The 54836-nt window shown below is 44.8% G+C and carries 45 protein-coding genes and 2 pseudogenes; 24 read left to right on the top strand and 23 right to left on the bottom strand.

The window, feature by feature from the left end; genetic code table 11:
- Nucleotides 1-143 precede the first annotated feature (143 nt).
- From H735_RS19225 to H735_RS19215, 4 genes are all read left to right on the top strand, one after another.
- Entirely contained in the window at nt 144-653 is a 510-nt protein-coding gene (locus tag H735_RS19225; RefSeq protein ID WP_020197071.1) for a hypothetical protein, read from the top strand.
- Nucleotides 654-1271 (top strand): hypothetical protein, encoded by a 618-nt coding sequence (locus H735_RS30315; protein WP_020197070.1) that lies wholly within the window; start codon nt 654-656, stop codon nt 1269-1271. It begins immediately after the preceding gene.
- A gap of 9 nt (nt 1272-1280) precedes the next feature.
- Complete coding sequence (locus H735_RS31445) at nt 1281-1535, top strand: hypothetical protein (protein ID WP_202905997.1); 255 nt, start codon at nt 1281-1283, stop codon at nt 1533-1535.
- A gap of 138 nt (nt 1536-1673) precedes the next feature.
- Nucleotides 1674-2945 carry a hypothetical protein gene (locus tag H735_RS19215; protein ID WP_020197068.1) on the top strand — a complete coding sequence of 424 codons (1272 nt, stop codon included), beginning with the start codon at nt 1674-1676 and terminating at the stop codon, nt 2943-2945.
- A 299-nt stretch (nt 2946-3244) separates the two neighbouring features.
- On the opposite strand, the gene gcvP is transcribed toward H735_RS19215, so the two are convergent.
- The 3 genes from gcvP to H735_RS19200 all read right to left on the bottom strand — a co-directional run bounded on the left by gcvP (nt 3245) and on the right by H735_RS19200 (nt 7966).
- Nucleotides 3245-6109: an aminomethyl-transferring glycine dehydrogenase gene (gene gcvP, locus H735_RS19210; RefSeq protein WP_020197067.1), complete on the bottom strand. Its 2865-nt coding sequence runs from the start codon at nt 6107-6109 to the stop codon at nt 3245-3247.
- A gap of 129 nt (nt 6110-6238) precedes the next feature.
- Nucleotides 6239-6619: a glycine cleavage system protein GcvH gene (gene gcvH, locus H735_RS19205; protein ID WP_005451648.1), complete on the bottom strand. Its 381-nt coding sequence runs from the start codon at nt 6617-6619 to the stop codon at nt 6239-6241.
- Between the two features lie 51 nt (nt 6620-6670).
- Nucleotides 6671-7966: a serine hydroxymethyltransferase gene (locus tag H735_RS19200; RefSeq protein WP_020197066.1), complete on the bottom strand. Its 1296-nt coding sequence runs from the start codon at nt 7964-7966 to the stop codon at nt 6671-6673.
- A 379-nt stretch (nt 7967-8345) separates the two neighbouring features.
- On the opposite strand from H735_RS19200, the gene H735_RS19195 reads away from it, so the two are divergent.
- Together H735_RS19195 and gcvT are read left to right on the top strand one after the other, a co-directional pair.
- Entirely contained in the window at nt 8346-8969 is a 624-nt protein-coding gene (locus H735_RS19195) for a helix-turn-helix domain-containing protein (protein WP_005431308.1), read from the top strand.
- A 260-nt stretch (nt 8970-9229) separates the two neighbouring features.
- On the top strand, nt 9230-10348 hold the full coding sequence (gene gcvT, locus H735_RS19190; protein WP_020197065.1) for a glycine cleavage system aminomethyltransferase GcvT: 1119 nt from the start codon (nt 9230-9232) through the stop codon (nt 10346-10348).
- A gap of 195 nt (nt 10349-10543) precedes the next feature.
- Here gcvT and H735_RS19185 read toward each other — a convergent pair whose 3' ends face one another.
- A complete protein-coding gene (locus tag H735_RS19185; protein WP_005441953.1) occupies nt 10544-11269 on the bottom strand; it encodes a TetR/AcrR family transcriptional regulator in 726 nt (241 codons plus the stop codon).
- A 163-nt stretch (nt 11270-11432) separates the two neighbouring features.
- Between H735_RS19185 and H735_RS19180 the strand changes: the two genes are divergently transcribed.
- From H735_RS19180 to H735_RS19165, 4 genes are all read left to right on the top strand, one after another.
- Nucleotides 11433-12506, top strand: a complete 1074-nt coding sequence (locus H735_RS19180) for an efflux RND transporter periplasmic adaptor subunit (RefSeq protein ID WP_020197064.1) — start codon at nt 11433-11435, stop codon at nt 12504-12506.
- Nucleotides 12506-13567 carry an efflux RND transporter periplasmic adaptor subunit gene (locus H735_RS19175; RefSeq protein WP_020197063.1) on the top strand — a complete coding sequence of 354 codons (1062 nt, stop codon included), beginning with the start codon at nt 12506-12508 and terminating at the stop codon, nt 13565-13567. The genes H735_RS19180 and H735_RS19175 overlap by 1 nt, the downstream gene beginning before the upstream one ends.
- On the top strand, nt 13567-16626 hold the full coding sequence (locus tag H735_RS19170) for an efflux RND transporter permease subunit (protein ID WP_020197062.1): 3060 nt from the start codon (nt 13567-13569) through the stop codon (nt 16624-16626). Before H735_RS19175 ends, H735_RS19170 begins: the two co-directional genes overlap by 1 nt.
- A gap of 260 nt (nt 16627-16886) precedes the next feature.
- The gene (locus tag H735_RS19165) at nt 16887-17600 is read left to right on the top strand and encodes a hypothetical protein (protein ID WP_020197061.1); all 714 of its coding nucleotides are present in this window, start codon (nt 16887-16889) and stop codon (nt 17598-17600) included.
- Nucleotides 17601-17738: 138 nt separating this feature from the next.
- Here the strand turns inward: H735_RS19165 and H735_RS19160 are convergent, their stop codons facing one another.
- Entirely contained in the window at nt 17739-18296 is a 558-nt protein-coding gene (locus H735_RS19160) for a porin family protein (protein ID WP_020197060.1), read from the bottom strand.
- A gap of 303 nt (nt 18297-18599) precedes the next feature.
- Between H735_RS19160 and H735_RS19155 the strand changes: the two genes are divergently transcribed.
- Both H735_RS19155 and H735_RS19150 read left to right on the top strand, forming a co-directional pair.
- A complete protein-coding gene (locus H735_RS19155) occupies nt 18600-19433 on the top strand; it encodes a transcriptional regulator (protein ID WP_020197059.1) in 834 nt (277 codons plus the stop codon).
- On the top strand, nt 19424-19918 hold the full coding sequence (locus H735_RS19150) for a hypothetical protein (RefSeq protein ID WP_020197058.1): 495 nt from the start codon (nt 19424-19426) through the stop codon (nt 19916-19918). The genes H735_RS19155 and H735_RS19150 overlap by 10 nt, the downstream gene beginning before the upstream one ends.
- 133 nt (nt 19919-20051) lie before the next feature.
- On the opposite strand, the gene fruA is transcribed toward H735_RS19150, so the two are convergent.
- The 3 genes from fruA to fruB are packed head-to-tail and all read right to left on the bottom strand — an operon-like array spanning nt 20052 to nt 23936.
- A complete protein-coding gene (gene fruA / locus H735_RS19145) occupies nt 20052-21797 on the bottom strand; it encodes a PTS fructose transporter subunit IIBC (protein ID WP_020197057.1) in 1746 nt (581 codons plus the stop codon).
- 19 nt (nt 21798-21816) lie between these two features.
- A complete protein-coding gene (gene pfkB, locus H735_RS19140; protein ID WP_020197056.1) occupies nt 21817-22791 on the bottom strand; it encodes a 1-phosphofructokinase in 975 nt (324 codons plus the stop codon).
- 11 nt (nt 22792-22802) lie between these two features.
- Nucleotides 22803-23936, bottom strand: coding sequence for a fused PTS fructose transporter subunit IIA/HPr protein (fruB, locus tag H735_RS19135; RefSeq protein ID WP_005441930.1), 1134 nt, complete (start codon nt 23934-23936; stop codon nt 22803-22805).
- 434 nt (nt 23937-24370) lie between these two features.
- On the opposite strand from fruB, the gene cra reads away from it, so the two are divergent.
- Nucleotides 24371-25366, top strand: a complete 996-nt coding sequence (cra, locus tag H735_RS19130; RefSeq protein WP_020197055.1) for a catabolite repressor/activator — start codon at nt 24371-24373, stop codon at nt 25364-25366.
- Here the strand turns inward: cra and H735_RS19125 are convergent.
- Nucleotides 25356-26309, bottom strand: a complete 954-nt coding sequence (locus H735_RS19125) for an endonuclease/exonuclease/phosphatase family protein (protein WP_020197054.1) — start codon at nt 26307-26309, stop codon at nt 25356-25358. The two genes, cra and H735_RS19125, sit on opposite strands and share 11 nt — an antisense overlap.
- Before the next feature lie 126 nt (nt 26310-26435).
- Here H735_RS19125 and H735_RS19120 point away from each other — a divergent pair, with 126 nt between their 5' ends.
- Nucleotides 26436-26975: an RNA-binding S4 domain-containing protein gene (locus H735_RS19120; protein WP_005441925.1), complete on the top strand. Its 540-nt coding sequence runs from the start codon at nt 26436-26438 to the stop codon at nt 26973-26975.
- Between the two features lie 113 nt (nt 26976-27088).
- Here the strand turns inward: H735_RS19120 and H735_RS19115 are convergent, their stop codons facing one another.
- From H735_RS19115 to H735_RS19090, 7 genes and pseudogenes are all read right to left on the bottom strand, one after another.
- Complete coding sequence (locus H735_RS19115; RefSeq protein ID WP_020197053.1) at nt 27089-27907, bottom strand: EAL domain-containing protein; 819 nt, start codon at nt 27905-27907, stop codon at nt 27089-27091.
- A gap of 93 nt (nt 27908-28000) precedes the next feature.
- Nucleotides 28001-28921 (bottom strand): amino acid ABC transporter permease, encoded by a 921-nt coding sequence (locus H735_RS19110; protein ID WP_020197052.1) that lies wholly within the window; start codon nt 28919-28921, stop codon nt 28001-28003.
- A gap of 76 nt (nt 28922-28997) precedes the next feature.
- Complete coding sequence (locus H735_RS19105) at nt 28998-29816, bottom strand: transporter substrate-binding domain-containing protein (RefSeq protein ID WP_020197051.1); 819 nt, start codon at nt 29814-29816, stop codon at nt 28998-29000.
- Nucleotides 29817-29825: 9 nt separating this feature from the next.
- Nucleotides 29826-30623, bottom strand: a complete 798-nt coding sequence (locus H735_RS19100; RefSeq protein WP_020197050.1) for an amino acid ABC transporter permease — start codon at nt 30621-30623, stop codon at nt 29826-29828.
- Nucleotides 30624-30626: 3 nt separating this feature from the next.
- Entirely contained in the window at nt 30627-31361 is a 735-nt protein-coding gene (locus H735_RS19095; RefSeq protein ID WP_009704483.1) for an amino acid ABC transporter ATP-binding protein, read from the bottom strand.
- Between the two features lie 135 nt (nt 31362-31496).
- Nucleotides 31497-32134, bottom strand: a pseudogene (locus H735_RS30305) (lysoplasmalogenase).
- 267 nt (nt 32135-32401) lie between these two features.
- Complete coding sequence (locus H735_RS19090) at nt 32402-33550, bottom strand: iron-containing alcohol dehydrogenase (protein ID WP_009704481.1); 1149 nt, start codon at nt 33548-33550, stop codon at nt 32402-32404.
- Nucleotides 33551-33731: 181 nt separating this feature from the next.
- Between H735_RS19090 and H735_RS19085 the strand changes: the two genes are divergently transcribed.
- Entirely contained in the window at nt 33732-34613 is an 882-nt protein-coding gene (locus tag H735_RS19085; protein WP_020197048.1) for an AraC family transcriptional regulator, read from the top strand.
- Between the two features lie 277 nt (nt 34614-34890).
- A complete protein-coding gene (locus H735_RS19080; protein ID WP_020197047.1) occupies nt 34891-38055 on the top strand; it encodes a chitinase C-terminal domain-containing protein in 3165 nt (1054 codons plus the stop codon).
- A gap of 99 nt (nt 38056-38154) precedes the next feature.
- Here H735_RS19080 and glgC read toward each other — a convergent pair whose 3' ends face one another.
- The 4 genes from glgC to H735_RS19060 form a co-directional block, all read right to left on the bottom strand.
- Nucleotides 38155-39369, bottom strand: coding sequence for a glucose-1-phosphate adenylyltransferase (gene glgC, locus H735_RS19075; RefSeq protein ID WP_020197046.1), 1215 nt, complete (start codon nt 39367-39369; stop codon nt 38155-38157).
- Nucleotides 39370-39750: 381 nt separating this feature from the next.
- Nucleotides 39751-41499 carry a formate--tetrahydrofolate ligase gene (locus tag H735_RS19070; protein WP_020197045.1) on the bottom strand — a complete coding sequence of 583 codons (1749 nt, stop codon included), beginning with the start codon at nt 41497-41499 and terminating at the stop codon, nt 39751-39753.
- Between the two features lie 237 nt (nt 41500-41736).
- Entirely contained in the window at nt 41737-43041 is a 1305-nt protein-coding gene (locus tag H735_RS19065) for an inosine/guanosine kinase (protein WP_009704476.1), read from the bottom strand.
- A 130-nt stretch (nt 43042-43171) separates the two neighbouring features.
- A complete protein-coding gene (locus H735_RS19060; protein ID WP_005441905.1) occupies nt 43172-43645 on the bottom strand; it encodes a CreA family protein in 474 nt (157 codons plus the stop codon).
- Between the two features lie 213 nt (nt 43646-43858).
- Here H735_RS19060 and H735_RS19055 point away from each other — a divergent pair, with 213 nt between their 5' ends.
- From H735_RS19055 to H735_RS19045, 3 genes and pseudogenes are all read left to right on the top strand, one after another.
- A complete protein-coding gene (locus H735_RS19055; protein ID WP_005441903.1) occupies nt 43859-44368 on the top strand; it encodes a hypothetical protein in 510 nt (169 codons plus the stop codon).
- A gap of 71 nt (nt 44369-44439) precedes the next feature.
- Nucleotides 44440-46108 (top strand): annotated as a pseudogene (locus tag H735_RS32215) (HD domain-containing phosphohydrolase).
- Nucleotides 46109-46352: 244 nt separating this feature from the next.
- A complete protein-coding gene (locus tag H735_RS19045) occupies nt 46353-47021 on the top strand; it encodes an HAD-IA family hydrolase (RefSeq protein ID WP_020197044.1) in 669 nt (222 codons plus the stop codon).
- A gap of 467 nt (nt 47022-47488) precedes the next feature.
- On the opposite strand, the gene H735_RS19040 is transcribed toward H735_RS19045, so the two are convergent.
- On the bottom strand, nt 47489-48919 hold the full coding sequence (locus tag H735_RS19040) for a methyl-accepting chemotaxis protein (protein WP_027726780.1): 1431 nt from the start codon (nt 48917-48919) through the stop codon (nt 47489-47491).
- Nucleotides 48920-49525: 606 nt separating this feature from the next.
- On the opposite strand from H735_RS19040, the gene H735_RS19035 reads away from it, so the two are divergent.
- Nucleotides 49526-50122 carry an acyl carrier protein phosphodiesterase gene (locus H735_RS19035; protein WP_027726779.1) on the top strand — a complete coding sequence of 199 codons (597 nt, stop codon included), beginning with the start codon at nt 49526-49528 and terminating at the stop codon, nt 50120-50122.
- Nucleotides 50123-50197: 75 nt separating this feature from the next.
- Entirely contained in the window at nt 50198-51451 is a 1254-nt protein-coding gene (locus H735_RS19030) for a DEAD/DEAH box helicase (RefSeq protein WP_020197041.1), read from the top strand.
- Nucleotides 51452-51481: 30 nt separating this feature from the next.
- Here H735_RS19030 and H735_RS19025 read toward each other — a convergent pair whose 3' ends face one another.
- Entirely contained in the window at nt 51482-52270 is a 789-nt protein-coding gene (locus H735_RS19025; protein ID WP_005441895.1) for an EAL domain-containing protein, read from the bottom strand.
- 194 nt (nt 52271-52464) lie between these two features.
- Nucleotides 52465-53097 carry a hypothetical protein gene (locus H735_RS19020; protein ID WP_020197040.1) on the bottom strand — a complete coding sequence of 211 codons (633 nt, stop codon included), beginning with the start codon at nt 53095-53097 and terminating at the stop codon, nt 52465-52467.
- A 130-nt stretch (nt 53098-53227) separates the two neighbouring features.
- On the opposite strand from H735_RS19020, the gene H735_RS19015 reads away from it, so the two are divergent.
- From H735_RS19015 to H735_RS19005, 3 genes are all read left to right on the top strand, one after another.
- On the top strand, nt 53228-53470 hold the full coding sequence (locus H735_RS19015; RefSeq protein WP_005441892.1) for a DUF2164 domain-containing protein: 243 nt from the start codon (nt 53228-53230) through the stop codon (nt 53468-53470).
- A gap of 174 nt (nt 53471-53644) precedes the next feature.
- Nucleotides 53645-54184: a cytochrome b gene (locus H735_RS19010; protein ID WP_020197039.1), complete on the top strand. Its 540-nt coding sequence runs from the start codon at nt 53645-53647 to the stop codon at nt 54182-54184.
- Nucleotides 54181-54750 (top strand): YceI family protein, encoded by a 570-nt coding sequence (locus tag H735_RS19005; protein WP_020197038.1) that lies wholly within the window; start codon nt 54181-54183, stop codon nt 54748-54750. The genes H735_RS19010 and H735_RS19005 overlap by 4 nt, the downstream gene beginning before the upstream one ends.
- The last annotated feature ends 86 nt before the right edge of the window (nt 54751-54836 follow it).

The raw sequence follows: 54836 nt of genomic DNA, 5'->3' as shown, positions 1-54836 counted from the left end.
TAGTAGAGTTAAACATACAAACTGTTCAGGAATGATTCGCAACACGTGGCATTAACATTGTGCGTTAGTTGAAGTGGTACAAGGCAGCATCGGTATGGCGTTAGTCACCACTTAAGTGAGCGTTTAACTAAAAAGGGAAAGTTATGCGAAATTCGTTAAAGACAATTTTTTTCTTGTCTTCATTCTCCCCAACACTACTAGCACTCGCTATAGTAAGGTATTTAATCTCAGGTGATGATATTTTATTCTATCAATTAATATTTGTTTTTTTGTTAGGAATTGTTTTATTTTTTTTGATCTTCAAATTAGTAAAAAATCAAGGTGAGAGAATCAGTTTTAATGCAAAGAAAGTAGAGTCAACTGACTACTTTCTTTTGGTTTTTCTTGCCGCATATGCAGCACCGATAGTTATGAGAATGGTTGAACTTAACTTTAAAGTAATTTCGATCATATTAACTCTTTTGCTGGTGACGTTGTGGGTTTTACAGTATATACCGTTTCATCCATTAATGTACTTGTTTAAGTATAGATTTTATAAAACTAAATCTGATAGTGGTGTTGTTTACACATTAATATCTAAAAGAAATATAAGAGATCCAAAAACAGTTAAACAAGTTATATCTATTTCAGATAGTATGATTATGGAGAAGTAAATGTTATTTAACCTTTTTGCAATGACAAGTGATCCCGCAAAGAGAATTGTCAGATTTGAATTGTCTTCTACTGTTCAAGACGATTTGGCAGCATATATAAAAAGCCAAGAAAATGAGTTCGAGTTACCAACAGAAGTAATTCATTTTGATGGGAAGTATAGACCTGATCGTGGTGAAGTGCTGCTAATTGATAATTATGATGAGATAAACAGCTTATCTAATGCAATTGTAAATCCATTATCAATAGAAGTCGTAGAACCGACAGAAAGTTTCTTAGGTGATATTAAAGCGCTTTTCACCGATTATACACTTGAGAGTGGGGAGGTAAAGATTTTACTACAAAACTTTGACAAACGTAGGTTCATCTCTACGAATGGTTTGTCCATCTTTCATTTATCAAATGTTTACAAGAAAATTGAAGGTATCGGTTTAACGGTTGATTCAAAGTTGACTGCTATTCTCGAAGGAGGGAAGCTACGCTTCGTTAGTTTTTTTACGGCTAGACAAATATTTGACTTGAGTGACTATTACAAGGAAGCGACTAATGATGATATCAATGTATTCTCTTCTAGTGATGCAGTTCGAGTAACTAATAAAGACGGGTTAATTGCCATATAGGATAGTTGGGTGAGAAGAAAAACTTCACTAATTCAGCAAAGTGACATTCTAGGAACAGTCCCTATACATGTTATGAAAGCGGACGCTTTGGAGTTCAATATTCCATTCCCTACGGTGAATATTGACGGCAATGAAGTAATTGATATTCCTCTAAACAGGCCTGCACTGAAAGTGTTGCTGAGATTTTTAGACGAAGGCTACTATAAATCACCTCTATCAAATACAAATTTTGTAACTAACTCAAAGCGTGAGTGTACTTTTTAGTTTATAATCTGCTTAACATTGATTCGCAACGCTTGGCATTTTGCTGAGCACTGTGCTTGGTGTTTAAGGTGTTCTGTGGCGGCATCTGTAATGTGTCGCTCACACTACAAGGTGATATGGACAAAATTCAAGGAAATCATGAATACTACACTCTTGATTATCATATCTATTTTAGTACCCACACTTCTCGTGTTAATTATAGCTCGAAATAGAAAAAGTCGAAGAAATACTGTTGACTCGATTACATCAGATACATCAGATACATCAGAGGCAATCGATGAATTTGGCTGTGATCTAGCTATAGTAGATGACAACGGAATCAAAGTGCTAGAGTCTAGAGAGATAGAAAAAATACCGGACCGGGCTCATCTTATTGAGTCGTCTAGTAGTGCAATTAATCGTGTTACACACCTTACCTCTGACTTGTTCAAAGGCTCGGTAAGTGTTCCTAACAAGACAGTCGAAGTGCTCTTCAAACCGGACATACAACAAGGGTTGTCTGATGGTACTTACAAATTAATGAGAACTAAATCCGGAGAGATTCTAGCTGATGCAGTTGATTCTTCGAATAAAATCGTGGGAAAAGCTCGGTTAATACAGGGCGGAAAAGCAAAGCAACTTGCTAGTGGAGCCTTTCAGCTTGTAAGCATTGCGGTTGCCCAATCACATCTGGCCGATATTGAAAGAAGTTTAAGTGCTATCAAAGACTCTATTTCAGAAGTTCTTGAGAGGCAGGAAAATGAAGATAAAGCGAGAATTACAGGTGCTTTTGATTATTTACGTGAAATTTCAGAACATATGAAAGAACTTCGTTGTCCCGATGAACTACCGCAGCAAAAAAGGAATGCTATTGAAGTGATCATTAAGGACTCATATTCTTGGCGCAATAAGTTAGAAGAAGACATGGCCTCATTGACCAAAAACATATCAATCCTTAAAGATCAAGATAACTTTGGGACTGGGGATACATTTGAACACCTAAAGAGTCTAATCGAAAGAATAAGACCACTTTTAAAGCGTCGCGAGCTTTTCCTAAACCTTGCATCGGTTATAAATTTTGTTACAGCTTATCTTGATCCTGCAAAACGTGAGTATTCTAGTATCGACATAAATGAGTCTCGATGGTCAAATTTAATCGAGCAGTTTAAAGATGCAGTTCTAGAACGAGAATCGAAGCTTATGTGTAAAGCTTTCTGGAATTCTAATGAGACTTTGGAATTGCGTAGAGATAAGCTTAGATCTCTATCCTTTGATTATCACCGAACAGGGAATGAGCAGCAACACGAGTACTTGACATTGCGAAGCTCACTCGTTGAGAGTATGTCTCGGTTTATTGAACCGAGTGGTAATGTGCGTATCGCTATGTCATTCGATGGTAAAGGTGTAGTTAGTAGTGCCGCAGTTCTTTAGCTTCCCTTATTTACTCCGCCTAACTGTTTAAGAGTGATTCCCAAGGCGTGGTATTTCCACTATTTGTTTCGTTTAGTGTTTAAGGTTGTATGCTGCGGCATCGATATTGCGTTACTGAGGGGATATAAATGAGATCTAGCTTTGCCTAACAGCTTCCAATACCCAGTGTTATACTTATCTCGTTAAAATTAATAAAGCACCTGATTAGCGATTGTCCAAAACTAAGTTTGACAGGTCTAACCCAAAAACAGAAAGGCGAACCAATCGGTTCGCCTTTGTCTATTTAGATGCTACAAAAATTAATCTTCGTAGTTATCAATGCTTGGGCACGAGCAGATTAAGTTACGGTCGCCGTATACGTTATCTACGCGGTTTACTGTTGGCCAGTACTTCCAAGATTTGGTTGCTTTAGAAGGGAAGCAGCCAAGCTCACGAGAGTAAGGGCGATCCCATTCTTCTTTCGCTAGGTCAACTTGAGTGTGTGGCGCGTTAACAAGTGGGTTGTTATCTAGCGGCCATTCACCGTTCTTAACCTTCGTCATCTCTTCACGGATTGCGATCATCGCATCACAGAAGCGGTCTAGCTCTTCTAGGTCTTCCGATTCTGTTGGCTCAACCATTAGCGTGCCCGCTACAGGGAACGACATAGTTGGTGCGTGGAAACCGTAGTCCATTAGACGCTTCGCGATATCTTCTTCGCTGATGCCTGTTTCTTCTTTTAGTGGACGAATGTCGATAATACATTCGTGCGCTACACGGCCGTTTGAGCCACGGTAAAGAACAGGGTAGTGAGGGCGTAATTGCTCCATCACGTAGTTCGCGTTCAGAATCGCTACTTTCGTTGCGTCTGTTAGGCCAGCTTCGCCCATCATTGCGATGTAAGCCCAAGAGATAGGCAGGATAGACGCGCTACCCATATCCGCTGCGGATACTGCGAAGTTTTCGCCGTCTGCACCGTTTTCAATGTGACCTGGTAGGAAAGGCGCTAGGTGCGATTTAACACCGATAGGGCCCATGCCCGGACCGCCACCACCGTGTGGGATACAGAAGGTTTTGTGTAGGTTTAGGTGAGAAACGTCTGAGCCGATGAAGCCCGGCGTTGTTAGACCAACCTGTGCGTTCATGTTTGCGCCGTCTAGGTAAACCTGACCGCCCGCGGCATGAACCATTTCACACACTTCTTTCACTTGCTCTTCGTATACGCCGTGCGTAGAAGGGTAAGTGATCATGATGCTTGATAGGTTGTCTTTGTGCTTCTCGATTTTCGCTGCTAGGTCGTCGATGTCGATGTTGCCTTCTTCATCACACTTAACCACAACCACTTTCATTGACACCATAGATGCTGTCGCAGGGTTAGTACCGTGCGCAGAGCTTGGGATCAAACATACGTTGCGGTGACCTTCGCCACGGCTTTCGTGGTAGCGTTGAATCGCGATAAGACCTGCGTACTCACCAGATGCACCAGAGTTTGGTTGCAGTGAGAATGCGTCGTAGCCTGTGATTTCACATAGCTTCTCTTTAAGATCTTTTGCTAGTGCTGCGTAACCGGCTGCTTGTTCTGCTGGTGCGAACGGGTGGATCGAACCAAACTCAGGCCAAGTTACTGGAATCATCTCTGCTGCTGCGTTCAGCTTCATCGTACAGCTGCCCAGTGGGATCATGCCGTGCGTTAGCGAGAAGTCTTTGTTCTCTAGCTGTTTTAGGTAACGCATCATCTGTGTTTCGCTGTGGTGCGTGTTAAACACAGGGTGCGTTAGGTATTCTGTTGTGCGGCGCAGTGCTTCTGGAATCGCTGCAAACTCGTTGCCTGCAATTTCCGCTGATAGTGCTGCGACTTCTTCTTTCACACCGAATACTGCGAATAGGGATTCTACGTCTGCCACGGTTGTGGTTTCGTCGAAGCTTACACCTAGCTGAGTACCCAACTTACGTAGGTTGATGTCTGCTGCTAGTGCTTTTGCGTATAGGTCTTCAGTTTGTGCACCAGTATTGATGGTAATGGTGTCGAAGAAGCTGTTGTGAGCAAGCTCGAAGCCGCCTTTAGTTAGGCCGGCAGCTAGGATAGCGGTCATGTGGTGCGTACGACGAGCAATCGTGCGTAGACCTTCTGCGCCGTGGTAAACCGCGTAGAAAGACGCCATGTTCGCTAGTAGAGCTTGAGCGGTACAGATGTTTGATGTCGCTTTTTCACGACGGATGTGCTGCTCACGTGTTTGCATTGCCATGCGCAGTGCTTGGTTGCCGTTGGTATCGATAGAAACACCGATAACACGACCTGGCATTGTACGTTTGTGCTTGTCACGTGTTGCCATGAAGGCTGCGTGTGGACCGCCGTAACCCATAGGAACGCCGAAACGTTGTGCCGAGCCGATTGCTACGTCTGCACCCATTTCACCCGCTGGTTTGAGTAGGGCAGAAGCCAATAGGTCAGTTGCTACGGTTACTAGCGTTTTGTTCGCTTGCGCTTTTGCGATGATGTCCGTTAGGTCACGAACTTCACCTGTTGTGCCTGGGTATTGAACTAGCGCGCCGAATACGTCTTGCTCTGGTAGTGATTCTAGAGAACCAACTAGTACTTCAAAGCCGATGAATTTCGCACGAGTTTTTACCACTTCGATGGTTTGTGGGTGAACGTCGTCAGCAACGAAGAATACGTTACTCTTGCTCTTACCCGCACGCTTACAAAGTGTCATCGCTTCTGCCGCTGCCGTTGCTTCATCAAGCAAAGATGCGTTCGCGATTTCCATACCAGTAAGATCCATCACCATTTGTTGGTAGTTTAGAAGCGCTTCTAGACGACCTTGTGAGATCTCTGGTTGGTAAGGGGTGTAAGCGGTGTACCAGCCCGGGTTTTCCATCACGTTACGTAGGATTACGTTTGGCGTGAAGGTGTTGTAGTAACCCTGACCAATGAATGTACGTTTAACTTGGTTCTGATCGGCGAACTCACGCATTGCTGCCAGCATGTCTGCTTCGCTTTTCGCTTCTGCCAAGCTCATTGGCTGCTCTAGGCGAATTTGTGCTGGTACGGTTTCGTCGATAAGCGAATCTAGGCTAACTGCGTTAATCGCTTCCAACATTTTCTGTTGGTCAGATTTGTTTGGTCCATTGTGGCGAGCAACGAACTCGTTTTGTGTGCTGAGGCTTTGAAGTAATTCAGTCATTGTCCTTTACCTACTCCTTGGCTCGGGTAACGGATTTGCGTTACTGATAAATTAAATTATACGTCCGAACCTAGAAAAAAAGCTGTCCACTAATCGTTATGCTAGGGGACAGCTTTCGTCTCATCCTAATTACTCTTCTTCGATAGAGCTTAGGTATTCTTCCGCATCTTTTAAGTCATCCAACTCAGATGGGTTTGAAAGCTTCACTTTCACAATCCAACCACCTTCGTATGGTTCTTCGTTGATTAGCTCTGGGCTGTCTTCTAGCTCTTCGTTGATTTCAACTACTTCGCCTGTGATTGGTGAGTAGATGTCTGAAGCTGCTTTTACTGACTCAACCAAAGAAAAGCTTTCGCCCGCTTCGACTTCATCTTCCACGTCTGGTAGGTCAACGAAAACTACGTCACCTAGCATCTCTTGAGCGTGCTCTGAAATACCGATAGTTACTGTGCCGTCACCGTTGTCACGTACCCACTCGTGGCTATCTGTAAACTTCAGTGTTTTGTCCATTGCTTAATCTCCAAATAACTTGTCAGGATAGTTTCTGATTTAATAAATCTTTTATTGGTAAAGAGGGTAACGACTGCAAAGCTCTTTCACTTGCTTACGTACGCGTTTTTCTACTTCTGCGTCACCTTCAGGGTTGTTCACCAATCCGTCCAGTACGTCACCAATCCAATTACCGATGAGTTTGAATTCTTCAGCGCCAAAGCCGCGGCTTGTACCCGCAGGCGTTCCTAAACGGATGCCCGATGTAATCATAGGCTTCTCTGTGTCGAATGGGATGCCATTTTTGTTACACGTGATACCTGCACGCTCTAGTGCTTCTTCTGCTTTGTTACCTTTCAAGCCTTTAGGGCGAAGGTCAACCAGCATCAAGTGCGTGTCTGTACCACCGGTTACGATGTCGCAACCGCGAGTTTGCAATACTTCCGCCAGAACTTTTGCGTTGTTGATCACTGAATCAATATAAGTTTTGAATTCAGGACCAAGCGCCTCACCGAACGCCACTGCTTTAGAAGCAATCACGTGCATCAGTGGGCCGCCTTGTAGACCTGGGAATACCGCTGAGTTGATTTTCTTAATGATGTCTTCGTGGTTGGTCAGAATCATACCGCCACGTGGGCCACGCAATGTTTTGTGCGTTGTGGTTGTAACAACGTGTGCGTGAGGAAGCGGGCTAGGGTGCGCGCCTGTTGCGATAAGACCGGCAATGTGTGCCATGTCGACCATAAGAATCGCGTTTACTTCATCTGCGATTTCACGGAATTTTGCGAAGTCGATAGTACGTGGAATGGCACTACCGCCTGCGATGATCATTTTAGGTTGGTGCTCAAGTGCCAGTTGGCGAACGTCGTCGTAGTTGATTTCTAGTGTTTCGCGGTCAACGCCGTATTGAACTGCGTTAAACCATTTACCAGAAAGTGCAGGGCGAGCACCGTGTGTTAGGTGGCCACCTGCGTCTAGAGACATACCAAGAATGGTGTCGCCAGGCTGAAGTAGTGCCAGTTTTACTGCGCCGTTTGCTTGTGCGCCTGAGTGTGGTTGAACGTTTGCGTATTCACAATTGAAAAGTTTTTTCGCGCGTTCGATAGCAATGGCTTCCACTGTATCTACGTGCTCACAACCACCATAGTAACGGCGACCTGGGTAACCTTCAGCGTATTTGTTTGTTAGGCATGTGCCTTGAGCTTGCATTACCGCTTTAGAAACGATGTTCTCAGAAGCGATAAGTTCGATTTGTTCGTTTTGGCGAGCGAATTCTGCCTGAATTCCAGCAAAGACAGCGTCATCTGTCGCAGAGAGGTTGGTAGAGAAAAAGTTTTCCAAGCTGTGGTTAGGGTAACTCTTGTTCATGGTAGTTGACCTTCCAAATCTGAAAATGAACCCGCAGTAGAAATAGTTGTTTGATTGCGATGGTGGCTCATTTGTCCTCAAAACAGCTGAACTGCATAGCAGAACAGAGTGAACTTTCGGCCCGAATAAGTGGGCAAAACTCCGTCGGATTGTGGTTTCTCTTGTCCAATCTCTTACGGAAATGTGCATCTCTACATCTAACAAGTTGGTAACATAGCGCTTGCGGCACGAACAATCAACCAAAAATTTCCTATAGGAAACGAGATTTCTGGTTTTGTTAACAAGAGCACGCTTTAATTAACTCGGTGGACTTTTATCCACTATAGGCTTCATGCACAATGCTAATAGGAAGGAATAAAGGATATTTACAGAGGGATTTATGGCAGAAAGTATTTACGATGAATACCCGTCAATGACGTTGGCGAAAGAGCAGCAAGACCAAAATATTGAACCACTTAAGCTCGGTCAGCGCATTAAAGATATCCGCTCTAAACTTGGTATTACGCTAGAAGAGGCGAGCCAACGAACTGGCCTTGCGCGTTCTACGCTAAGTAAGATTGAGAATGAACAGATTTCTCCGACGTTCCAAGCGATGCAAAAGTTAGCGCATGGCTTACAAATTGATATGCCGCAACTGTTTGAGCCGCCTAGAAAAAAGGTCGCGACAGGGCGCAGAGATGTAACCAAGAAAAAAGAGGGTAAACCACACCCAACCCAAACCTACGAACACGAGCTGTTGGCGACTCAACTTTCCAATAAGAAAATGATGCCTTTTAAGAGCCAAATTCGTGCCCGTAGTTTTGACGAATACAAAGATTGGGTTCGCCATGATGGGGAAGAGTTTTTACTCATCTTATCAGGTGAGGTGATGTTTTATTCTGAGTTCTATGAGCCTGTTGTATTAAGCGAAGGCGACAGTGTGTATTACGATGCGAACATGGGTCATATGTTGACCAGTGTGAGCGAGGAAGATGCGCACATTTTGTGGGTGACTGCCAAATAGTGATAAATAGTTGTAAATTTCCTATAGTGAAAGCAAACGTTTGCTATCGGTTTTGAATGCGTTATGATGGCGCTCTGTTGATGATATCTCACTCAACAGAGCGCCTTTTTTGTGCGTTTTGTTGTGATTAAAATGTTAAAAGTCACACTTTTGAAAGTCGAGCGATGTCTTGTTCGTGCAAAATTGAATTAAGCGTGTTTATTATTGGAAACACATTGAATGCCGACAGCATTCTCGGGTCTATCTAAATGGAGACGAAAATGACTCAAGAACTTCTGAAAACACCACTGCATGCACTTCATGTTGAAGTAGGCGCAAAGATGGTCCCGTTCGCGGGTTACGACATGCCAGTTCAATACCCACTAGGCGTAAAGAAAGAACACTTACACACTCGTGATGCAGCAGGTCTGTTCGATGTTTCTCACATGGGTCAACTTCGTTTGATTGGTGATGGCGCAGCAGCGTTCTTAGAGACACTGGTTCCGGTTGATATTGTTGACCTAGGTGCGGGCAAGCAACGTTATGCTTTCTTTACTAATGAGCAGGGCGGCATTATGGACGACTTGATGGTGGCTAACCTTGGCGATCATCTGTTTGTTGTTGTGAACGCAGCATGTAAAGAGCAAGATATTGCACACCTTCAGGCGCATCTTCCTTCTGGCATCGAGCTAGAGATCATTGATGATCGCGCACTGCTTGCGATTCAAGGTCCTAAAGCGGCAGAAGTACTAGCGCGTTTCGCACCAGAAGTAGCAGAGATGCTGTTTATGGATGTTCGCAAAGTTGAGCTACTAGGCGTTGAGTGCATTGTTTCTCGCAGTGGTTACACAGGCGAAGACGGTTACGAAATCTCTGTTCCTGCGGACAAAGCAGAAGAGCTTGCTCGTAAACTCACAGGTGAAGAAGAAGTAGAGTGGATTGGCCTTGGTGCTCGTGACTCACTTCGTCTTGAATGTGGCCTGTGTCTGTACGGTCATGACCTAGACACAACAACTACGCCCGTTGAAGCAAGCCTACTATGGGGCATTCAAAAAGTACGTCGCGCTGATGGCGAGCGTGCAGGTGGCTTCCCTGGTGCTGACATCATTCTTAAGCAGATCGAAACGAAAGACGTTGCACGTAAGCGTATTGGCTTGGTTGGTCAAACTAAAGCACCGGTTCGTGAAGGTGCTGAGCTGTTCGATGCAGACGGTAACAAGATTGGCGTGGTAACCAGTGGTACAGCAGGCCCTAACGCAGGTAAGCCAGTATCAATGGGTTACGTACGCGCAGATCTAGCGGCTATCGGTACAGAGCTGTTTGCAGAAGTACGTGGCAAGATGCTACCAATGACGGTAGAAAAAATGCCGTTCGTACCACAACGCTACTACCGTGGTTAATTAAAGCTCGTCATTCCAGCGAGCCAAAGCGAGACTAGGAATCTACTTCCCACGCGCTGTATAACTACAGTGTCGCGGTTAGGAATAAGCAACTATGAAGTAGGTTCCATTCCGTTTCCTCTCTGAAATGATAAGCACAAACAAAAATGCCGAGCTCAGTGCTCGGCATTTTTTATGTTCTTTTGAAAGCGCTGCTTATGCGGTGAGTTCTTCGATAGGGCAACACATCTCAATCACAACTTCACTCAGTTTGCTTGGGTGAATCATGTCTTCTTTGTTCACGCTAAACTGACTTGCCATGATGGTGTTGAACAATTCCCAGTGGTTGATCAGCATTTTTTCGCGATTGTCTGCATCTTCTGGCCACGTCTCTTGCATCATAGGCGCTAGACTAATCGCACCATGTGCAAAAACCAGCATTTGCCACTTTGATTCCCATTGATCAATACGATGCTCTGGGTATTCAACGTTGTAGTCAGCAAATAGGTCGGTAAAGATCGCCGCGAACTCATCTTTGGATCTTAAGAAGTATTGCAGCAATGCATCGTCGCCCTGGCGAATCGCATCGGCAATCATTTGAACTGGGTGCGGGTTAACGAGTGCAAACGCCAACATTCTTACCATGAACAGGTAGATTTTTTGATTCGATGGCGTATTCGCTGGCATTTCGCTTACCAACTGCGCCATGTAGCTTTGCATGAATTCGTCCATGCCATCACTCACGGCTTGCCAGATCTTCTCTTTGCTACCGAAGTGGTGGCGAATCAAACTATGGGACACACCAGCCTTCTCACTGATGTTTCGAAGCGAGACACGTTCGTACCCTAACTCACAGAACATATCTGCCGCGACTCTTAGAATCAGGCACTTAGTTTGCTCAGCGGCTTCAGCACTTCTACGGCCTTGCTTTCTTTCTGTCATAGTTCGAATTTTCCCGAATATTAATCAACGCGCCTATTTTTACCAGAAACCGGACAGTTTGCCTAATTATTTTATTATCCATGTGGAAAATATGTTGATCATTTTTTCGCTATACATATACTGCACACCTGTGTAGTAAATATAAAGTCGATGGAGAAAGCCAGTGCGAAAACAATACTTAAAGCGCACATTTGTCGGAGCAGCGGTGGCATTGAGCCTCGCCACGATGCTGACAGGGTGTAACAAAGCCGTATCAGAACCGTCTGAGCCATTAATCAAACCTGTAAAATTACTTGCTGTTAATGATCTGACAGTTGCCGATTCCGATGCATTCCTTGCACAAATAGATGCAACGTACAGAGCCCAACTTTCATTTCAGGTAGGTGGCGAAATTGAGAAGTTGATCGTGAGAATGGGTGAAGAGGTGAAGCAGGGCGATGTACTTGCAACGCTAGACCCAAAAGACTTGCAGTTAGCTCTTGATGCATCACAAGCGCAGTACGCACTAGCGAAAACCCAATGGGAACGCTCGAAAAGCTTGTACAACAAGAAGCTGATTAGTACAGACAGTTACGACCAACAAGAAACGCAATACAAAGCGGCACTGGCAAACTTAGAGCAAGCGAAAACCGATTTGAGCTACACAGAGATTCATGCGCCGTTTGATGGTGTGGTGTCTTATACCTACGTGAAGCCATACCAAGTGGTTGCTGCTAAGCAAGAAATCCTAAACCTAATCGACAACACCACTTTGGATGTGTCGTTTACTTTGCCTGTGACTTACGCCGAAGCGGTGTCATTGAACTCACTTAAAGATGCAGATATGTGGGTGACGATGGACAGCGAGCCAAACAACCGCATCCAAGGCAAATTCAAAGAAATCTCTACTCAACCCAATGCCGATACCAACAGCTATGAAGCGATCGTGACGATTACTCGTCCTTCTGATCGTAACTTGCTAACGGGCATGACAGGCCAAGTACACATTGCGAAGCAAAACGTATCGAACGCGATGATGCTGCCAAATGCGGCTTGGGTGTCGAAAGATGCCGCTCATGGTGAGGTTTGGGTAATGGACAGCGATACACAGCAAGTGAATAAAGTGACCTTGTCACTCAATGCGAACGGTGCTGTGGAGTCGGGTCTGGACAAGAATGATTACGTTGTTATTGCAGGTGTTGAACGCCTAGTGGAAGGCCAAGTGGTGAAAGCTTGGGTTCGTGAGGAAGGTATCTAATGAAACGTTCATTATTCACAGTATCGGCTATCGCACTGGCGGTACTAACCGGTTGTAACAGCACAGACGAAGTCACCGCAGAGCAGCCTTTGTATGTTTCTACGGTTGCTGTCGATGTTCCAGTAAAAAGCCAATACCGCACATTCAAAGGCCAAGTCGTGCCTGCGGAACAAACGCCAATTGCATTCCGTCGCGCAGGCGAAGTTCAGCATGTGTTAGTCAAAGCGGGTGACACGGTTAAAGAAGGCCAAATGATCGCCAAGCTAGACGACAGCAAAGAGAAGCAAGCAGTAAACGATGCAGAAGCACAATACACGCTTGCGATTCGTCAGCTTAAACGTGGTGAAGAGCTGCATAACCGCCAAATGATTTCTAAAGCGGAATTGGATGAGCTAACAGCAAATAAAAAGCTGGCTGAAGCAAACTTCTATAACGCGACAAACCAATTGAACTACACACGTTTATTTGCTCCGTTTGCGGGTAAGGTTTCGGATGTATTCAAAGAACGTTTTGAGCGTGTTGCGATTGGTGAGCCGGTTCTCAACCTGTACCAAAGCGACAAAGTTTACGTTCGTATCGAGCTGTCAGACAACGTGCTTGCGATGGTAAACCCAAATACACAAAGCATGAGCTACCAACCTCAAGCAACGTTCTCGGGTGACGCGAAATCTTATGCGTTGGATTATTTGGAGCACACCAGTGAGCCAAATGCTCAAACTCAAACCTACCAAATGTATTTAACTATGCCACAACCTGAGGAAGAGATTCTGCCGGGTACTAGCGTAAGTGTTGCAGTAGACATGGTGGCAGCGGGCATTACTTCCATTGATGGCTACAACATCCCAATGACTGCATTACAAGCGGGCAATCAAGATGGTGAGTTTTTCGTTTGGAAATTGAATGGTGACGCTGTCACTAAAGTGGAAGTGACCATCGACCAAGTTAATGGCGAAGGTGCGATTGTGTCATCAGGTGTTGCTCAAGGCGATGTATTAGTGAATTCCAGCTTACGCAAACTGCGAGAAGGTAAGCATGTGGATGTGGTGGAGAAACAACAATAATGAGCATTGCTGAATACTCAATTAAGAACAAAGTCATCAGCTGGCTGTTCATCGTTATTCTAGCGATCGGCGGTGTGACGTCGTTCCTAGAACTGGGTCGATTGGAAGACCCGGCATTTACCATCAAAGATGCGATGGTGATTGCGACTTATCCTGGTGCGACTTCTAAAGAAGTAGAAGAAGAGCTGACGTATCCGCTTGAGAAAGAGATTCGTAAGCTGCCTTATATCGATAAGATTACGTCAACGTCCTCAAGTGGTATGTCACAGATTATGGTGAGCATGAAGATGGATTACGGTCCGGATGAATTGCCGCAAATCTGGGATGAAATGCGCCGTAAAATCAACGATCTGCAACCAACTTTGCCGCAAGGCGTTCAATCTCTGCAAATCATTGATGACTTTGGTGACGTGTACGGCGTAATGCTGATGCTAACGGGTGATGACTACGATTACGTAGAATTGAAACGTTACGCAGACCAACTCACACGTGAACTCGAACTGATCGATGGCGTGGGTAAAGTTGATATCGCTGGCGACCAACAAGAGATGCTGTTTGTTGAGATTTCATTGGATCGCTTGGCGGCTCTGAACCTCGACATGAATGTAATTTCTGGCTTGCTGAACCAACAGAACAATGTGGTTTCTGCAGGTGAGGTAATGGTAAACGGCGAGAGCCTCATTATTCGCCCAAGCGGTACGTTAAACACCGTAGAAGCCCTAGAAAACCTGATTATTCATGGTCGCGATACGGGTAACCTGATTCGCTTGAAAGACGTTGCAACCATCAGCCGTGGCATTCAAGAAAAGCCGGGTAATGTGCTGCTGTACAACGGTAAAAAAGCAATCAACATCGGTATTTCGTTTGCATCTGGCGTAAACGTAGTAGAAGTCGGTCAACGTATTGAAGCTGAACTAGCAAGCCTTGAGACCATCAAGCCCGCTGGTATCGATATGAACTACTTCTACAATCAATCACAAGAAGTAGACGATTCAGTAAAAGCGTTTGTTATTAGCTTGGCAGAAGCTGTGGCTATCGTAATCATCGTACTGCTGTTCACCATGGGTTTACGAAGTGGTGTGATCATCGGTTTGGTGCTGTTGTTGACGGTATTCGGTACCTTCATCTTGATGAACTACAACAACATTGAGCTACACCGTATCTCACTTGGCGCGCTGATCATTGCACTCGGTATGCTGGTGGACAACGCCATCGTGGTGGTCGAGGGGATATTGGTTGGCCTTAAGAAAGGGCGAACCAAAGTTCAAGCCGCAACAGATATCGTGAAACAAACTCAGTGGCCGCTGCTTGGTGCGACAGTCATTGCTATTACCGCGTTTGCGCCTATCGGTCTGTCACAAGATGCGACTGGTGAGTTCATGGGCTCTCTGTTCTGGGTACTGTGTTTCTCGCTATTCTTGAGCTGGATTACGGCAATTACGCTAACGCCATTCCTAGCGGATCTTCTATTGAAAGAAGAAGACAAGAACGCAGGTGCAGAAGACGAAGACCCATACAAAGGTTGGTTGTTCGTCGCGTTTGGTGCGTCTCTTAAACTTGCGCTTCGTTTCCGTTGGTTAACGGTAGCAGGCATGGTCGCGCTGCTAGTTGGTGCTGTGGTTGCGTTTGGTAGTGTGAAACAACAGTTCTTCCCGCCGTCAAACACGCCGATGTTCTACGTTGATATGTGGATGCCTGAAGGCACAGACATTCGCGAGACCATCAAGAAAGCGGAAGAAGTTGAAAGCTACATCCGTACTCAAGACAACATTGATTTTGTTTCAGCGTCGATTGGCCAAGGTTTGCAGCGTTTCGCTCTGACTTACCAACCAGAGAAGAGCTACGAAGCCTACGCACAGTTCCAAGTTCGTACTACGGACCGTGAGAACATGTTTGAGCTTCTGCATAAGCTGGACGACAACTTAGCGAAGACGTTCGATAAACCAACGTTCCAGTTCAAGTTGATGGAATTCGGCCCGTCACCAGCGTCTAAGATTGAAGCGCGTATTACTGGCCCGGATCCACAAGTGCTACGTGAGCTTGCGGTACAAGTAGAAGATATTCTTCATACTGACCCGGGTGCTCGTAACATCCGTCACGACTGGCGTGAGCGCACTAAAGAGCTAGTACCTGTATTCAACGAATCTAAAGCACGTCGCTTGGGTATCTCGAAAGAAGATCTTTCAAGCACACTGCAAATGGCATTTGGTGGTAGCACACTTGGCTTCCTTCGCGATGGTACGCACATTCTGCCTATCATGACGCGTTTGCCAGAAGCAGAGCGTGTGGACTTTGAATCACTGCAAAACGTGAACATCTGGAGTCCATCGCTCCAAAGCTACATCCCAGTTGATCAAGTGATTGATGGCGTGAAACTGGATTGGGATGAGCCACTGATTCAGCGTCGTGACCGCAAACGTACTCTAACGGTGCTGGCTGACCACGATGTATTGAGCGATGACACCGCAGCAAGCTTGTTTGCTCGTGTTCAACCAAAAGTGATGGCACTGCATATCCCAGAAGGTTACGAAATCACGTGGGGTGGTGAGTACGAATCATCGAAAGATGCACAAGAAGGTCTGTTTGGCTCGCTGCCAATGGGTTACTTGTTGATGTTCATCATTACGATGCTGCTGTTTAACTCACTGAAGAAGCCATTGGTTATTTGGTTCACAGTACCGCTGTCTATCATCGGTGTGGCATTTGGTCTTCTGACGACAAACATGCCATTTAGCTTTACCGCGTTCTTAGGTCTATTGAGCTTGAGCGGTATGATTCTGAAAAACGGTATCGTACTTCTTGACCAGATTAACCTAGAGCTAGCATCAGGTAAGGATCCTTACTTAGCGATTGTCGACAGTGCGATTAGCCGTGTTCGACCAGTAAGTATGGCGGCGCTGACCACCATCCTAGGTATGATTCCATTGGTGTTTGATGCGTTCTTTGGCTCAATGGCTATTACGATTATGGCAGGCCTTGGTTTTGCTACAGTATTGACTCTGATTGTTGTACCAGTCATGTTTGCAATTCTGTTTAAGATCAAACCAACCACTGCATAAGGGACTTCCTGGCTTTATTTATTGTCAGATTCCTGCCAAGCCCTGAGGGTATTCCTCAGGGCTTTTTTGATCCGAGAGAATTAAGATGCGAGATACGAGAAAATAATGGAGCCGAGAATCTAGAAGCGGGAAGAAGATGAAGGTGCAAAGAAGGGCTGGTGGTTTCGTGTACACCTAACTGATTTTTATGATTTTCTTACAAGCGATTGATAAATCATGCGTATACTAAGAACACATCATCATTAAAAGAGCGAACGCAAATGAACAATCGCGGATTACATGGACTCTTCCTGTTAGGTTCTCTAACGCTTATTGGCTGTTCTACGACAGACGGCGTTTCTTCAAATACTACGGAAGCGCAAGCGCCTGTCGAAGTGAAAAGTGCCGATGCGGCAACAATCGCAACTTGGATTGACCAAAGCATTCTGAACCCAGAAGGGCTTTCTTTAGCAAACGACAAGATCAACTACCAAGTGGGTTCCGCTGACTTAAACAGTGACGGTATGGCAGAGCACTTTGTGTTATTCCAAGATCGTTTCTTCTGCGGCAGTGGTGGCTGTACTGGTTACATATTCGATAACAGCGGTAAAGTGCTTAGCCGTATGTCAGTAACCAGAACGCCGATTGCACTTATAGACAGCTACAGCAACGGTTGGCAAGATTTTGTTGTGTGGAGCAATGGCGCATACCGTCAAATGAGCTTTAATGGTGACTCTTACCCAAGTAACCCATCTGTCGAGCCAAAATACGACCATAACACTCAAGTGCAAACAGCAATCGCGTATGTGATGGCAACCGAGCTTTACCAACAAGATGGTTACGACATTCTGCCTGTCGACGATAAAGAGATCTGGACGCCGGCGAACGTTTATCACTTTACCTTTAAGCATCATGGCGACCCGCACAGTGTGTACAATGCAACGGTGAACTTGAGCAGCGGCGACGTGGATATCGAATCTGAACCCATGCAATAAATTGTCGGTTTAAACACTGCCAACTTGAACAAGAAAAGGGCGAACACTTATCATAAGCGTTCGCCCTTTGTGGTTTCTATGTGTTTGCTTTTATTTCTATTGTTTTTGGAGCTTAGGCTGTTTTAGAACCTAGCCAGTTTAGAACTTATAGGTAGCGCCCGCATAGAAAGAGCCAATCTGTACGTCTGTATCCAGACTTGAACCTTTCGGTTTTACTGTGAAATGGTCCATCTCATACGCCACGCGAAAGGTGATGTTTTCTAATTGAATTGGCGTGTATTCCAGACCTGCACCGATACGTAGGGATAAATCATCTTCATTGTCTGTCGTCGGAATATCAACAGACATATAACCCAAACCAAAGGTTGCGAAAGGGCGCAGGCCATTATTGAATGAGTAACCAATATTCGCCGCTACCGAGACGTTGCTCGCACCTAAATCATAAGCGGTATCTACGATCTTAAAATCACCATAATTGGTGTACTGCGCTTCAACCGCAACGATACGGTTGAACTGATAACCACCAATGATTTTGAATGCGGTGCCGTTGTCATCCACTTTTGTAAACGGGTTATCGTCACTAAACGTGTTGTTACCCACACCGCCTCCAAGATAAAAACCTGAGACATCTTGTGAACCATTTGCTTGAGCACAAACGCTAAAAAGAGCGGATAAAAGGATGATTGTGTTTTTCATAGTTACCTCTGTATGACTGTCTGTCTTTTTATATTTAAAACGGTGTTCATTATCTAAATGAGGCGCTGAAAAACTAAATAAAAAGCAAACAAAAACCAAATAATTCCCATTGATTTAGCCACTTAGATAATTGTGTGTTTTTTATGTGATTGGAAGGTATGCATAACAAGAAATCGATGTTTGAATCCTTGATTACGTCCAAACTGGACGCTTTATGCTGGTGTGATGAGGTTGATTTGGTTTTTCGAGTGGTTTGAGAAACCTAACCTATAATTCAAGGAGTTGAGAAAGTAGTGAGCCTGTATGCATAGAATCTATTTCGCCAATTTAATCCTCGATCCGACGACAAGGAAACTGTCCAATTCAGACGGCGATGATGTTCCCCTAAGACCGCTGCCATACCATGTATTGAACTTGCTGATAGAAAAGCAGGGCGTGCATGTGACTCGTGAGGCGTTGTTCGAAATCTGTTGGGATGGCTCAGTCGTGACCGATCAAGCATTAACCAATGTGATTTCCGGTTTAAGAAAGAAACTGGCTCAGTTGAACGCACAAGGCGTACAGATTAAAACGGTGAGTAAAATTGGCTATTTACTGGAAGTTGATGCGGATGTGAAACCCATCAGACAGAAAGTTGAGATACCGGAACTCCAAACGCTCGAAATTGATGATGTTGAACCTCAAGTCAAAGCAGCGCCCAAACAAGAATCTGAATCGCGAGATAAGGCATTTAGTTTAACTCCGATATTGATGACGGCTTTCCTGATTATCGCGATTGTCTCTGTGCTTTATTTTCGTCCGTTTGTTCCACATCCTGATTTTCTTGATGATTCGGATTACCAACACTTTTCTGTGTCTGAAACCGAATTCTACTTTTACGACCAAAATCATGACGAGTTAGACCTTTCTGCTTTGGCAAAAAGCCTCAATGATGAGGTATTTCCGGTGTGTCCGGCCATCGTGTATTTGCGCGTATCCGAATCGGCTTATCAAGAAGGGGCGCATATTTTGCGTGCGTTTGCTTTCGCCAAAAACAGCAATAAGAACGTCAACTACATTAAGTTTTCTCTCGATATCGACACCTTGAAGGAAACGGTCTTAGAGAGCATGAGCAGGGCGGATGCAATATGCAGATAAACAAACTCCTCGTACTCAATATTGCATTGCTAACTGGCCTAGTGGGCGTGGTTGTTCACCAAAAGTATTTCCAATCTGATGAAATTACTGGTTCGCGTTGGGCGTGTGCAACGTTTGAAGAAGACTTTATTACCAGAGGTTACCGCCGTTATGAAAACATCAGTGACCGTTCTGTCGTGGTGTTTAGCTCGGATAGAGACATGTACATTTTCCAGAAAGGATCCTTGCTAACAAAAAAGGGCGAAAGCAAAGAATATGAACTGGTTTATAACGGCAAGTATCAAGTGGATGGTCATGCGCTTACCGTGGATTATCAGAAAGTAAGTTGGAATGAACAGCCAACGGAGAGTGAAGTGTTTGTAAGAGACATGAACTCATACGTGGGCACAAAAACGGACTTCATTTACAAAGTGGAGGACGAACAACTGTTCTTTTTCAATCAGAGCGAAACAGAAGAGAGTAACTTTATCTGCTATCGGATTTAGCGCCCGTTAGATTCCGCTTATCGCTCAATAAAAAACACCTCCCAATGCCGAGGCTAGAGGGAGGTGTCGAATGCCAAATCGAGGGAGGCATTGTTAATCGTTGCTTAGAACCATCTAAGCGAATTAGTCACGATTAAGCAGCTGCTTCTTGTTTCGCTTCTGCTTTGTTCTTTAGGAACGCGTAAGTGAAACCTGTTACCGCTGTACCTGCTGCAATTGCTACCAAGTACATTAGCACTGGTGAGATTGCGTTAGGGATAAGCAGTACGAACAAACCACCGTGTGGTGCCATCAGTTTTGCACCGAACAGCATAGATAGAGCACCAGTTAGTGCACCACCTGCCATACATGATGGGATTACGCGCATTGGATCTTTCGCTGCGAATGGGATTGCACCTTCAGAGATGAAGCACAGACCAAGAACGAATGATGCTTTACCTGCTTCACGCTCGCTTTGCTCGAATTTGTTCTTAGCAATGAACGTCGCAAGACCCATACCTAGCGCTGGTGTCATACCCGCCGCCATGATTGCAGCCATTGGCGCGTAAGTTTGTGAAGCCAATAGACCTACACCGAATGCGTAAGCGGCTTTGTTTACTGGACCACCTAGGTCGAAACACATCATCGCGCCAAGGATAATACCTAGTAGAACCGCACTGTCTGAACCCATGTTGTTTAGGAAATCAGTTAGGCCGCTCATGATGCCAGATACTGGACCACCCACGATGTAAATCATCACAAGCCCCGTGAACAATGTCGCCACGAACGGGATGATAAGGATAGGTTTAAGTGCTTCCATTGATTGTGGAAGTTTTACTTTGTCAGCAAGGAACTTAGCAGCGTAACCTGCGATGAAACCTGCTGCGATACCACCAAGGAAACCTGCACCAGTTGAACTAGCAAGCATACCGCCAACGAGACCCGGAGCCAGACCCGGACGGTCAGCAATTGAGAACGCGATGTAACCAGCAAGAACTGGGATCATCAATGCGAATGCAGAGCCACCACCGATGTTCATTAGCGCTGCTGCTAGCGTGCCTTCTTCTTTAAACGCTTCGATACCAAATACGAAGGATAGGGCGATGATCAAACCACCGGCAACCACAACTGGAAGCATGTGAGACACACCTGTCATTAGGTGTTTGTACGCGCCTTTCTTTTCTTCTGTCGCTGATGATGCACTAGAAGAGCCAGAGTGTTGGTATACGCTTGCTTGTTCAAACGCTTTGTCCATTTCTTCCGCTGTTTTCTTTAGAGCTGGACCTGTTTTGGTGCGGTACATCTTCTTGCCGTTAAAGCGGTCAAGAGGTACTTCGATATCTGCTGCGATGATGACCAAATCTGCGTCTGCGATTTCTTGGTCAGTCAGTTGGTTTTTCGCACCTACTGAGCCACGTGTTTCCACTTTGATTTGGTGACCACGACGTTTGCCTTCTTCTTCTAGCGCTTCTGCTGCCATGAAGGTGTGCGCAACGCCGGTTGGACATGCAGTGATAGCAACAATCTTTTTAGTTGCAGAGGCGCTTTCTGCTGGTGCTGCTACTTGTGCCGCGACTGTGGTTGCTTGCTCTAGCGTTGCTGCACTTTCAACCGCAGTTTGTAAGAAAGCGGGTGCGTCTTTCGCTACGGTGCTGATATCTGCTTGGTAGACTTTTTTACCTACGAAACGAGAAGTATCAACTGGAGTGTTAGCCGCAATTACGATCGCTTCTGCTTGTTCAATGTCAGCGTCTGTCAGCAGTGTTGGTTCAACCACGCTTGATTGGCATTCAATCTTTGCGTTCCAACCCAGCTTCGCCGCTGCTTGTTCTAGTAGACCTGCCGCAATGATGCTGTTCGCAACACCACTTGGACAAGCTGTAATAATGGCAATATTCATACTGATAACCTTCTGTTCCTTAGTTTTTGTCTAAGTTCGTATTAGGGTAAAGCTCGGTTACTTGCGTTTGGAGCTTGATGTTCTCCAGTTCTTCCTGACTGGTTAGGCCAACGCCAACTTGGCTTACTGCTAGGGCAGAAAGCGCGGTAGCGAAGCGCAGTAAATCGTTTTTCGGCATCACTTGCATGTGACCCCAGCACAAGCCAGCAACAAGCGTATCGCCAGCGCCAACGGTGCTTACTACATTCATTCGTGGTGGTTGAGCACGTAACCATTCGCCTTGGTTCAGCCACATCACGCCGTCTGCACCCATAGAAACCACGATGTTCTCAATGCCTTTATCGCTTAGCGTTTGCGCTGCTTCTTGGCATTGTTCTGGCGTTGAAAGGTGCTCGCCGACAAAGTCACTTAGCTCTTCGTCGTTTGGTTTGATCAACCAAGGATGAGCGTCGATGCCTGCGCGTAGTGCCGCTTTGCTGCTATCGAACAAGACTTTCTTGCCTTGCTGATGCAGCTTCTCAATCCATGCTGCGCATTGCTCTGCAGTAATGCCGCCCGGTAGGCTGCCTGCCAATACAAAGTAATCGTGTGTTTCTGCAAGGCGGAATAGGGTTTCTTCAAAGCGCGCGATTTCTTCTGCCGTAGCTTGAACGCCAGGGAAGTTGATGTCGCTCACTTGGCCATCTGCTTCGACCAATTTCACGTTGATGCGAGTTGCGCCTTCGACTTCAACGAACTCATTTTTAACCTTGATATCGCTAAATAGCTGGTGGAACAGCTCTGGGTTGTCTTTGCCAAGAAAGCCCGTCACTGTTACGTCAGCACCTAGGTCACTTAGTACTTTCGCTACGTTTACGCCTTTACCTGCCGCGTGTAGGTTGCTCTTTTCAACTAGGCTTACAGAACCTACTTTGATTGATTCCAGCGAACCTGTTAGATCAAGGGCAGGGTTAAGCGTGATGGTAACGACTTTGTTTGTTTTCAATACTGTCATTCTCTCGCCCCTTAACCTTCGCCAAGACCAGATGCGATTGCTTTGCCGATTGATTCAAGTGCTTGTGCAGCATCTGGACCTTCAGCAGAGAATTGAAGCTGGTGACCGTGTTTCACGCCTAGCGCGATAACTTTCATTAGGCTCTTCGCGTTTACCGCTTTGCCATCGCCATCTAGGTTTGCCACACGAATGGTAGATTCGAACTTCTTCGCTTCTGCTACTAGCATTGCGCCTGGACGAGCGTGTAGGCCGTGAGCGTTTTTGATCTTGAAGATTGCTGTGTTGCCATCTTCAGCTGCTTCTGTTGCCATTTCTTCGCCTTTGAACAGTGCAAGGATCTGTTCAGCAGAAGCATCAAGTAATTTGCTGTGTTCGTTGTTAAACACAAGCTTTGAAATCGTGCTAAGGATAGATTGGTGAGCGTTGTTGCAAGCTGCAAATGCAACTAGAGCACGCACTTTCTCGCCTTCGAACTCACAATCATTGGCTGTTGATACAAAAGAAACGCCAGTGCGAGTTACTTGTTTATCACTACCAACAAGCCATAGACCTTGGCCTAGATGCGTTGGCGTTTTCGTTACTAGGTCTGCAACGAACTCCGTACCTGCACAACCAGTGTTTTTAAGTAGGCCGCCGGCAACCGCGCTCATTTGAATCATGTCACTTGCTGGGAATAGCAGTTGAATGAGAGAAGCATCGAAATCCGCTTCTAGCTGAACGTCGCCGTGAAGTAGGGCAATGATGTCGTCTTCGTTTTTCGCATTGCGTAGACGCTCTTCAACGCCGTCCGCACCCAATACTTTTGTTAGTTGCTTAAGAATGCCTAAGTGCTCGTCTGATTTCGCTGCAATACCGATAGCAACGTAAACTGTGTTGCCGTCGCCCCATTCAACGCCTTCTGGGAAGTGGTGAACAGCAACACCCGTAGTTTTCACCATTGAGCGCGTGTCAGTTGTGCCGTGTGGAATCGCGATACCGTTACCTAGAAACGTAGAGTTCTGGTTTTCACGGTTTAGCATGCCTTCTACATAGCCTTGTTCAACCAGACCTTTGTCTGTCAGGCTCTGAGCGATGCTTTTGATCGCTTCAAACTTATCTGTAGCGGATTGAGATAGGGTAATGTCGTTCTTACTTAGCTTAAGCATGGTGCTTCTCCAGCCTTAAGGTATCTATTTCTAATTCATCTTGGCTACGCAGTACTTTGTTTGCGTAACGCCGTTTATCTATGGTTGCTGAACGTGTCTTTGTTCGTCATTTCTCTATTCGAGACGGTTTTGCTTAACAACAATTTGCTGAACAAAAGAAACTGAATCGATTCAGCACTTGGTCAAATTTTTTAAAACACTCAGCGAAACTGTTTTTAAAATCGAAACTTAACCACTCAGTGTCTCAGTGTCTCAGTGTTTTTAAAGCCTAGTAAAGGGAGACGCTATTGCTTGATTTTGGTGATTCTCGTCAATTTTTGAGTTTTGCTGAATCCTTTCAGCTTTTATACTGAATCGGTTCAGCATATAATTCAACTTATCGAAGGATCGTTGATGTATTAATATGATCCCGCGCACAGAATAGGGCTTAGAATATGACACTGGATGAAATAGCGAAATTAGCTGGGGTTTCAAAGACCACGGCAAGCTATGTGATTAACGGAAAAGCGCAGAAATACCGCATCAGCGAAAAGACTCAAAAGAAAGTCATGGCGGTGGTTGAGCAGTACAATTACAAACCGGATCACGCAGCATCTTCTTTAAGAGCGGGCAACTCACGTTCGTTCGGTTTGATCATTCCAGATTTAGAGAACACCAGTTACGCACGTTTAGCAAAGCTGATTGAACAGAACTCGCGTAAAGCAGGCTACCAAATTTTGATTGGCTGTTCTGATGATGATCCGCAAACGGAGCAAAAGGTTGCAGAGGCGCTTGTGAGTCGTCGTATTGATGCGCTATTCGTTGCGAGCAGTATGCCAGCAGCGAGCGAGTATTATCTCAAGCTGCAAAACTCGGGTACGCCCGTTATCGCACTTGACCGTCCTATGGATGATGAGCACTTTTGTTGTGTGATCAGCGAAGATTTTGATGCGGCGTTTGAGTTAACCGAATCGGTATTGTCTTCAGAGATTGATTCGATTGGTTTGATTGGTGCGTTAGAAGAACTGCAAGTCTCTAAAGAGCGTGAACTTGGTTTCCGTTCGGCTTGCCAGCAAGGTAGCACTGGCGTTTTGGTTGGCTATGGTCAGCACTTCTCCCGAGAAGAAGGCAAGAGGGTACTCGAAGGTTGGATTGCAAATGGCAAGCTGCCAGATGCTGTGGTGACCATGTCTTACACCTTATTAGAAGGCGTATTGGATGTGATGTTAGAAAAGCCAGAGTTGATGGGCAAAGTACGTTTGGCCACGTTTGGTGATAACCGCTTGCTCGATTTTCTTCCAATCAAAATCAACTCTCTTCCACAGCAGTTTGAGCTGATCGCCGACAGCGCAATGGAGTTGGCGCTTAATGCCTCAGCCAAACGCTATAAAGCGGGTGTAGAGTTGATTCCGCGTAAGATTGTAAAGCGCCACACCGACGTTAAAGCTTAATTTCTACCGTCAGCGCCACAAATGCGTGGTCGCTGGCGTTTTTATCTCTCTCAAAAGACGGATTGATTAAGTGTGCATCCAGCACTTGGTAGTTCGTGACTTCTGCTATTGATACATCGGCATGCGCATCAAACTCTTGCGACAACAAGATGTAATCCAACACGTTTCCTTTCGCAAAGTGGTAGTGCGTTGCTGGCCGTGACTCTAGTGAGGGCGTTACTTGCAATTCCCATCCGTCATTGAGCTGTAAATCAGTGACGCTGTCACCGTAATGCTCAGTCAAAACATTGTTAACGCTGGTTGAAGTAATGCCTTGGTTCATATCACCCATTAATACTGTCGGCATTGGGTTCAAAGCGTATTGCCTTTGCATTGCGTCACGCAGCATTGCCGCTTCCCAACCACGTTGTTGCGTAGATAGCCAACGGGCAATTGGTCTGCTCGCTTGTTCTGGAGTGGTTGAATCGGCAGGGCGCTGTGACTTCAAATGTGTGACGTACACAGAGAGATGACCAATAATTGGATGAACAATGCAGGCACGAACGGGTTTACGGCTAAAAGGTGGCACGTCGATATCACCAAAGGCATTGAGCGTGTCTTTATCGAACGTAACCGCTTCAAAGCTTTCAATCGGAAAGCGCGAGGCCACTGCAACCACTGGGCGAGAATAAATGTAATCGCCTTCAATGTGCGGCGTATCGACACAAGTAAAGTGTTCATAACCCATTTCAGCAAAGAAGGTTTTGGTTTCTTCGATGCTGAACACTTCTTGCAAGCCGATGATGTCGGGATTAAGTTGTTCGAACTGCGATTTGGTCCAAGCGAGTTTGTCCTGCCAATCGTCGCGAGAATATATGTTCTCGAAGTCGTAATACGCGCCAGGTGGTGCAACAAAGTTAAACAGGTTGGCGGTGGCAAAGGTAATGTGGTTCTTATTAGACAAAATATCGCTCGTTCAAGGAGTTATTGGGTGAGTATATACCCAATTGGACAAGATGAGTGAAGATCACGTTTCTATTTGTACGCATTCCGTTTAAACTCCGTTCATCAAGAAAAATGAGTAACGAACATGACCCAAGATTACGAACACGAAGAGTATTTAGAAGGCGAAGAGATTGAGATCGAAGCGATCGGTATCGACGTTGACGCGCACCCAATTGAGCTGTACAAGCTTTTCAAAATCGCGAACTTGGTGAGTGGTGGTGGTGAAGCAAAACACATCATCGAAGAAGGTTACGTTGCCGTAAACGGTGAGCTTGAAACTCGTAAACGTCGCAAAATGTACGACGGTGATTTCTTCGAATTTAACCAAGAGTACTACGTTGTTGTATGTGACGCGCCAGTAACCGAACCTGAAACGGCCGAAGAAAAAGCAGAGAAGAAGGCGAAAAAAGAAGCGCAAGCGGCACGTAAAGAAAAGTCTCGCTCGAAAAAGAACGATAAACCAAGTGCTAAAGGGCCTAAATCTACCGGTCGTAAAGCCGCGCATAAAGAGCGTAAAGCACAAAAAGAAGCATTGTCTCAATCTGCTAAGAAAGGCAAGAAAGAGGAAAAGCCGCAGGTTGCACGCGATCCTAAGAGTGGTCGTAACTCTATCGACTTCTTCTAGGCGATTCGTTTCGATATTAAGATCGACATAAACAGAAAAGCGCCGCCTTGGTGAGTAACCTAGGCGGCGCTTTTGTATCTAAAACATTTTAATCTGTATCTGTGGCAACGCGTTTAATGTAACACTTTGGCTGTTTCTTTTTGCTCAGTCCAATGGTGAATCGAGTTTGGTTTCGCAAGATAAAAGCCTTGGTAGTAATCCAAGTTTAGTGCTTGCATCGCTGAAAGCTGTGTATTTTCTTCGACACCTTCGATGACCACTTTTGCGTTCATCTCTTCAGCAAGATCTACTGCATTGGCGATCGCTAATGTGTCACCAGAGCAATAATCGAGTAGGTAAGAGCGATCTATTTTGATGATGTCTGGGCAAAGCTGCTTAACACGTGACATATCTGAATGGTGAGAGCCAAAATCATCAATCGCAAACAAGAAGCCGTTTGCTCTCATGAGTTGCACTGCTTGAATCAAAAGCTCTGTATCGCCGCAAGATTCCTCAACGACTGCAAAGACCACATCAGAAGGTTCCATACCTAACTCAAACAATCGTTTGTAGAGCAGGCCATTGTCTTTAAAGCCTATGTCTTTGGTCAGCGTCAGCAAGGTTTGTGGCATGACGTTAAGAAACAGTTTGATTGGTGAACCTGCAAAGTGACGAGCAAAGTTACGGATATGAATCGCACGGGAGAGAAATTCAATACAAAGTCGGAAGTAAGTATCGATGCTGGCATCAGCAAAGAAGAGATCCGGTCGAATATTCGTGCCATCTGCACCACGAATACGGAGCAGGGCTTCCATCCCGATCATTTGTTGGTGTTTATCAAAAATAGGCTGATAAACACTGTGGAAAGTGTATTGATTGAGCACAACGTAGTATTCGCCAAGGCTGTCCTGCCTTATGTACTGCTCGTAATCGGACTGCTTCTTTAACTCCATGAAAAACGCCAAAAAATTAGCATGAAAACGACTGTAACAGGATGGAATTCCGATTTGAAGCGCTATGCTGTCTTATTTTTGAAGCCTATTGAGTTAATTTGAAATAGATTCCGATTTTTTCTCGATGTATCTAAAAAACATTGATAGACCGAAACAAATCAGGAAGTAAACGAAGCCAACAATTAGCCAGATTTCGAAAATGTAGCCTGATGAGTTCGCCATCTCTGTGCCGACAAAGGTCATTTCTTGAATTGAGATCAGCGAAACGATAGAGGTGTCTTTAACCAGTGAAATGGTTTGTCCTGCAAGTGCCGGTGTAATCGCTTTTAGTACCTGTGGCGCGATGATGAAACGGTATTTCACCCAACGAGATAGACCAAGCGAGTCAGCCGCTTCCCACTGGCCTTTATCGACGCTCTGCAAACCGGCACGAACCACTTCAGCAATGTAGGCAGAAGAGAGCAAACCCACACAAAGCACACCGGACGCAAGGTTTTCCCATAGGTTAGCAGGGCCAAAGAAGAAGTGCTGAACCGCGTTAGGTTCGCCGCGATAGTTACGGAGAAGGTCTTCCAAGCCAAGTAATGGGATTAACTGGTTAGAAATGAAAAAGTAGAAGATGAATACGAACACCAAAGGTGGAATGTTTCGTACCAATTGAATAAATGCGTTGGCAGGCGTGCGCAACCAAACGGTATCTGAAAAACGTGCTAACCCAAGCAATGTACCTAATACCAGAGCAAAGATGATGCCCCAAAGGCTTAAGCGTAGTGTTGAGATTAGACCTTGGAAGAAATACGGCAAGCCGCCATCTGCTCTTGGAGTGAACAAGAGGTCGATTGTTTCTTTCCAATGCCAGATGTAGTTAACGCCAACGGTAGAACGATGATAGAGCCAAACCCCAGCCAACGCGCAGATGGCAAGCAGTACCCAATCGAGTAGGTTAAAACGACTTAAGAAAAAGCCTGATTTTGCTTTGGTTGGTGCAACACGAGTGGTGGTTTGTCCGCTCAAGGTTTAACTCCGATAGTAGAGAAGAAAACCGACCCGCAGTACGAGTCGGTATTATTAATTATTGCGACGATTAAGGTTATTGACCTTGTGCAACTTGGTCTTGCCAATCTAGTGTTGAGAACCAGGATTCGTAACGCTCATCTAGCCAACCGTCTTGGGTACGAGCTTCAATCCACTCGTTGAAGAAGGCTTTTTTATCTTCTTCGCCTAGGCGAACCGCGAATGCCTCATTACCTTTGGATAGACGCTCAGTAAATGGAATGAACAGTTTGTCAGCATGCTTGATCGCTTCATGCTCCGGTTTCGGGCTTGATGCAATTACTGCGTGTGCGTTGCCATTCAACACTTCTTGGAATGCTTGTGCATCGTCATCAAACTGAAGGATCTTCGCTTTAGGGAAAGTCTCACGCGCTACTTGCACAGTGAACGCGCCACGACGAGCGGCGATTTTCACACGGCGAGAATCAAAGTCTGAAAACTCACTAAAGCCCGCCGCTAGCTCTTTGTTTGCTGCTACTTGAACGCCTGAGTGTGAGTAAGGTTCAGTAAATAATACGCTCTTTGAACGTTCTGGCGTAATCGACATGCCGCCAATGATTACGTCGAATTTCTTAGCAAGAAGAGCAGGGATGATGCCGTCCCACGCTGTCGGTACAAACTCAACTTTTAAGCCTGTATCCGCTGCGAGTCGCTTCGCCACATCGATTTCAAAACCAATCAACTCGCCTTGTTTATTACGCATCGCCCAAGGTACAAATGTCGACATACCAACGCGCAGCGTGCCACGCTCTTTGATTTGATCAACGTTTGGTGTCGCTGCTTCTTCATTGGCTAATGAAGGTAAAGCAATTGCAAGCCCTAATAATGCAGTAATGGTCGCTTTGAATAACTTCATGTTATCTCCTTATAATTTGCGCCAACTGGCTCCTAGTTTGTGTTCTAGCCAAGCGGATAAGCCAGAAAGTGATAGTGTGAGAGCAAGGTAGATTGCTGCCACAGTAAACCAGATCTCGAACGGCATCGCCGTCTCAGATACGATGTTTCTTGCCTCGGTTGTAAGGTCGAATATTGCCATCACACTGACGATTGAAGAGTTCTTAATCAGTGACACCACTTCGTTAGTCAACGGTGGTAAAGTGCGTTGGAGTACCTGCGGAAGAATCACGTCTTTGTAGGCAAACAAAGGTGATAAACCTAAGGTTTTGGCGGCTTCAAACTGACCTTTTGGAATGCTGTTTAAGCCCGCACGGAAGATTTCTGCGGTATAAGCACCTTGGAATAGTGACAGTGCTAAAACAGCGGTACTGAATCTGTCTAACCCAATGACGGGGCCAAACACGAAATAGAGTAGGTAGATTTGCACCAGCAATGGGGTATTGCGAATCAACTCGACATAAGCAGTGCCGATCGCGTTACCAACTTTGGAGTTACTGAGTCGCAATAATGCGGTGACGAAACCAATCACTAATGTGAAGAAAAGACTGATGGCCGAAATCTTTAAGGTGACGATAAGACCATCGACCAATTCTGCTGGCCACCACTCACCATCTTCGTAAAAGGCGATGTAATCGGGTACGCGTTCCCACTGCCATTGGTACCCCATTGCTTGTGCGCCGGAATCGAGTACCCACACGATCGCTATCAAAAGGATGGAGATTTGTAATATGGCTTGTAAAACAGGTTTTAGGATTCGAATTACCATAGGCTAGTAGCTCAGAATCTGATTCAAAAACGCTTGGGTTCGTGGATGCTGCGGTGTTTCGAAAAGGGCTACAGGGGAGTTCATCTCGATGATTTCACCTTCGTCCATAAACACCACTCGATTCGCCACTTTCTTAGCAAAGCCCATTTCGTGCGTCACACAAATCATGGTCATGCCGCTTTGTGCGAGTTCCACCATTACGTCTAGCACTTCGTTGATCATCTCAGGATCGAGCGCAGAAGTCGGCTCATCAAACAGCAGTAGATCGGGTTCCATACAAAGGGAACGCGCGATGGCAACACGTTGCTGCTGACCACCAGAAAGTTGAATCGGATACTTATTGGCTTGCTCTTCGATGTTCACACGCTTGAGATAATGCATCGCACGTTCTTCGGCTTCTTGTTTGGATAGCTTTAACGTGCGGATAGGAGCAAGAGTGAGGTTTTCTAACACCGTAAGATGTGGAAACAGATGAAAGTGCTGGAACACCATGCCGACTTTGCCAGGTTTTTGAGCTTTAGAATCGGCTGGTTGTTCGAAGACGCTGAGTTCACCTTCTTGGATGGATTCTAAGTGGTTGATACAACGAATGAGTGTTGATTTACCTGAACCGGAAGGGCCACAAACAACAACGATTTCACCGGTATGTACTGAAAAATTAATGTCTTTGAGGGCGTGATATTCACCATACCACTTGTTTACGCCGCTGAACTCAACAACGATATTTTTCTCTTTCAAGGCTGCCAACTTTTAGAATAAATTTCTTTCTACAATAACAAGTTATTAACCGTATTGCACCTGTTAATCAAGCATAAACTGTCCAACTGGTGAGCAAATAACTCGTGATAAAACTAACCGATAATATAGTCAGTTTTAGAGGAAACGGATCACTATGGCGAACACGGACATCGTGATTAAATATTGGGCGGAATAGTAGGTGGTCATGACAACTTGTCGAGAGAAAATCGACGTGCCACCAAAGCGTTCAAACGCCAAAACCGCACCGGATAAAGTAAAGACAAAGCTGCCTAAAACTGCAAATGCGGAAGATTGGGTTTTACCACTGGCATAGTATTCCATCGACATCCACAACATGGCCATGAGGACGAAGATGTAACTGGCGACAGACCATTTCTCTTTCCCCAAATCGGTTTAAAGAAGAAATAGGCGCAGAGGCCGACGCCGAATACGGCAAAAGGCAACCAAGGTGTAAAGTGCCAAGCTGCCATATTAATGAAGCCTAAGGCGTAACAAATTAATGCTAGGCAAAATAGCTTAATACCGAGAATGAACTTGTCTTTCGGGTGCATCATGACTAAGTCACCGATAAGCGAAATTGACAGACCGGCGATGATCCACTGAGTGTAGGGAAGGTGATTTGAAGGTGATAGGAGTAGCATTCTAATCATGGCGACGATTGGAAGCGGTTTGGTCAAAAAGAACAGTCACTTTGGGCCAGTCTTAATACTGATGATATGTATGAGCGCACAAGCTATGACAATCAGCCACATACGAATAACTCTTGAATAGACGACTAAACGCTCATCTTTTTATGAGCAAGCTAAAAAATGACACTTCGAATAGTAAGCACTTGGTTTGTTTTTGGTCATCGGCTTACATAACAACATCGAACCATCGCTTATTTGTTAGTTTTCTAGCAGAAAAGTTCAATATTTATCGAGTTGTCAATGTTGCGCTAAATTAACATAAAAAAACGGCATTGTGTCCGCGTAGACACAATGCCGTCAAAAAAGGTAATAATTTAATAGATCGAGTCGTTATGCAACGGCAAGTTCTAGAATTTTACGGCTGTTTTCTAGGTCGATTGCTTGGTTTTCGCCAAGAACCGTCATGCCGTGTTTGTTCAGTTGATCAATGACAGCATCGATAGCTGCTTGACGGTCATCACCGTAACCTTCAAGTTGAGTCGCGACTTCTAGCTGATGGTAGAAAGCTTCAATCGATTGGATTGTGCGTTCTGCCAAATCTTCACCTTCTGCTAAGCCAAATACGTTACGACCCATTTGCTCAAGCTTAGGACGTTTGAATTCCATTTGGTTGCGAAGTAGAGATGGTTGAATGATCGCTAGTGAACGAGCGTGGTCTACGTGCCATAGTGCAGTCAGCTCGTGGCCAATCATGTGCGTTGCCCAATCTTGAGGAACGCCGCTACCGATTAGACCGTTCAATGCTTGGTTTGCTGTCCACATTAGGTTCGCACGCCATTGGTCGTTGTCGCGCTCCGCGAACTGATCACCCAATACTTTTAGGTTTTTAAGTAGCGCTTCTGCGTAACCGTCTTGAACCATTGCACCAGTTGGCAGTGTTAGGTACTGCTCACATACGTGTACCCAGGCATCAACTAGGCCGTTGATAAGCTGACGCTCTGGTAGAGTTTTCATTACGTCTGGGTCAAGCACGGCAAATTTTGGCTGAACAGCAGGCGCTAGAAATGCCAATTTGTCTTGGGTTTCTTTCTTAGTGATTACTGCGCCCATGTTTGACTCAGAACCTGTTGCTGGCAAAGTAAGAATTGCAGCAAGCGGCGTTGCTTCTGTTACTTGATGTTTGCCTACCATGATGTCCCAACCGTCACCGTCGTATTTTGCAGATGCTGCAACGTACTTAGAACCATCGATAACTGAACCACCACCAACAGCTAGGATAAAGTCAACGTTTTGCTCTTTTACGATAGCAACCGCTTTATCTAGCGTCTCTTTTGTTGGGTTTGGCTCTACACCTGAAAACTCAAGCCATTCGCGGCCTTCTAAAGCTTGTGCTACTTGGTCGTAAACACCGTTCTTTTTAATAGAACCACCACCGTAGATAACGAGCACTTTTTGATCGGCAGGGATCGCTTCTTTGATTGCTGCGATTTGGCCTTGGCCGAAGAAGATTTGAGTTGGGTTGACGTATGAAAAGTTCATTATTAGACCTCTTGCTTCCAATGTGAGGAGAGTGAATACATGCATATTAGTACGCGTTTGTGAGAACGAGTAGGCCGATTTCTGCAAATTTATTGCCTATTTCTACAAATATGCGTTTCTTATGCTGGAACTGTAATCAGAACTCCAAGTATAGTGCGTGCATAACTATTGGAGTGACAAGATGAAGACACTTGCTGAGATCATGCAGCAATACGCCACTAAATTTGGTTTAGACGATTTAGAGGGCATCAAAGAAACCGCCATTGACGGGGTATGGTTCTACCGCAGTAGCAAAGGGAACAATCGTCAACCGTTTGTGTACCAGTCTGGCATCATCGTTTTGGGACAAGGCTACAAGAATATTCACATTGGCCAAACACCAGTACGTTATGGCCCAGATGACTATTTGGTCGTCGGTGTACCCATGCCACTTGAGTGTGAAGCGATTGCTGTTGACGATGAGCCTTTATTGGGAATATCCATCGACATTTCTCCCGCCATGCTGCAAAAGTTGGTCAAGAAGTTGGAATCGCAACGCTTCAGTAATGTTTGTGAGGATGACACTCGCTGTGGGTTGAAATCGGTACGCATGAACGACCAAATGTTGGATGCGTGCAAGCGTCTTATGACGGCATTATGCAGCGATCTTGAAGTCGCAATGCTCGGTGACATGCTGTTAGAAGAAATTGTGTACCGCACGCTGGTGAGCGAATCCGGGCATGTACTGTTTGAGCTCGCACACCAAGAAGGTTCTTACGCAAGGGTAGCAAAAGCGCTAAACCGCGTTCATCAGGAATACCACGAACAACTCAATGTACAAACCTTGGCTGAAGAAGCGAACATGAGTGTCTCTGCATTTCACCAAGCGTTTAGAAGTGTGACTCTAGAGTCGCCTTTGCAATACATCAAAAAGGTGCGTTTAAACAAGGCACGCGAATTGATTCAGTTAGAAGGTCGCCGAGTGAACGATGCTGCGCGCCTTGTGGGTTACAGCAGCCCATCACAGTTCAGCCGAGAGTACAAGCGACACTTTAACGAAACACCCAGATCAACAAAGGCTTAGTGATCTTTATTTCAAAAGTAGGACTTTTTTTGTCTTTTTTAATAAATTGCGATCGACATATTTATTCGGGTAATGAAATTAGTTGTTGGTGCAAAATAATGTGTTAATTGTTGCAATCATTTAGTGGATTCTTGAGAGGTGCTGCTGAAAATTTATAAATACATAGTGTGAAATGCTGCACTTGTACTTAAGTTATTTTACGTCGAAACAAAAGTAACTATACGTGTTAGTTAAGCGTATTTTGTATTGTATTAACAATAACTTAAGGAAGAGCAATATGCACCTTAGAAGTGGGAAAGCAGTGAAGAGTGCCTTTACACTCAGTACATTAACTGCGTCTTGTCTAATGGCCTTCAACAGCTATGCAGCGGTTGATTGTGCACCTCTAGAAGTTTGGGATTCGTCGAAGGTTTATAACGGCGGTGACCAAGTTCAGCACGAAGGTAACGCTTATAAAGCGCGCTACTGGACTCAAAACAGCAATCCAGCGCAAGCAGGTGAATGGGGTGAGTGGGAAAATCTAGGAGCTTGTAGTGGCACTGGCCCTGTAGATCCTCCAGTTAATGAAGTGCCTACTGTGACATTAACATCGCCTAGTGCATCGGCTTCTATCACTGCTGGAGATGTTGTAAATCTTGCCGCGGACGCTGCTGACACGGATGGTTCAATTAGTAAGGTTGAATTCTTTGTTGATGGCGCATTGGTCGGTACCTCTACCGCTGCACCTTTCACTGCTTCATGGACGGCGACTGAAGGTGCGCACGAATTCTCGACTAAAGCGTACGATGATAAAAACGCTGTAAGTGTTGCGAGTGCAGTAACGCTCACAGTTAACGCGGGTCAACCGGGTAATGAAGCGCCGACTGTAGATGTCGCTCTTTCAGCGACTTCTGTTGAACTAGGCGCGACGGTTACCGTTACAGCAAATGCCGCTGATGCGGATGGTACAGTGGCGAAAGTTGAATTCTTCGCTGCCGGTTCTCTTGTTGGTACAGCAACAACAGCGCCATACACGGTAGATTTCACGCCAGCACAAGCGGGCAGTGTTTCTATTTACGCGAAAGCGACAGACGATGCAGGCGCAACAACAGATTCTTCTCTTGTATCTCTAACAGTGAATGGCGGTGCAATTACATCGAACTGTCGTCCTGACGGCCTATACCAAACGGCTGGTGTCGATGTTCCTTACTGTACAATTTACGATGAAGAAGGTCGTGAATTAATGGGGGCTGATCACCCTCGTCGTGTGATCGGTTACTTCACTAGCTGGCGTAGTGGTGATGACCCACAAGCTGCTTACTTAGTAAAAGACATTCCATGGGATCAACTTACACACATTAACTACGCGTTCGTCAGTATTGGTTCAGACGGTAAAGTAAACGTAGGTGATGTGACAGACCCGACGAACCCTGCAACAGGTAAAACTTGGCCGGGTGTTGAAGTTGACCCTGCGTTAGGCTTTAAAGGTCACTTCGGTGCGCTAGCAACTTACAAGCAAAAACATGACGTTAAAACACTGATTTCAATTGGTGGTTGGGCTGAAACAGGCGGCCACTTCGGTGCTGATGGCAACCGCGTCGCTGACGGTGGTTTCTACACAATGACGACCAACGCAGATGGTTCAATCAATCATGCGGGTATCGAGAAGTTTGCTACGTCTGCTGTTGAAATGATGCGTACCTACAAATTCGACGGCCTAGACATCGACTACGAGTACCCAACATCAATGGCGGGGGCTGGTAACCCTTACGATAAAGACTTTATGGAACCGCGTCGTCCATACCTATGGGCTTCTTACCAAGAGCTAATGAAAGTTCTGCGTGAGAAATTGGATGCGGCGTCTGCACAAGATGGCATCCACTACATGCTGACTATCGCAGCGCCTTCTTCAGGTTACCTATTGCGTGGTATGGAAACGTTCGACGTCACTAAGTACCTCGATTACGTGAACATCATGACTTACGATTTGCATGGTGCTTGGAACGACCACGTTGGCCACAACGCGGCATTGTTCGATACGGGTAAAGACTCTGAGCTTGCTCAATGGAACGTGTACGGCACGGCTGCTTACGGCGGTATCGGTTACTTGAACACTGACTGGGCTTACCATTACTTCCGTGGCTCTATGCCAGCAGGTCGTATTAACATTGGTGTTCCTTACTATACTCGTGGTTGGCAAGGTGTAACCGGTGGTGATAACGGTCTATGGGGCCGCGCGGCACTTCCTAATCAATCAGAGTGTGCTCCGGGTACTGGCGAAGGTGAGAAGAACAACTGTGGTCACGGCGCTATCGGTATCGATAACATGTGGCATGATACTGACCCTAAAGGCAACGAAATGGGCGCTGGTTCAAACCCAATGTGGCACGCGAAGAACCTAGAGAAGGGCATTTGGGGTTCTTACGCTCAAGCTTACGGTCTTGACCCTGTAAATGATCCTTCCGATAAGTTTGTCGGTTCTTACACGCGTCATTACGATGATGTTGCTGTAGCCCCTTGGCTATGGAATGCGGAGAAGAGCGTATTCCTATCAACAGAAGACAAAGCATCTGTTGAAGTGAAAGCGGACTACGTTATCGACAAAGAAATCGGCGGCATCATGTTCTGGGAGCTAGCAGGTGACTATAACTGTTACGTACTAGATGCGAACGGCAACCGTACGACGATTGATGCAACAGAACAAGCTTGTGCGGCGGGTAATGGTGAATACCACATGGGTAACACTATGACTAAAGCGATTTACGACAAGTTTAAGTCTGCAACGCCTTACGGTAACAAGATTGCAACTGGTGCAATCCCAACCGAAGCTGTAGACATTGCAGTGAGTGTTGGTGGCTTCAAAGTCGGTGACCAAAACTACCCAATCAACCCTAAGATCACGTTCACAAACAACACGGGCCAAGCGATTCCTGGTGGTACAGAATTCCAATTTGATATTCCTGTATCTGCTCCGGATAACGCGAAAGATCAGTCTGGCGGCGGTCTAAGTGTGATTGCTTCTGGTCATACTCGTGCGAACAACATTGGTGGTTTGGATGGCGTAATGCACCGCGTATCTTTCTCTCTACCTGCATGGAAAGACCTACCAGCGGGCGGCACTTACGAACTTGATATGGTTTACTACCTACCAATCTCTGGTCCAGCTAACTACACGGTGATTTCTGGCGGTAAAGAGTTTGCGTTCAAGTTTGAACAACCAGACCTACCAATTGGTGACCTAAACTCTGGTACTGGCGGCGGCGGTGGTACTGAGCCGGGTACATGTGATACAGCGGGTCTAGTTACTTACCCAGATCTTCCGCAAACAGATTGGCAAGGTAACCCAAGCCACGCTAACCAAGGTGATAAAGTGATTCACAATGGTGTGGTGTACCAAGCAAACTGGTGGACTGCATCAGAGCCGGGTAGCGATGGTAGTTGGTCTACAGTATGTAATGTCTAATTCAGATTAGTTGAACAGTAAAAGCGCGCGATTCACATCGCGCGCTTTTTATTTGGTGCATTTGTGGATTTTGCAATGGCAAATAGCTGAGCGAACAGGTTAGAACTCATAGCCTTCTGGAATAACAACAATGCCTTTTTCTGACACATGGAATCGTTTTGCATCTTCAATTTTGTTCATGCCGATTTGAGTGTGCGGCGGGATGCGAACATGTTTATCGATGATACAACTTACCAGCTGACAACCTTCACCAACTTCGACATCGTCAAAGATAATACTGTCGACTACTGTCGCGCTATCATGGATACGCACATTCGATGCAATAACCGAGTGCTGAACTGAACCGCCTGAGTTGATTACGCCGTTTGCAATGATGGAGTTAATGAAAATACCTTCATTACCAGTCGCAGAAGATACCGTTCTTGCTGGTGGAAACTGAGCTTCATAAGTACGAATCGCCCAGTTTGGTTGGTATAAGTTCATTGGTGGGACGGGTTCTAACAAGTCCATATTGGCTTCATAGAAAGAATCTATGGTACCGACATCGCGCCAGTAACAGTCTTTGTCTACACGTCCTTTACTACCACAGAATTTGTAAGCATAAACCGATTGAGAATCGATGAGTTTTGGAATGATGTCTTTGCCAAAGTCGTGACTTGAATCTTCGAGTTTTGCGTCCTCTTCGAGCGCATCTTGCAAAACGTCCATATCGAAGATGTAAATCCCCATAGACGCTAGACTCTGCGTTGGGTCGTTAGGAAGAGTAGGTGGGTTCTTAGGCTTCTCTACAAAGGACTCGACTAAACCGTTCTCTTTAATCCCCATTACGCCAAATGCAGTTGCTTCTTCGACAGGCACATCCATACATGCGACCGTTAACTTCGCGCCGTTTTCTTTGTGTTCTTCCAGCATTGCTGCGTAGTCCATGCGATAAATGTGGTCACCGGACAGAACGACGACATACTTGGCGTCATTTCGAGATAACAGCCACATGTTGTGGTAAATGGCATCTGCTGTGCCTTCATACCATGCACCACCTTTGCGCATTTGAGGTGGAACAGCGGTGATGTATTCACCAAGTTCGGGATTGAAGATCGACCAACCATCTCGTAAGTGCTTTTGCAGCGAGTGCGATTTGTATTGAGTTAACACTAATATCTTTCTTAAACCTGAATGAAGACAATTAGTTAGCGTGAAATCAATGATGCGATATTTACCGCCAAATGGAACGGCTGGTTTGGCTCTATCATCGGTAAGAGGGCTCAACCTTGATCCCATACCGCCAGCTAAGATTACTGCGAGTGCGTCTTGCATAATGTTCCCTTTCCCTTATGTTACGTACATCGAAAGCAACTTAAAGCCTGAGGAGTTAGCCAACTGCTGGTGGCTTTCGAGTGACGTTGTTGAGTGTCCTTTGAACTTATAAATGTTAGTGCTATATAACGTAGTACAAGATTCGAGCCATTGGATTTTATTAATAAAATCAACGCTCTTTAAAGGTGGTGCATTATTTATTGCACTATATTAGGGAGTGAGGAAATTGTTGCTGCACCGAATTGGTGAAATAAAGTAAATACTTTAATTTGGTGGTTTCAGTTTACAGTGTAAAGGGTTTTAAAAACAATAAATTAGCGGTCTTTTAAAGCGAAAACAGGAGCACCATGGCTCCTGTTTGTTTGAGATAAACGTTTCACACTATGAAAGGCCGATAATATTGCCTTGATCGTCAAGATCGAGGTTCATGAACGCGGGTTTATCCGGTAAACCAGGCATGGTCATAACATTACCTGAAAGCGCGTAAACAAAACCCGCGCCTGCACATAAGCGTAGCTCACGGATAGGAACGCTAAAGCCACTTGGCGCTCCTTTTACAGCTGAATCAGTGGTTATGGAGAGCGGCGTTTTCGCAATGCATACCGCTAGTTCATCAAAGCCCAATTGTTCAAAGTGCTTTAGCTGTTGCGTCGCGAGTTCACTCATTTCAATATTTGCGGCGCCGTAACCCGCTTCGCAAACGGCCATGAGCTTCTCTTTTAGAGTTTGTTCTTTGCGGTAAAGAGGGCGGAAACCAGAATCTTGTTCACACGTTTCAACAACGTGTTGCGCTAGTTCTACGGCTCCTTCACCACCTTGACCAAATGCTGTACTGACTGCCACCTTAACTTCCGGGTTAAACTCGTGAATCAACGCCTTAAGCGCTGCCAATTCTTGCTGAGAATCTTGCGGGAACTGGTTAATAGCAACCACGGCAGGGATACCGTATTTGTGGACATTGTTAATGTGCCATTTCAGGTTTGCAAACCCTGCTTTTAATGCCGCTTGATCGGGGTTGAAAATTGAATCTGGAATGGCCATTCCTGGGCGCAGATCATAGTGACCTGAGTTTGCTTTTAAACCACGTAACGTAGCGACAATCACGACACAATCTGGTGCACGACCCGCTGCAGACGCTTTAATGTTACACGCTTTCTCGAATCCCATGTCTGAGCCAAAACCTGCCTCGGTGACAACGTAACTAGAAAGCTTTAGTGCAATTTGGTCTGCGATGATAGAAGAGTTACCGTGAGCGATGTTCGCAAATGGACCCGCGTGGATCAGGGTTGGCACACCTTCTAGTGTTTGCATCAAAGTAGGGGCGATGGTTTCTTTTAACGTGACAGCCATTGCTCCGGCAACTTGTAAGTCTTCAGTTGTCACTGGAAGGCCGTCTAAGTTGTAAGCCACGACGATACGGCCAATGCGTTGACGCAGATCTTTTAAGTCTTTAGCTAAAGCGAGGATCGCCATTAGCTCAGAAGCGGCAGAGATATCAAAACCTTCTTCACGTTCAAAGCCGTTGATAGTTTTGCCTTCTTCATTGAGACCAATCTTAACCATGCGTAGTGCACGGTCGTTATGGTCCATCACGCGTTTCCAAGTGATTTTTTCGACGTCGATCTTTAGCGCTTTTAAGCCAGTACGAGTTTCGAATGCCTCGTAGCCTTCACGTTGTTCATGATAAAGGCGAGCATCTAATGCGGCAGAGGCCAAGTTATGTGCCGCTGTTACTGCATGAATATCACCAGTGAGATGTAGGTTTAATTCATCCATTGGTGCAACTTGGGAGTAACCACCACCCGCAGCGCCACCTTTGACACCAAAGACTGGCCCCATTGATGGTTGACGGATACACGCCATAACAGATTGGTTGATCTTAGATAAACCTTGAGAAAGGCCGATTGTGGTTACGGTTTTACCTTCACCCAGAGGGGTAGGTGTAATTGCAGTAACCAACACCAACTTGCCGTCTTGACTTGCGTTTAAGCGATCAAGACATTGGGGATGAACTTTAGCTTTGTGTTTTCCGTGTGTATCGAACTCTTGTGGTAAAAGACCGGCATTGGCAGCGACGGTAGCGATAGAAGACAACGGTGTGTTTCGGCAAATTTCAATATCAGACTGCATGGATACTCCAAAAAAATGGCTAACACGTGGCGTTCAACATCAAGCAAGCAAAAGACTTAGCAAGTGTTGCGCAAACGTTTGCGCGAGAATAATACTGGTAAAAAACGAGGTGTAAAGCAGTTCGTGCGCCTTAACGTGCTACATCATAACAAAAACCACTAATTACTGCGCTAGATCAAAACAAAAAGGCCACCAAATGGTGACCTTCGCATATTAATTGCTCTAAGTACTTGGTTCTTAGCGATCCCAGTAGGTTTCTTCTAGGCTATCTTCACGCTCTGGTAGTGCACGTGAGAGGCGAGGAGAGTGCTGAGTTAACACCTCGTAGCTTACACGGTTTGCGTATTTACAGATCTGGGATAGAGAAGAGTAAGTTAGGCAGCGTACTTCGTGTTTTTCAGAGTTTGGCACTTCTTTATGGTGGAACGAGTTAGCCGCCATGTCGTGTAGAAGCGCTGACAATGCTGCATCACCTGCACCGTTGGTGTTCTTGATCTCAAGTGGACCACCAAGGTAAGGGCCAATGTGTGAGTACACTTTCATTGGGTTTTGGCAATCGTCTTTACGCATTGCACGGCTAAACTCAAACTTGTTGAACTCTTCAATCGAGCCTTCAAGAATATCGTGCGTCGTTTCGCGTTTCACTTTCTCATCAGTGTAACCCGCCATGTAAAGACCATCAGGACCTGCAGTGCAAAGAACTAGATCTACCCATTCAAGCGCTTTATTCGCTGCTGCAAGTGGATCGCCTTCGCCTGTCAGTGCTGCGCCTTCTTCTTCGTTCATTGCAACAACAGATACGTTCTCGCGAATGTACTCTTGCCACCATTCAGCGTTGCCTTCGATCACATACTTAGTACCAAGCGTCAGTACTACAGGGACCTCGTGCTTCTTAGCAAACTCAATCGCACGTTGAACGGCTTGAGGCATTTGATCTTCTTCTTTACCACGCATTAGGTAAGAAGAAACAACCAGAGCAGATGCTTTGGTAAATACTTCTTCTGGAATGCTCTCAGGAGAGAGTTTGTTCATGTGACCTTCGTTGATCGCGAAAGTGCGTTCGCCATCGTGAGTGATCAACGTGTAACAACGACCAATTGGACCATCTACAGTTTGCAGGTGGTTTAGGTTCATACGAGAAGAGGTACGGCACAGGTAACGGTAAGCGAAAGAACCAACTTGAATGTTCTTTGACATAACACCAAGTAGCACTGATTTGCTGTCCGCAAGTACGGAGTAGTTATGAAGTGTGTTACCGATAGTGTCACCTGGGTACTGGTGAGTAATCAGACCTTGTTCTACTAGCTCTTCGTACAGTGCGTCCGCTTTGCTCTCTTCAAGAACGAGAGAATGTCCTTTACTTAGGTTGTATTTTTCTAAAAACGCATCATCTACGCGCGCTTCGATATCTACGATGGTTTGACCCACACCAACGACCGTAGGGCGGTACAATTTCGGTGCTTGTCGAATTTGGTTTACTAATGGATCTCGAGCGTGAGTTGGAAAGTAGTGTTTAGATTTTCGCTGACCAGGAAACTTCATGCTTGTTCTTGAGTGAGAAAAAAAGAGGCGGGATTGTATCACAAAATTTTGAAAATCGTTCCGTTTTCTTGCAAAGAAATTTGCCCGCTGAAAAATTCAACGGGCTGCTGTTTTTACACACAAATTGGGGTTAATTTGTAGGAGTTACAGTCGGTTCTACATAAGCTTTTGTGCCATATAGAGGAACAGTCGATAAGCTATGTTTGAAACTGCCTTCCGTCTCTTTGGTTGTGTAAGACAAGTAAAGTAGCGTTTGGTTTTCTGGATCGTAGATGCGACGTACTTTCATGGTCTTGAAGAAGATGCTTTTTGATTTCTTGAAGACGACTTCACCAGATTTGCTTTTATCAATTTTAGCAATCATCTCTGGCGTGATGTCACCTGTTTGACGACATGAGATAGAACTGTCGCTTGGATCAGACAAGCTTAAATTCGCCTCGATAGAAGCAATATGACAGGTTACACCCGTCACGACTTCGTCTTGTAGGTGGCCGATTTTGATGTCTTTCATTGTAAACATACCCAGTGATACGTCACCCACTTCATTATCACTACACCCAGCCAGAACGGTTACCAAACCCAAAGCAAGCAAGCTTTTCTTCATTTTTCATCCCTTAATTAGGCTAATTTATTAGTTCAATTTATCAGACGCACACACTTAAAACAAAATTTGGCGTTACCTCAGGAGTTTAGCTAGGTTTGTAAGAGGCTTCATGCTAATGTACCGCTCCAGAACAGATGACGCCTACATTTCTAATCAAAGTCCTGTTTTTCATTCGCTGTAAAACACTAGGCTTGCAGCGCTTAAGGTAAAAAAATGAACCAACAACAATTAGAAAGCATCAACAGAAAAAATGCGTGGTTGCATGATTTAGTAGAAGTCGAATTTCCTACTAAAGAAAGCATTGAAGGGCGAGCCATCTATACTCGTATGCTCGACGCTTTAACCTACGATGCTGTCGATAAAACTACGCTTTTAGAAAACGGGCAAGAGTTAACAGGGGACGACATCTTCCTTGTTGATTTTCATAGGCTTACCGTGATGTTTTCGATTCTACAGTCACAACGTTGGTCGGATAAGCACGAGCAAGAAATGATCGTGGAATACTTAACTCAGATCATTTTGACACCTGAGTTTGAGCTTTATGTCGGTTTTAAACAAGGCGAGGCTGTAGCAGCGGCAATTGTCAGCCAATATGAAGGCAACACACTTGTTTCTGACATTACCGTTTCTCAAAACTTGGATAAATCGCAGTTTGTGTGTGATTTGGCGAAAAAATTGAACGACGATCAAAAGTTGTGTGAAACAATAGTCGTAGAAAATTGATCAATGTCGGTCCCAGTTGGGGATTTGGCATTTAATATGTGCAACAACATTCTTTCTCGGCTGGGCGACACATGGTTATGCGTTTGACGCGTTTATTGGCTCTATTTTTATGCCTAGGGACGGCCGCAGTCAATGCTGACCAAACGGATTGGGAAATCAAAAAAGTACTGGTTTTACATTCGTATGAGCCCTCATACCAATGGACCAATGACATTCAACGTGGTGTCGAAGAGGGCTTTGAGCAGACCAACAGCGAAGTCAAACTATCGATCGAATACCTAGATGCTAAGCGCGTGCATTCAGATGGCTATTTTCAAAACATGGCCAACTATCTGCAGCTCAAATATCAAAACTACAAGTTTGACGGCATCATCATCTCGGACGACGCTGCATTAGAATTTTCTAAACGTTACTTACCAAACGACGAACGCACTGTACCTTTGGCATCAATAACACATAAGCGACGTTAGACTCTTTAAGCACTTCCGGTAGTATCTTGTATGAACAAGATAAAGTTACCGAAAACATCAAGCTCATCATTAAGCTACGTCCTCAGATAAAGAACTTGTATTATCTCGCAGATAGAAGCATGACATCGGAACTGGTTCATGCTCGTGTTGTAGAAGAGACGAAGAAGTTCCCTCAAATCAATTTGATTGAGCTTCGGGATGAACCTTTGGCTGAAGCTGCGGATAGGCTCTCAAAGATCAACCCAAATGATGCCGGCTGCTGACCCATTTCAACACAGAAGCGGAACAAGGCCATTACCATTCTTACCAAGAAGTGGCACACGTTATTGGCGCTAAAAGTGTTGCGCCTGTATTTGTCTTGTGGGAAATGTACTTGGAAGAACCGGGTATCTTGGGTGGATTCTTAAATCGTTCGAAGCAATATGGTCACGAAGCCGCAGAGCTAATGGCTGCCAAGTTGGGTCTATTGATGACCAAAACCGAGAACGAATTGATTTCTGAAGCCGTTTTAGATTTCGCGGCTATTCAAAAATATGGTATCAGTCGCTACGACATTCCTAAATCTGCTCACATCATCAATGCACCACCTCCTGCAGTAAAAGTTAATATCAAACTGTTGCTTTTTGCTTGTGCACTGATTGTGCTGCTTTCTTTGGTGATTGTTAGTCAGTTTATGACCATTAGCCAGCGTAAGGTGATCGATCAGAAAAACCGCAAGATAGTAACCTTACAAAAGCGCACCTTGAGTGTTCAAAAGGAGATGATTCACGTTCTTGGCTGAATTTTGTGGGTTAAGCCATCGTGAAGTTGAGATGATCGAAGTCATCAGCCCAATGCATGACGTCGGTAAGATTTCGGTTCCCGAATCTATCTTTGACAAAAATGGCAAGTAGATGAGGCTGAATGGGAAATCATGAAGCGCCATACGGTGAAAGGTTATGAATTGCTGAACAACCGTGAAGGCGAAATCACTAAGTTAGCCGCCATTGTTGCTCATGAACACCATGAGCGTTGGGACGGAACTGGTTATCCGAATGGCCTAAAAGGTGCGGAGATTCATCTCTTTGCACGTATTGTGGCGATTGCCGATGTTTTTGACGCCCTACTGAGTGAACGCTGTTACAAGCTAGCTTGGACGGTGGAAGAAGTTGTGGATCTGTTTACGCGTGAAAAAGGCAAACACTTTGATCCTACGTTGAGCCAACTTCTATTGGAGCATTTGGACGACTTTATAGAAGTGCGTTATTTATATCCAGATTCCGAAGTTTAATCCTTTCCTTTTGTACCAAGTGAAGTTTCATATTTCTTAATTTAAGGGCTTCATTCGGTGATCTCGCTTAGAAAATCATTAATTCCTCTTTCTCATTTCTACGAAATGCCAAGTCTGTCGTTTAAACATTTCTAAACTTACCTATCATGTTGATACATATTTAGTACAAATAAATAAGTCAATAAGGCCAAATAAATTGGTCAGCTAAAGTCTTTAATATATTCAGCGTCGGGGGGAAGGGTGTATGGCTATTAACAATATTAAATGTGTCATCTTTGATTGTGATGGCACGCTAGCAGACAGTGAACGCCTGTGTTGTCAGGCCTTAGTGAACGTCTTTGGCCAATACGGTGCAGAGATGAGTTTTAGTGAATGCGTAGAGCACTTCAGAGGCGGTAAGCTTGCCGATATCCTTCGTGACGCTAAAGAGTTGATGAACTTAAATGTTCCGATTGATGTGTTAGAGCCACAATACCGTGACGAGTTACAGAAACTGTTTGTCCGTCATTTAAAACCAATGGACGGCGCGAAACGACTTATCCACTTTTTAGATTCGCACAATATTGAGTATTGCGTGGCGTCTAATGGACCAAAAGATAAAATCGAATACTCGCTTGAGTTGACGGGGTTACTTGATGCGTTTAAAGGCAAAGTGTTCTCTGCGTTCGATGCGAACAGTTGGAAGCCTGAACCAGACTTGATCATGTACAGCGCGATGAATATGGGCTTTTTACCAAGTGATTGTCTGTACATTGATGATACACCTAAAGGCGTTGAAGCAGGGCTTAACGCCGGCATAAAAACCGTACAACTATACAACGGCGCACCGATTAACTTAGTCGATGACGAGCGTGTTATTCAAATTTCCCATCTAGATGAACTAAAAGAGCAGCTCTTAGGCTGCTCAGTTTAGTGACAAATATTACTCAAACTATGGATGTGTTTAAATTTAGTTTGTAGGTAAGGAGTTTGATGTAAGCACTGGATGGAGGAGAAGTTTTTTGTATGAAACCCGCAAAAGGCACATGTGAATTTTTCACCATCGGATGAAATCAGATATTCATCGCATTGGCAGAGTGGACACTGGAGATCTTCAGTGTCTTTTGTTTTGTTGTAATTATTCATATTGTTCACCAGCAGCAAAATTAAATTGGCAAGATCTAGAATAGCCGCACACCTAACCTTTGAACATTATTTAGTCGAATTCAGAGAACTATTTCGATTCACTTCAAAGTAAATTAAACGTGTATTCATCGAACGCTTGATTTAATAATTTTCCGCTCGTTTTCCCTCGACAATCTAATGGTCACTTTTTGTCCGTTGCCGTTGAGCGAGCATAAAAAAGCTCCAAATTGGGAGCTTTTTTAGCGTGTTCGTGTTTTAGGCTGTTCGGTATCGCTTCAATACTTCGCCAAGGGATTGAGAAGCTTTAGTTAAGTTTGCCACACCAGTTGTCGATTGTTCGGCAACTTCACGAATAGTATTGGATTGCGAGCGAATGTCAGACAACTCAGAAGCGATGTCATTCGCGACGGCACTTTGTTCTTCAGCAGACGTTGAAATCTGAATACTCATATCCATTAATGAACGTGCAGAGTCGGCAATTGCAGTGACGTCACCACCAATTTCGTCAATTAACTGACTGCTTGTTTGTGCTTGTTGAACCGTACGGTCAGTGATAGACGCAATGTTCTGGCTTTCCGTTTGCAATTTCTCAATCATCGCTTGGATTTCGACGGTTGCCTGTTGCGTGCGGCTAGCAAGGGTACGAACTTCATCCGCCACTACGGCAAAACCACGACCTTGTTCACCAGCGCGCGCCGCTTCAATAGCTGCATTTAACGCGAGAAGGTTAGTTTGTTCTGAAATCGCGTTAATCGTGGTAATCACATCGTTAATCTGTGTCGTGTTTTCGTTCAAACTGCTAACAGATGCGGATGCTTGTTCGATGTAACTGGATAGTGTTTCGATTTCTGAAATGACGCTTTGAACCTGACTACGGCTATTTTCGATTTGCTGAGCATCTTGATCTGATTGCAACGTAGCTTGCTGAGAGATACTTGAGACTTCTTTTGCTGAAGCCGTCATCTCTTTCATCGCAGTCGCAACAGAATCGAGCGTCTGGTATTGATGTGCGATTTGCGTTTCGCTGAGCTTCATGTCTTGCTCAAACGCTGCTGATGTTTCACTTAACGTGTTGACATTGTCTTTTACATTGTTGACAAGTTCTGTCAGCGTATCCATTGATTTATCTAGTGCGCAACCAATCGTACCAAACTCATCACGACCCGGATGAAAACCTAGGCGAGAAGTTAAGTCACCTTCACCAATTTTCTGCGTAGTGGTGTATAGCACCCAAAGCGCACCACCAAGGAAAGTCGCAACCCAGTAAGTGAAAAGGGCGAATGGTACCATCCAAAGCAAGCTAAGAAGGAAAGAGGTTAAAGCGTCAGATTTTGCTTGCTCAAACTGGCGTGAAAGGTTTTCTGTCAGTTGGATTGCCTGACCTGAACTCAGCTTCGCATAAACCGTCACGGTGCCGTTGTTGAATTTGGCATCATTAACGTTGCTTACGTTTACCACGCCATTCACACTCGCTACGTTTTGTATTTGAGCTTGAACTATGCCTGAGAGCTTCGCTTCTGCCGCAAGGATAGATTGCTGCTCAAACTGTTGAATATCATTGAAATAACGGCTTCCCGCCACTGAAGTTAAAGTCACTAGGAATAGAAGGAAAATGACCCACATTTTGTCGTTGATAGACATCTTTATAAATAACCTGTCTATCGTTCTAAACTCAACTTCTCTCATTTATAGCTCCATTTGAGATGAAAAGGGGATGAACAAACTTAGAGATATATCGAAACAAAATATGCGATGGTTATCAGCAAAATATGTAACGAGAGGTTGATAGATTTCAAAATATGAGATCAATGATCGCTTATAACAGTACGTCGTCTCCATAAATGACAAAAAACTAAATAAAAACTGACAGTTTGTTAAAGAAAGGGTGGGTGTAATTTAATGCAATTGATGAACGAGAGGGTGTTATTAGAGCAAACGTTTACTTATGATTTCTGTCATAGCTTTCTAAAACTTTACTTCTCGCTGTCATGAATGTGTCATATAAAGGCTATAAAAAGGAGTTGCTGTCATCGATGAAGAAAAGAAATGGCAGTAGAGATTGAAGCAAGCAGCTTCAGGAGATGTAAAACAAAGGAGGTCACAATGAGCGACCAATATCAAAACGACGAATGCCTAGAGATGCTAGATGCTCTTGAAATCGGTATTATCTTGTCGGACTACATTGGCTCAGAAGACGAAGCCGAATAAGTACAATTAGTACTCTCATCGCGTCACAACAGACGTTATACTAAGTTCATGTAAGACGAGCCAAAAGGCCACTCACAGCGTCTAATGAACTTTCTAGCCCACCTGCATATTGCAGATCACTGTAATAGCCATTTAATGGGAAACTTGCTTGGAGATTTCGTAAAGGGAGATCCAAGCAAGCAATATCAGACTGATATTTCCAATGGCATCAAACTTCACCGTTTCGTTGATCGCATTACCGACCATCATGCTCTTGTTGAAGAATGTAAACCGCACTTCACAGGTGTTGCTCGACGTTTCGCCCCCATCGCACTTGATATGTTTTGGGACCATTGTTTAGCGAAACACTGGCGAACATTCAGCCCGCAACCTTTAGATTCTTTCGTTCGTTATGCGTATTGCGAAGTGAACAAACAAATCTTTGACGACCTTCCTCCGCGATTTTTATTGCTTCACAGCCGAATGTGGAGTGACGGTTGGCTACAGTCATATCAAGACTTAGAAAACATCGAGTTTGCTCTTCATCGAATGTCCCAAAGAAGCCCAAGAATGGCTGACTTAACGACAACGTTCGAAGTTTTGGACAATGAATATGAGCAATTGGAAGCGAAATTTGCTGCTCTATATCAAGATGTGTTGCGTCAATCCGCTGAGTATCATCAACAGTTAATTAATTCATAACGTCTTGACTGCTAAAGGTAGTATGACCAAAGGGGGGCTGGTAAACTCTGCGCTCCAAAAATTATGAGGTTTATCATGTCCGTTAATTTCGCTGATCTTGGCATTGAACAACAGTTGGTTGATACCCTAAGCGGTATGAATATCGTTGCCCCGACACCTGTTCAGGAAAAGTCGATTCCGCATGTGTTGGAAGGTAAAGATCTACTGGCTGCCGCTCAAACCGGTACAGGTAAAACGGCTGCATTTGGTTTGCCGATCATTCAAACGGTTCAGCAAAAGAAACGAAACGGAACACCGCAAGCACTGATTCTTGTGCCAACGCGTGAACTTGCTCAGCAAGTAATGGATAACCTGACGCAGTACTCAGCAAACACCGATCTTAAAATTGTTTGTGTTTATGGTGGTACCAGCATTGGCGTGCAAAAGAGAAAGCTGGAAGAGGGCGCTGACATTCTGATCGCGACGCCTGGTCGCTTGCTTGACCACTTGTTTAACGGCAATGTAAACATCTCTAAAACAGGCGTTCTCGTGCTTGATGAAGCAGACCGCATGTTAGACATGGGCTTCTGGCCAGATCTGCAACGCATTCTTCGTCGACTACCTCAAGATAAACAGATCATGTTGTTCTCAGCAACATTTGAGAAGCGCATCAAAACCATCGCGTACAAACTGATGGACTCTCCAGTTGAAGTGGAAGTGTCGCCAGCAAACACGACTGCAGAAACCGTTAAGCAGATGGTTTATCCAGTTGATAAAAAGCGCAAGCGTGAGCTACTTGCTTACTTAATTGGTTCTCGTAACTGGCAGCAAGTGTTGGTATTTACTAAAACCAAACAAGGCAGTGATGAGTTAGCGAAAGAGCTAAAGCTGGATGGCATCAAAGCGGTTTCTATCAACGGCGATAAATCACAAGGTGCTCGTCAACGTGCGCTTGATGAATTCAAAGAAGGCAAAGTACGTGCGCTGATCGCGACAGATGTAGCGGCTCGTGGTTTGGACATTCAAGAGTTAGAACAAGTAGTTAACTTCGACATGCCATTCAAAGCCGAAGATTATGTTCACCGCATCGGTCGTACTGGCCGTGCAGGTAAGTCTGGTTTGGCCGTTTCTTTGATGAGCCGCGATGAAGAGTATCTATTGCATGCTATCGAAAACCTGCTTGACCAACGTTTGCCGCAAGAATGGTTAGAAGGCTTTGAGCCGAGTTTAATCGAAGAGGTTGAACCGGAGCGCAATAGCGGTGGTCGTCGTAAGAGTCGTTCATCAGAAAAACGCAAGATGAAGGCGAAACTGGCGATTCATAAAAACCGTGGTAAGAACCGAAAATAAAAAGATGATGGTATTCATCAGTAACTCTGATTATGCCGTCTTTGCTTCCCGGTAGGCTTCAAGCGTTTGTGGCATTGCCAATAAGTAGCCTTGATACATATCGAAACCGAGCTTTTTCATTAAGTTAAGTTGATGCTCGGTTTCAATTCCTTCTATAACGGTTTTTGAGCGAATATCTTTTGCCAAAGACAACGCTTCCATCAAACAAGAAAAATCACCATTCTCATATCTCAATAACAACGAACGATCGATTTTAATGATGTTGGGTTTTACACACCTAACGCGTTCTATTGTTGAAGCATCAATGCCGTAATCGTCTATTGCCAATAAATAGCCGTTATCGCTTAGCTCTTTTGTTGCTTTGTATAAGAAGTTTTCGTCGCTCGCATCGAGCTCTACCAATTCCATCACAATCTGTTCACGGCACAAATCCGCTTCAATAATGGATTGCTTTAATAAGTTGCTATAGGAAATGTCTTTTGCGAGCATTTCTGCCGCTTTTGGTAGAACGTTGAGAAAGAGCTTTTTATTGCGGAATTTGGATTGACCAAAGTTACTGATGTGAATAAGGCGGCTTAGTCTCTCAACGTTGATTTGATCTTCTGTAGGAATCGTAGTGGATTGAAAGAACTGGTCAGGTCGAATCATTAAGCCGTCTTGGTTACTGATACGAACCAAGGCTTCTAGACCGATAATGGAAAGATCTTTTTGATAAATAGGTTGAAACACGCTTCGCAATGTCAGCTGCTTATATTGCGCGATGTACTGACCATCTACTTGTTTTAAAATGCAGCTAAGCAGCTGCGAGATACTCATCATTATTGTTGTAACCTAGACCAAGACACTGTATTGATGCTTAACTGATTGTTGTGCATCTAGTTTTACTTTAGTTTCTTGAATCTAAGCGGGGAGCGTAGGCAAGGCAAGCGAGATAGCTTAACACACTCAGAAATATCGACCCGCCTCAAACAAATCGCTGAATGAACTGATAATCTACCCGTTGCTATTTGATGCTACCACTGTAAAACCGCATACAGTTGAATGTACTTTCTCACCTGCTGTTGTTTATTGGAACGTCGTAAAGGGTGGCCGAATTTGATGTAACAAGGGCTGATCCCAAAACGTGTATCTAATGAATGAGTCAGCTGCGATTCGCTGGTAAAGAGGGTAATGCCTTGCTCTGTATACTCGTTAATCGGTTCTGGTAATTCTCCCATCCACCAGTGCAACAGCTCACGGCTGGTTTTGCTGCGACTGATCCAATGATCGCTGACTAAAAACAATAGGTCGTTAGGCTGCAGGGCATAACCATATTCACTTTGCCATTCCGTTATCGAAGAGAGCAGGTTCTCTCGGCATGAGTTACCAGCGCTGACTAAATGGTGGCTCAATACCCAAACCGTTCCAATTTCAGATGAGATGAGGTAGTGGTGTGGCAGGTCGGGGGCATCAAGTACTTCAATAGGTTTGATGGTACTGCTATGACCAAAGTGACGAAAAGTGTGCTCCATGCGTCGAGCAAATGCGAGGCCGAGATGGTGTTCACTCATACCTTGGTTATGTACCGCAGGATAATGCTTCTCACACAGTTTGAGACAATCGTCCTGAAAATCATTGACACTTTGGATGACTAAGTCGAGTAGCAAAGAATATCCCTTAACGGTTAACAAATTGAACGGCGAAAGGTTAGCATAGTCCTTTTAGGATAGACTAATTTAGATAGGCAACTTCTTGATCTAAACATCAAAATTGAGAATAGAGTTCCGCAGGTAAAATATGATCAAACTAGAAAGAGCACAAAAAGAAGCATTGGCGACAGCTATACAAGATTACATGCAAGACGAGTTGGAAGTGGAAATAGGCCAGTTCGACAGTGAGTTTTTGATTGATTTCATCACTGAAAAATTAGCGCCTATCTACTACAACAAGGGCATCGAAGACGCCAAAACCGTGATCGAACGACGCATGTTAGAAATGACGGATGAACTGTATGAGATAGAGCAAGAAGTTCAACTCTAAGTGTCCGATTTTTAAATGGTTTGAAGTTCCTTCTAATTTTTCGAACAAGTTGTTTAAAAAGGTATTATTGGTTTGATGTAAAGGATGGTAAATAATCTGTTGCATACAAGGCAAATAAGTTAATGTTGTGTTTCTTGCTCAACATCAACTTAGGAAGATATCTAGGAACGTGAGATGGAAACACTGGTAAAGAACTACAACGTGCCGGCGAGAGCGATGCATTGGATTTCAGCGCTTTGCATTATCGGCTTGTTTGCTGTGGGTCTGTGGATGGTCGATTTAAGCTACTACAGTGAATGGTACCAAACCGCGCCACATTATCACCGCTCTGTGGGCATTTTACTGGCAATACTCACTTTAGGTCGCATCGTATGGAAACATGTGACGGCGTCACCAAAAGTAGAAGGTAAACCTTACGAGGTAGCTGCAGCAAAAGCCGCACACGGGGTTATGTACCTGTTGCTTATTACTATCTTTGTTTCAGGTTACCTCATCTCAACATCTGATGGTCGCGGTATCGAAGTATTTAACTGGTTTACCGTACCAAGTGCAGGGGAGTTATTCCCTGGTCAATCAGACATTGCAGGTGAAATCCACTTTTATGCAGCTTGGGCTGTGATCCTAATGGCAGGATTGCATGCTGCTGCTGCACTCAAACATCACTTTATCGATAAAGACAACACATTAAGAAAAATGTTAGGAGCTTCAAAATGAAAAAGTCACTTTTCGCTACAGGATTAGCAATCGCTATGGCACTACCGTTTGGTGCTAACGCTGCAGATTATGTTATCGATACTAAAGGTGCTCACGCATCTATCAACTTCAAAGTTAGCCATCTAGGTTACAGTTTCATCAAAGGTCGTTTTAATACATTTTCTGGTGACTTTTCTTTTGATGAAAACAACCTCGCGGACTCTAAAGTAAACGTAGTGGTTGATACGACAAGCCTTGACTCAAACCATGCTGAGCGTGACAAGCACATCCGTAGCGGTGATTTCATCGACGCAGGTAAATACAGCGAAGCGACGTTCAAGAGTACAAAAGTTGTAGACAAAGGTGACGGTAAACTAGACGTAACGGGTGACCTTACTCTTCATGGTGTAACGAAACCAATCACAATCGAAGCGGAATTTGTTGGTGCAGGTAACGACCCATGGGGTGGTGAGCGTGCAGGCTTCATTGGTCAAACTCGTCTTGAGCTTGCTGATTTTGAAATCCCAGTAATGGGTTCTTCAAGCTATGTTGATATGGAACTGCACATCGAAGGTGTAAAGAAGTAACTTCTAGTTTCTCACGATATACTTCGTTTTTAACGACATAAATGAAGAAAGTGCTCTTATATAAGAGTAATGCCGATCAGTTAAGA

It is taken from the genome of Vibrio owensii CAIM 1854 = LMG 25443, from assembly GCF_000817815.1.
GTDB classification, from domain to species: domain Bacteria; phylum Pseudomonadota; class Gammaproteobacteria; order Enterobacterales; family Vibrionaceae; genus Vibrio; species Vibrio owensii.
The sequence above is the reverse complement of the archived record's forward strand: the minus strand, read 5'-3'. Positions and strand labels throughout refer to the sequence as shown.

What these genes read in the sequence shown, in the direction of transcription:
- H735_RS19225 (WP_020197071.1), top strand. Translation starts at nt 144, where the DNA reads ATGCGAAATTCGTTAAAGACAATTTTTTTCTTGTCTTCATTCTCCCCA.
- H735_RS30315 (WP_020197070.1), top strand. Translation starts at nt 654, where the DNA reads ATGTTATTTAACCTTTTTGCAATGACAAGTGATCCCGCAAAGAGAATT.
- H735_RS19215 (WP_020197068.1), top strand. Translation starts at nt 1,674, where the DNA reads ATGAATACTACACTCTTGATTATCATATCTATTTTAGTACCCACACTT.
- gcvP (WP_020197067.1), bottom strand. Translation starts at nt 6,109, where the DNA reads ATGACTGAATTACTTCAAAGCCTCAGCACACAAAACGAGTTCGTTGCT.
- gcvH (WP_005451648.1), bottom strand. Translation starts at nt 6,619, where the DNA reads ATGGACAAAACACTGAAGTTTACAGATAGCCACGAGTGGGTACGTGAC.
- H735_RS19200 (WP_020197066.1), bottom strand. Translation starts at nt 7,966, where the DNA reads ATGAACAAGAGTTACCCTAACCACAGCTTGGAAAACTTTTTCTCTACC.
- H735_RS19195 (WP_005431308.1), top strand. Translation starts at nt 8,346, where the DNA reads ATGGCAGAAAGTATTTACGATGAATACCCGTCAATGACGTTGGCGAAA.
- gcvT (WP_020197065.1), top strand. Translation starts at nt 9,230, where the DNA reads ATGACTCAAGAACTTCTGAAAACACCACTGCATGCACTTCATGTTGAA.
- H735_RS19185 (WP_005441953.1), bottom strand. Translation starts at nt 11,269, where the DNA reads ATGACAGAAAGAAAGCAAGGCCGTAGAAGTGCTGAAGCCGCTGAGCAA.
- H735_RS19175 (WP_020197063.1), top strand. Translation starts at nt 12,506, where the DNA reads ATGAAACGTTCATTATTCACAGTATCGGCTATCGCACTGGCGGTACTA.
- H735_RS19170 (WP_020197062.1), top strand. Translation starts at nt 13,567, where the DNA reads ATGAGCATTGCTGAATACTCAATTAAGAACAAAGTCATCAGCTGGCTG.
- H735_RS19165 (WP_020197061.1), top strand. Translation starts at nt 16,887, where the DNA reads ATGAACAATCGCGGATTACATGGACTCTTCCTGTTAGGTTCTCTAACG.
- H735_RS19160 (WP_020197060.1), bottom strand. Translation starts at nt 18,296, where the DNA reads ATGAAAAACACAATCATCCTTTTATCCGCTCTTTTTAGCGTTTGTGCT.
- H735_RS19155 (WP_020197059.1), top strand. Translation starts at nt 18,600, where the DNA reads ATGCATAGAATCTATTTCGCCAATTTAATCCTCGATCCGACGACAAGG.
- H735_RS19150 (WP_020197058.1), top strand. Translation starts at nt 19,424, where the DNA reads ATGCAGATAAACAAACTCCTCGTACTCAATATTGCATTGCTAACTGGC.
- fruA (WP_020197057.1), bottom strand. Translation starts at nt 21,797, where the DNA reads ATGAATATTGCCATTATTACAGCTTGTCCAAGTGGTGTTGCGAACAGC.
- pfkB (WP_020197056.1), bottom strand. Translation starts at nt 22,791, where the DNA reads ATGACAGTATTGAAAACAAACAAAGTCGTTACCATCACGCTTAACCCT.
- fruB (WP_005441930.1), bottom strand. Translation starts at nt 23,936, where the DNA reads ATGCTTAAGCTAAGTAAGAACGACATTACCCTATCTCAATCCGCTACA.
- cra (WP_020197055.1), top strand. Translation starts at nt 24,371, where the DNA reads ATGACACTGGATGAAATAGCGAAATTAGCTGGGGTTTCAAAGACCACG.
- H735_RS19120 (WP_005441925.1), top strand. Translation starts at nt 26,436, where the DNA reads ATGACCCAAGATTACGAACACGAAGAGTATTTAGAAGGCGAAGAGATT.
- H735_RS19115 (WP_020197053.1), bottom strand. Translation starts at nt 27,907, where the DNA reads ATGGAGTTAAAGAAGCAGTCCGATTACGAGCAGTACATAAGGCAGGAC.
- H735_RS19105 (WP_020197051.1), bottom strand. Translation starts at nt 29,816, where the DNA reads ATGAAGTTATTCAAAGCGACCATTACTGCATTATTAGGGCTTGCAATT.
- H735_RS19100 (WP_020197050.1), bottom strand. Translation starts at nt 30,623, where the DNA reads ATGGTAATTCGAATCCTAAAACCTGTTTTACAAGCCATATTACAAATC.
- H735_RS19090 (WP_009704481.1), bottom strand. Translation starts at nt 33,550, where the DNA reads ATGAACTTTTCATACGTCAACCCAACTCAAATCTTCTTCGGCCAAGGC.
- H735_RS19085 (WP_020197048.1), top strand. Translation starts at nt 33,732, where the DNA reads ATGAAGACACTTGCTGAGATCATGCAGCAATACGCCACTAAATTTGGT.
- H735_RS19080 (WP_020197047.1), top strand. Translation starts at nt 34,891, where the DNA reads ATGCACCTTAGAAGTGGGAAAGCAGTGAAGAGTGCCTTTACACTCAGT.
- glgC (WP_020197046.1), bottom strand. Translation starts at nt 39,369, where the DNA reads ATGCAAGACGCACTCGCAGTAATCTTAGCTGGCGGTATGGGATCAAGG.
- H735_RS19070 (WP_020197045.1), bottom strand. Translation starts at nt 41,499, where the DNA reads ATGCAGTCTGATATTGAAATTTGCCGAAACACACCGTTGTCTTCTATC.
- H735_RS19065 (WP_009704476.1), bottom strand. Translation starts at nt 43,041, where the DNA reads ATGAAGTTTCCTGGTCAGCGAAAATCTAAACACTACTTTCCAACTCAC.
- H735_RS19060 (WP_005441905.1), bottom strand. Translation starts at nt 43,645, where the DNA reads ATGAAGAAAAGCTTGCTTGCTTTGGGTTTGGTAACCGTTCTGGCTGGG.
- H735_RS19055 (WP_005441903.1), top strand. Translation starts at nt 43,859, where the DNA reads ATGAACCAACAACAATTAGAAAGCATCAACAGAAAAAATGCGTGGTTG.
- H735_RS19045 (WP_020197044.1), top strand. Translation starts at nt 46,353, where the DNA reads ATGGCTATTAACAATATTAAATGTGTCATCTTTGATTGTGATGGCACG.
- H735_RS19040 (WP_027726780.1), bottom strand. Translation starts at nt 48,919, where the DNA reads ATGAGAGAAGTTGAGTTTAGAACGATAGACAGGTTATTTATAAAGATG.
- H735_RS19035 (WP_027726779.1), top strand. Translation starts at nt 49,526, where the DNA reads ATGAACTTTCTAGCCCACCTGCATATTGCAGATCACTGTAATAGCCAT.
- H735_RS19030 (WP_020197041.1), top strand. Translation starts at nt 50,198, where the DNA reads ATGTCCGTTAATTTCGCTGATCTTGGCATTGAACAACAGTTGGTTGAT.
- H735_RS19025 (WP_005441895.1), bottom strand. Translation starts at nt 52,270, where the DNA reads ATGATGAGTATCTCGCAGCTGCTTAGCTGCATTTTAAAACAAGTAGAT.
- H735_RS19015 (WP_005441892.1), top strand. Translation starts at nt 53,228, where the DNA reads ATGATCAAACTAGAAAGAGCACAAAAAGAAGCATTGGCGACAGCTATA.
- H735_RS19010 (WP_020197039.1), top strand. Translation starts at nt 53,645, where the DNA reads ATGGAAACACTGGTAAAGAACTACAACGTGCCGGCGAGAGCGATGCAT.
- H735_RS19005 (WP_020197038.1), top strand. Translation starts at nt 54,181, where the DNA reads ATGAAAAAGTCACTTTTCGCTACAGGATTAGCAATCGCTATGGCACTA.